Source organism: Streptomyces sp. NPDC048659 (assembly GCF_040650575.1).
In the GTDB taxonomy this organism is placed as follows: domain Bacteria; phylum Actinomycetota; class Actinomycetes; order Streptomycetales; family Streptomycetaceae; genus Streptomyces.
Genome location: NZ_JBEZHM010000047.1, coordinates 1 through 57671, shown reverse-complemented (window position 1 = coordinate 57671; position 57671 = coordinate 1). Strand labels below are relative to the sequence as shown.

At 74.4% G+C, this 57671-nt stretch carries 48 protein-coding genes and 1 riboswitch (1 of these 49 running past the window's edge); of the genes, 22 read left to right on the top strand and 26 right to left on the bottom strand.

Annotated features, from left to right (window positions below):
• On the bottom strand, positions 1-1073 hold the 5' portion of the coding sequence (locus AB0C99_RS29295) for an aromatic amino acid transaminase (protein WP_362481269.1). It extends 103 nt beyond the left edge of the window; the window shows 1073 of its 1176 coding nt (coding positions 1-1073); the start codon lies at positions 1071-1073; its stop codon lies beyond the left edge, outside the window.
• 78 nt (positions 1074-1151) lie between these two features.
• Entirely contained in the window at positions 1152-2150 is a 999-nt protein-coding gene (locus AB0C99_RS29290; RefSeq protein ID WP_362481266.1) for a DMT family transporter, read from the bottom strand.
• Positions 2151-2336: 186 nt separating this feature from the next.
• On the opposite strand from AB0C99_RS29290, the gene AB0C99_RS29285 reads away from it, so the two are divergent.
• Positions 2337-2807, top strand: coding sequence for an Lrp/AsnC family transcriptional regulator (locus AB0C99_RS29285; protein WP_362481264.1), 471 nt, complete (start codon positions 2337-2339; stop codon positions 2805-2807).
• Positions 2808-2904: 97 nt separating this feature from the next.
• Here the strand turns inward: AB0C99_RS29285 and AB0C99_RS29280 are convergent, their stop codons facing one another.
• The 4 genes from AB0C99_RS29280 to AB0C99_RS29265 all read right to left on the bottom strand — a co-directional run bounded on the left by AB0C99_RS29280 (position 2905) and on the right by AB0C99_RS29265 (position 8009).
• On the bottom strand, positions 2905-3915 hold the full coding sequence (locus AB0C99_RS29280) for a polyprenyl synthetase family protein (protein ID WP_362481315.1): 1011 nt from the start codon (positions 3913-3915) through the stop codon (positions 2905-2907).
• A 140-nt stretch (positions 3916-4055) separates the two neighbouring features.
• The gene (locus tag AB0C99_RS29275) at positions 4056-5192 is read right to left on the bottom strand and encodes a tetratricopeptide repeat protein (protein ID WP_362481263.1); all 1137 of its coding nucleotides are present in this window, start codon (positions 5190-5192) and stop codon (positions 4056-4058) included.
• Positions 5193-5441: 249 nt separating this feature from the next.
• Positions 5442-6323, bottom strand: coding sequence for a YegS/Rv2252/BmrU family lipid kinase (locus AB0C99_RS29270; protein ID WP_362481260.1), 882 nt, complete (start codon positions 6321-6323; stop codon positions 5442-5444).
• A gap of 90 nt (positions 6324-6413) precedes the next feature.
• Positions 6414-8009 (bottom strand): FAD-binding oxidoreductase, encoded by a 1596-nt coding sequence (locus tag AB0C99_RS29265; RefSeq protein ID WP_362481258.1) that lies wholly within the window; start codon positions 8007-8009, stop codon positions 6414-6416.
• Between the two features lie 74 nt (positions 8010-8083).
• Between AB0C99_RS29265 and AB0C99_RS29260 the strand changes: the two genes are divergently transcribed.
• Positions 8084-8716 (top strand): TetR/AcrR family transcriptional regulator, encoded by a 633-nt coding sequence (locus AB0C99_RS29260; protein WP_362481255.1) that lies wholly within the window; start codon positions 8084-8086, stop codon positions 8714-8716.
• Complete coding sequence (locus tag AB0C99_RS29255; RefSeq protein ID WP_362481252.1) at positions 8713-10281, top strand: glycerol-3-phosphate dehydrogenase/oxidase; 1569 nt, start codon at positions 8713-8715, stop codon at positions 10279-10281. The genes AB0C99_RS29260 and AB0C99_RS29255 overlap by 4 nt, the downstream gene beginning before the upstream one ends.
• 77 nt (positions 10282-10358) lie before the next feature.
• Here AB0C99_RS29255 and AB0C99_RS29250 read toward each other — a convergent pair whose 3' ends face one another.
• A complete protein-coding gene (locus tag AB0C99_RS29250) occupies positions 10359-11435 on the bottom strand; it encodes a chitinase (RefSeq protein ID WP_362481250.1) in 1077 nt (358 codons plus the stop codon).
• Between the two features lie 158 nt (positions 11436-11593).
• Positions 11594-13012 carry an amidase gene (locus tag AB0C99_RS29245; RefSeq protein ID WP_362481248.1) on the bottom strand — a complete coding sequence of 473 codons (1419 nt, stop codon included), beginning with the start codon at positions 13010-13012 and terminating at the stop codon, positions 11594-11596.
• A 73-nt stretch (positions 13013-13085) separates the two neighbouring features.
• Here AB0C99_RS29245 and AB0C99_RS29240 point away from each other — a divergent pair, with 73 nt between their 5' ends.
• Entirely contained in the window at positions 13086-13787 is a 702-nt protein-coding gene (locus tag AB0C99_RS29240) for an NUDIX domain-containing protein (protein WP_362481245.1), read from the top strand.
• On the opposite strand, the gene AB0C99_RS29235 is transcribed toward AB0C99_RS29240, so the two are convergent.
• Complete coding sequence (locus AB0C99_RS29235) at positions 13784-14620, bottom strand: alpha/beta fold hydrolase (protein WP_362481242.1); 837 nt, start codon at positions 14618-14620, stop codon at positions 13784-13786. The two genes, AB0C99_RS29240 and AB0C99_RS29235, sit on opposite strands and share 4 nt — an antisense overlap.
• A 194-nt stretch (positions 14621-14814) precedes the next feature.
• Between AB0C99_RS29235 and AB0C99_RS29230 the strand changes: the two genes are divergently transcribed.
• Both AB0C99_RS29230 and AB0C99_RS29225 read left to right on the top strand, forming a co-directional pair.
• The gene (locus AB0C99_RS29230) at positions 14815-16761 is read left to right on the top strand and encodes an ABC transporter ATP-binding protein (RefSeq protein WP_362481240.1); all 1947 of its coding nucleotides are present in this window, start codon (positions 14815-14817) and stop codon (positions 16759-16761) included.
• Positions 16762-16876: 115 nt separating this feature from the next.
• Entirely contained in the window at positions 16877-18115 is a 1239-nt protein-coding gene (locus AB0C99_RS29225; protein WP_362481238.1) for a nitric oxide synthase oxygenase, read from the top strand.
• Between the two features lie 3 nt (positions 18116-18118).
• On the opposite strand, the gene AB0C99_RS29220 is transcribed toward AB0C99_RS29225, so the two are convergent.
• From AB0C99_RS29220 to AB0C99_RS29210, 3 genes are all read right to left on the bottom strand, one after another.
• Positions 18119-18682 carry a hypothetical protein gene (locus AB0C99_RS29220; RefSeq protein WP_362481235.1) on the bottom strand — a complete coding sequence of 188 codons (564 nt, stop codon included), beginning with the start codon at positions 18680-18682 and terminating at the stop codon, positions 18119-18121.
• On the bottom strand, positions 18682-20064 hold the full coding sequence (locus AB0C99_RS29215; protein ID WP_362481232.1) for an ATP-binding protein: 1383 nt from the start codon (positions 20062-20064) through the stop codon (positions 18682-18684). The genes AB0C99_RS29220 and AB0C99_RS29215 overlap by 1 nt, the downstream gene beginning before the upstream one ends.
• Positions 20065-20210: 146 nt before the next feature.
• Positions 20211-20903 (bottom strand): response regulator transcription factor, encoded by a 693-nt coding sequence (locus AB0C99_RS29210; RefSeq protein ID WP_362481229.1) that lies wholly within the window; start codon positions 20901-20903, stop codon positions 20211-20213.
• A 155-nt stretch (positions 20904-21058) separates the two neighbouring features.
• On the opposite strand from AB0C99_RS29210, the gene AB0C99_RS29205 reads away from it, so the two are divergent.
• From AB0C99_RS29205 to AB0C99_RS29190, 4 genes are read left to right on the top strand one after another with little or no spacing between them, the layout of a single operon-like run.
• Positions 21059-21706, top strand: a complete 648-nt coding sequence (locus AB0C99_RS29205) for a hypothetical protein (RefSeq protein WP_362481226.1) — start codon at positions 21059-21061, stop codon at positions 21704-21706.
• The gene (locus tag AB0C99_RS29200) at positions 21703-22788 is read left to right on the top strand and encodes a peptidoglycan-binding protein (RefSeq protein ID WP_362481224.1); all 1086 of its coding nucleotides are present in this window, start codon (positions 21703-21705) and stop codon (positions 22786-22788) included. The genes AB0C99_RS29205 and AB0C99_RS29200 overlap by 4 nt, the downstream gene beginning before the upstream one ends.
• Complete coding sequence (locus AB0C99_RS29195; protein ID WP_362481221.1) at positions 22785-23504, top strand: ABC transporter ATP-binding protein; 720 nt, start codon at positions 22785-22787, stop codon at positions 23502-23504. The genes AB0C99_RS29200 and AB0C99_RS29195 overlap by 4 nt, the downstream gene beginning before the upstream one ends.
• A complete protein-coding gene (locus AB0C99_RS29190) occupies positions 23501-24712 on the top strand; it encodes an ABC transporter permease (RefSeq protein ID WP_362481218.1) in 1212 nt (403 codons plus the stop codon). The genes AB0C99_RS29195 and AB0C99_RS29190 overlap by 4 nt, the downstream gene beginning before the upstream one ends.
• Positions 24713-24756: 44 nt before the next feature.
• On the opposite strand, the gene AB0C99_RS29185 is transcribed toward AB0C99_RS29190, so the two are convergent.
• Entirely contained in the window at positions 24757-25197 is a 441-nt protein-coding gene (locus AB0C99_RS29185) for a MarR family transcriptional regulator (protein WP_362481216.1), read from the bottom strand.
• A gap of 149 nt (positions 25198-25346) precedes the next feature.
• Between AB0C99_RS29185 and AB0C99_RS29180 the strand changes: the two genes are divergently transcribed.
• From AB0C99_RS29180 to AB0C99_RS29170, 3 genes are all read left to right on the top strand, one after another.
• Positions 25347-26849 carry an MFS transporter gene (locus AB0C99_RS29180; protein ID WP_362481213.1) on the top strand — a complete coding sequence of 501 codons (1503 nt, stop codon included), beginning with the start codon at positions 25347-25349 and terminating at the stop codon, positions 26847-26849.
• A gap of 128 nt (positions 26850-26977) precedes the next feature.
• Positions 26978-27670: a GntR family transcriptional regulator gene (locus AB0C99_RS29175; RefSeq protein ID WP_362481210.1), complete on the top strand. Its 693-nt coding sequence runs from the start codon at positions 26978-26980 to the stop codon at positions 27668-27670.
• 148 nt (positions 27671-27818) lie between these two features.
• A complete protein-coding gene (locus AB0C99_RS29170; RefSeq protein WP_362481208.1) occupies positions 27819-29165 on the top strand; it encodes an amidohydrolase family protein in 1347 nt (448 codons plus the stop codon).
• An 86-nt stretch (positions 29166-29251) separates the two neighbouring features.
• On the opposite strand, the gene AB0C99_RS29165 is transcribed toward AB0C99_RS29170, so the two are convergent.
• Together AB0C99_RS29165 and AB0C99_RS29160 are read right to left on the bottom strand one after the other, a co-directional pair.
• Complete coding sequence (locus AB0C99_RS29165; RefSeq protein ID WP_362481205.1) at positions 29252-30187, bottom strand: oxidoreductase; 936 nt, start codon at positions 30185-30187, stop codon at positions 29252-29254.
• 61 nt (positions 30188-30248) lie between these two features.
• Positions 30249-31196 carry a LysM peptidoglycan-binding domain-containing protein gene (locus AB0C99_RS29160; protein WP_362481203.1) on the bottom strand — a complete coding sequence of 316 codons (948 nt, stop codon included), beginning with the start codon at positions 31194-31196 and terminating at the stop codon, positions 30249-30251.
• A 5-nt stretch (positions 31197-31201) separates the two neighbouring features.
• Positions 31202-31359: riboswitch (cyclic di-AMP (ydaO/yuaA leader) on the bottom strand.
• 390 nt (positions 31360-31749) lie between these two features.
• On the opposite strand from AB0C99_RS29160, the gene AB0C99_RS29155 reads away from it, so the two are divergent.
• Together AB0C99_RS29155 and AB0C99_RS29150 are read left to right on the top strand one after the other, a co-directional pair.
• A complete protein-coding gene (locus AB0C99_RS29155; protein WP_362481200.1) occupies positions 31750-33837 on the top strand; it encodes a SpoIIE family protein phosphatase in 2088 nt (695 codons plus the stop codon).
• The gene (locus tag AB0C99_RS29150; RefSeq protein ID WP_362481198.1) at positions 33834-36281 is read left to right on the top strand and encodes a SpoIIE family protein phosphatase; all 2448 of its coding nucleotides are present in this window, start codon (positions 33834-33836) and stop codon (positions 36279-36281) included. The genes AB0C99_RS29155 and AB0C99_RS29150 overlap by 4 nt, the downstream gene beginning before the upstream one ends.
• Positions 36282-36285: 4 nt before the next feature.
• On the opposite strand, the gene AB0C99_RS29145 is transcribed toward AB0C99_RS29150, so the two are convergent.
• From AB0C99_RS29145 to AB0C99_RS29135, 3 genes are all read right to left on the bottom strand, one after another.
• A complete protein-coding gene (locus AB0C99_RS29145) occupies positions 36286-36705 on the bottom strand; it encodes a Rid family hydrolase (protein ID WP_362481195.1) in 420 nt (139 codons plus the stop codon).
• Between the two features lie 117 nt (positions 36706-36822).
• On the bottom strand, positions 36823-38772 hold the full coding sequence (locus AB0C99_RS29140; RefSeq protein WP_362481192.1) for a cellulase family glycosylhydrolase: 1950 nt from the start codon (positions 38770-38772) through the stop codon (positions 36823-36825).
• A 103-nt stretch (positions 38773-38875) separates the two neighbouring features.
• Entirely contained in the window at positions 38876-40066 is a 1191-nt protein-coding gene (locus AB0C99_RS29135) for an ROK family transcriptional regulator (RefSeq protein ID WP_362481190.1), read from the bottom strand.
• Between the two features lie 125 nt (positions 40067-40191).
• Here AB0C99_RS29135 and AB0C99_RS29130 point away from each other — a divergent pair, with 125 nt between their 5' ends.
• Positions 40192-40530 carry a hypothetical protein gene (locus tag AB0C99_RS29130; RefSeq protein ID WP_362481187.1) on the top strand — a complete coding sequence of 113 codons (339 nt, stop codon included), beginning with the start codon at positions 40192-40194 and terminating at the stop codon, positions 40528-40530.
• Between the two features lie 309 nt (positions 40531-40839).
• Positions 40840-43638, top strand: a complete 2799-nt coding sequence (locus AB0C99_RS29125) for a hypothetical protein (RefSeq protein ID WP_362481185.1) — start codon at positions 40840-40842, stop codon at positions 43636-43638.
• A gap of 84 nt (positions 43639-43722) precedes the next feature.
• On the opposite strand, the gene AB0C99_RS29120 is transcribed toward AB0C99_RS29125, so the two are convergent.
• Both AB0C99_RS29120 and AB0C99_RS29115 read right to left on the bottom strand, forming a co-directional pair.
• Entirely contained in the window at positions 43723-44343 is a 621-nt protein-coding gene (locus tag AB0C99_RS29120) for a DUF998 domain-containing protein (RefSeq protein WP_362481182.1), read from the bottom strand.
• 82 nt (positions 44344-44425) lie between these two features.
• Entirely contained in the window at positions 44426-44905 is a 480-nt protein-coding gene (locus AB0C99_RS29115; protein ID WP_362481179.1) for a hypothetical protein, read from the bottom strand.
• 180 nt (positions 44906-45085) lie between these two features.
• On the opposite strand from AB0C99_RS29115, the gene AB0C99_RS29110 reads away from it, so the two are divergent.
• On the top strand, positions 45086-45493 hold the full coding sequence (locus AB0C99_RS29110; protein ID WP_362481176.1) for a DUF6083 domain-containing protein: 408 nt from the start codon (positions 45086-45088) through the stop codon (positions 45491-45493).
• Between the two features lie 28 nt (positions 45494-45521).
• The gene (locus AB0C99_RS29105) at positions 45522-46070 is read left to right on the top strand and encodes a GNAT family N-acetyltransferase (protein WP_362481173.1); all 549 of its coding nucleotides are present in this window, start codon (positions 45522-45524) and stop codon (positions 46068-46070) included.
• Between the two features lie 18 nt (positions 46071-46088).
• Here AB0C99_RS29105 and AB0C99_RS29100 read toward each other — a convergent pair whose 3' ends face one another.
• The gene (locus AB0C99_RS29100) at positions 46089-47246 is read right to left on the bottom strand and encodes a PP2C family protein-serine/threonine phosphatase (protein ID WP_362481170.1); all 1158 of its coding nucleotides are present in this window, start codon (positions 47244-47246) and stop codon (positions 46089-46091) included.
• A 352-nt stretch (positions 47247-47598) separates the two neighbouring features.
• Here AB0C99_RS29100 and AB0C99_RS29095 point away from each other — a divergent pair, with 352 nt between their 5' ends.
• Complete coding sequence (locus AB0C99_RS29095; protein WP_362481167.1) at positions 47599-48813, top strand: S8 family peptidase; 1215 nt, start codon at positions 47599-47601, stop codon at positions 48811-48813.
• A gap of 72 nt (positions 48814-48885) precedes the next feature.
• On the opposite strand, the gene AB0C99_RS29090 is transcribed toward AB0C99_RS29095, so the two are convergent.
• The 4 genes from AB0C99_RS29090 to AB0C99_RS29075 form a co-directional block, all read right to left on the bottom strand.
• Positions 48886-49482, bottom strand: coding sequence for a GNAT family N-acetyltransferase (locus tag AB0C99_RS29090; protein ID WP_362481165.1), 597 nt, complete (start codon positions 49480-49482; stop codon positions 48886-48888).
• 68 nt (positions 49483-49550) lie between these two features.
• Positions 49551-50819, bottom strand: a complete 1269-nt coding sequence (locus AB0C99_RS29085) for a sugar ABC transporter permease (RefSeq protein ID WP_362481162.1) — start codon at positions 50817-50819, stop codon at positions 49551-49553.
• The gene (locus AB0C99_RS29080) at positions 50816-51622 is read right to left on the bottom strand and encodes an ATP-binding cassette domain-containing protein (protein WP_362481160.1); all 807 of its coding nucleotides are present in this window, start codon (positions 51620-51622) and stop codon (positions 50816-50818) included. Before AB0C99_RS29080 ends, AB0C99_RS29085 begins: the two co-directional genes overlap by 4 nt.
• 31 nt (positions 51623-51653) lie before the next feature.
• Entirely contained in the window at positions 51654-52745 is a 1092-nt protein-coding gene (locus tag AB0C99_RS29075; protein WP_362481157.1) for a substrate-binding domain-containing protein, read from the bottom strand.
• A gap of 301 nt (positions 52746-53046) precedes the next feature.
• Here AB0C99_RS29075 and AB0C99_RS29070 point away from each other — a divergent pair, with 301 nt between their 5' ends.
• Positions 53047-54825: a radical SAM protein gene (locus AB0C99_RS29070; protein ID WP_362481154.1), complete on the top strand. Its 1779-nt coding sequence runs from the start codon at positions 53047-53049 to the stop codon at positions 54823-54825.
• 89 nt (positions 54826-54914) lie between these two features.
• On the opposite strand, the gene AB0C99_RS29065 is transcribed toward AB0C99_RS29070, so the two are convergent.
• Positions 54915-55874 (bottom strand): EamA family transporter, encoded by a 960-nt coding sequence (locus tag AB0C99_RS29065; RefSeq protein ID WP_362481151.1) that lies wholly within the window; start codon positions 55872-55874, stop codon positions 54915-54917.
• Between the two features lie 168 nt (positions 55875-56042).
• Between AB0C99_RS29065 and argG the strand changes: the two genes are divergently transcribed.
• A complete protein-coding gene (gene argG / locus AB0C99_RS29060; RefSeq protein WP_362481148.1) occupies positions 56043-57497 on the top strand; it encodes an argininosuccinate synthase in 1455 nt (484 codons plus the stop codon).
• The last annotated feature ends 174 nt before the right edge of the window (positions 57498-57671 follow it).

Here is a 57671-nt window from a genome sequence, read left to right as displayed (position 1 = left end):
TAGATGCCGGAGCGGCGCCGCATCCGGGCCATGTGCGCGGGGGTGAGCGGGAGCATGGAGAACATGCCCTGCTGCCGGGCCAGGACCTCCGCCTGCCGCTCGTGGCCGAGGGCGGCGAGGTGGGCGACTAGGGCGGTGCGGTTGGCGCCGATGCGGCGGCGCATGGTGTCGAGTTCGGTGCGCCAGGCGGTCCGCAGCCGCTCGTCCGCCAGGATCGTGGCGACGACGGCGGCGCCGTGGTCGGGCGGCATGGAGTAGAGGGTGCGGGCCGCGTTCTGGAGCGTGGTCTCGACGTGCCGGAGGGTCCGCGCCGAGGTGCCGAGGACGATGGCGCAGCCGGTGCGGTCGCTGTAGAGGCCGAAGTTCTTGGAGCAGCTGACGGCGATCAGGGTCTCGGGGAGGCGTTCGGCGAGCATCCGGGTCGGTGCCAGGTCGGTGTCGAGGCCGTCGCCGAGGCCGTGGTAGGCGAGGTCGACGAAGGGGACCCAGCCGTGCGCGGCGGCGAGGCCGGCGATCTCCTCCCACACCTCGGGCGAGGGGCTGACGCCGGTGGGGTTGTGGCAGCAGCCCTGGAGCAGGACGACGTCGCCTCGGTCCGCCGCGCTCAGGTCGGCGAGCAGCTCCGCCGGGTCGAGCCAGCGGTAGGTGCGGACGGTGAGCCCGGCGCCTTCGAGGATGGGGCGGTGGTTGACGTAGGCGGGGTCGCTGATCCAGACGGTGGTGCCGGGGCGGGTCTGGCGTACGAGGTCGGCGAGGAGGCGGAGGGCGCCGGTGCCCGCGACGGTCTGGACGGCCGTGGCGCGGCCGGTGAGGTCCCCGCCGCCGAGGACCATGGTGAGCATGGCGCGGTTGAACGCCGCGTTGCCGGAGAGGCCGAGGTACTCCTTGGAGCCGGAGCGTTCCGCCAGGCGTATCTCGGCTTCCTTGACCGCGGTCATGACGGGGGTGCGCCCGGTGCGGTCGCGGTAGACGCCGAGGACGAGGTCGAGCCGCTCGGGGCGCGGGTCGTCGGCGTATTCGGCGGTGAGGTCCCACAGCGGGTCGACGGGCGGGGCGGGCAGCAGTTCGAGCATCGGGGGGCCTCGGTTCGGTGGTGCGCGACGGTGCGGGGGTGTTTGGTGGGGCGCGGGTGCGGGTGCCGGGACGTGGGCCTATCCGGTACGGGCCTCCCCGGCGCCGGAACGGAGCCTGCGGGGGCGCCGGTTGGCCAGCACCACGCCGAGGGTGATGAGGGGGACGCCGATCACGACGGGCAGGGTCGGCCGCTCGTCCAGGAGGACGGTCGCGAGGAGCACGACGACGGCCGGGCTGAGGCTGCCGACGACGGCGCTGCGTTCCGGGCCGAGCCTGCGGATGGCGAAGGCGTACAGCAGGCCCGCGCACAGTCCGACGCCGAGGCCCTGGACGACGAGGAAGAGGGCGATGTCGGCGCCGGCGGCGTGGGCGAGTCCGGACGGCAGGACGCCGGTGAGGGTCAGCAGCACGATGACGGCGAGGGAGGGCAGGCAGAGCAGGCCGATGGAGCCGACGGGGTCGAGGTCCACTTCGCGCAGGCCCACGGTGTAGAGCGCCCAGAATCCGCTGGCGACGAGCAGGGTGCCGGTGCCGAGCAGGACGTCCGCGTCGAGGGCGGTGAGGTGGCGCGAGACCAGGGCCGCGACGCCCGCCACGATGAGCACGAGTCCGGCGGCCTGGGTGCCGCGCGGGGCGGGCCTGCCGCCGGCGGCCATGAGGACGGAGACGAACAGCGGGACCATGCCGGGCACGATGGCGCCGACGAAGGCGGCGGAGGTCAGGGATCCGCCGTACATCGCGGCGAGGAAGAACGGGACCCCCGCCCCGCAGACGATCTTCGCCGCCGGGCCCGGCCGGACGGCGGCCAGTCGCCGCCTGCGCCGCCAGAGGGCGGGGGCCAGGACGACGAGGGGGACACCGAAGCGGAGCAGCGCGGCGTCGGCGGGCAGCAGGGTGGAGGCGCCGAGGGCGCGGGCGCTCAGCGCGAACGCGGCCCAGATCGCGACCGTGAGCAGCAGGGCGGCCATGCCGACGGCCCGTGGGGAGAGCCCGGGGAGGGCGGGGAGCGCAGACTGGGCGGGCGGGGCGGGCGGGTGTGCCGCCGCCCGGTCCTCGGTCGTTCGGGTCGCGGCCATGCCGGTGGTTCCTCCCGCTCGGAGACGTCGGTGACGTGCGTGACGTACGTGACGTCGGAGCCGTATCGGAGGAACCGTCGTTCGATTTCCCCCCGATGAGCAACCGTAGGGCTTGACCGCGGGCAGATGATTGCTAGTTCTGCCCTCCAGGCATAGCGTGGGGGCAGAATCTGCCAAGGAGTGACGATGGACGCCGTGGACTTCCAGATCATCCACGAGTTGCAGGCCGACGGGCGCCTGTCGAACCAGGACCTCGCCGACCGGATCCGGCTCTCCCCCTCCCCCTGTCTGCGCCGGGTCCGGCGGCTGGAGGAGGCGGGTCTGGTCAGCGGCTACACGGCGACCGTCGACCAGGTGGCGTTCGGGCTGCCGATCACCGTCTTCGTACGGATCCGGCTGGACCGCCACAACGCCGAGGCGGTCAACGTGTTCGAGGAGCACGTCGGGCTCATCGACCACATCCAGGACTGCTATCTGATGGCGGGCAGCAGCGACTACCTGCTCCGTGTGGTGATCGAGAGCCTTGAGGCGTACGAGGCGCTGGTGCGCACCCGGATCCACGCCATCCCCGGTATCGCGTCGATCGAGTCGAGCTTCGCCTTCGGCAGCGTGAAGCAGTCCCGGGTCTACCCCCGCCCGCAGGCGCCGTCGTGCTGACGGGCTGACGGGCTGACGGGCTGACGGGCTGACGTGAGGTCACCGGCCCCGATCCGGCACGGCGTCACCGCCTCGGGTGGTGACGCCGTGCGGCGGTTCAGCGGGTGCGGTCGAGGACGTGGGTGAACAGGGCGTCCAGCCGCCGGGCCGCGGTCGGCTCCAGCGGGGTGTCGCGCAGGGCGCGGCGGGCCGCGTCCAGGTGGCGGCGGGCCTCGTCACGGGTCGCGGCGCGCCCGCCGGCATCCGCCACGAGCGCGGCGACGCGCGCGGCGCCCTCGTCGTCGAGCGACCGGGGCGCCGAGAGCAGCGCGACGAGTTCGCGGGCGGTCTCGCCGCCGCCGGACAGGGCGACCAGCAGCGGGTAGGTCTTCTTGCCGCGGCGCGGGTCGGCGTGCACGGGCTTGCCGGTGAGTTGGGGGTCGCCCCACATGCCGAGGATGTCGTCGACGGCCTGGAAGGCGAGGCCCAGGTGGCGTCCGGCGCGGTCGAGCGCGGTCACGGTCCGCTCGGGGGCGCCGCCGAGCAGCGCGCCGAGGGCAAGGGCGCAGCCGAGCAGGGCGCCCGTCTTGTGCTCGGCCATCGTGCGGTACTGCGCCGGGGTGACGGCACCGGGGCCGTGCCAGGGGCGGTCTTCGAAGCGCAGGTCCTCGGCCTGGCCGGAGACCAGGTCGTCGAGGGTGCCGCACAGGCGCCGGACGGCGGCCCCGGCGTGCGGGCCGGGCGTCTCGGCGAGGATGCCGACGGCCCGCGCGTGGAGCGCGTCGCCCGCGAGGACGGCCGGGCCCGTCCCGTACGCCTTCCAGACGGCGGGACGGCCGCGGCGCAGGGCGTCGGCGTCCATGACGTCGTCGTGGAGGAGCGAGAAGACGTGGACGAGTTCGACCGCGACGGCCGCCGGGACCGCCTCGGCCGCGTCGGCGCCGACGGCTTCCGCGCCCAGTAAGGCGAGGGCCTGGCGCACGCCCTTGCCCTCCGATCCGCCGGGTTCGGGGCGCCCGTCGGGGCCGGCCCAGCCCAGCGCGTAGGCGGCCATCTCGCCGGTCCACGGGTGCAGCCGTGCGACGGCCTCGACGAGCGCGGGGCGGACGTGTTCGCGGCAGCGCTCCAGGACGTCCCCGAGGGCGTCGGCGGGCGGGTGCGCGGCGCGGACCGTGGTGAGGGGTTGTGCGGGCGGGCGCGGGCCGGTCGGCGCCGGCTGCGGCGCCTCCGGCGGGTGGCGGAGCGGCGTCGGGGGTATCGGGAGCGCCGTCACCGCAGCGCCTCCACGTCGGCGGCGCGCAGGGCCCGTTCGCCGACCTCGGGCAGGATCCCCGCCGCCGCGCCGTCCTCGGGCAGCGGGCCGACGCCGAGTTCCGCGGCGGCCTTGTCCACCATGTCGCGGGCGTGCCGGAGCCCGATCCGGTCCAGCGTCGTGCGCAGTTCGGCGAGGTCGGCGGCGGTCCGCCCGGCGTCGCGGCCGAGGCGCGCCTCGGACTTCACCAGGCCCAGCCGCGCGAGCGCGGTGCCGCGCGGTTCCTCCATGCCGCGGAACTCCTCCAGCGCCTGCGCGTACAGGTCCCTGGCCTGGTCGTAACGGCCGGCGCGGTAGAGCACGTTGCCGCGCATCTTGTGGTTGTAGGCCAGCGCGCCGGCCAGGCGTATCTCCCGGCACGCCTCCTCGGCCCGGGAGAGCAGCTCCAGGGCGCGCTCCACGTCCCCGTCGCGTACGGACACCACGTCGGCGATGCCGCGCAGCGCCCAGGCCCAGCCGCGCCGGTCCTCGGCGCGCGACGCGGTCTCGGCGGCCTCCTCGAACAGGGCGAGGGCCTTGTCGTGGTCGCCGGTGTTGCGGTGCATCTGCGCGATGCCCTCCAGCGCCCACACGGTGTGGCGGGCCTCGCCTCGGCGACGGGCCTCGGCGAGGAGCTGTTCGTGGAGCCGGCCGACGGCCTCGTAGTCGCCCTGGATGCGTCCGGTCTCGGCGAGTCCGGCCAGTGAGTAGCCGCGGACGACGACGTCGCCGCCGCGCTCGCCCATCTCGGCCGCGAGCCCCAGCAGCCGGTACGCGAGCCGGAGCGCGCCGCGCTGCCGGGCGAGGGTGCCGCCGCTCCACAGCGCCCAGGCCATCGCGCCCTGGTGTCCGGCCGAGCGGGCGGCCCGGTAGCTGGCCTTCCACGCCCGGTCGGACTCCTCTATCCGGCCGAGCCTGCGGCATGCCTCCGCGACGGCGAGGCCGCAGCGCGCCACCTCCGCGAGGTCCCCGGCCCGCTCCGCCGCGCGGAGCTCCTCGACGCCCTTGGCCAGCACCTCGGGCAGGGAGGCGTTCACCGACAGCGACCCGAGCGCCCCCTGATACTCCGGCGCGGACGCCTTCGTCCGCGTCGCCCCGCTCACCTGACCCGCCATGTGTCCCTCCTCCGCCGGCTCGACGATCAAGCCGGCACGAGGAGCTAGACGGTGCTCGCGGCGCGGGGTTCCCTTTCCGGCGCGAAGATCCATCTCGATGGGGGCGGGACGTCATCCTCAAGTGCTACGCGGGCGCCCCGGAGTCCTCAACAAGGGGGATGACCAGCGGTGGTGACGGCTCCTCACGGTCCCTCGCGGGGCGGCGGCCGGGGCGCGGCCGCTCGCGGTGGCGGCGGGTGCCGGGCCGCCTCAGGCCAGGACGGAGAGGGCGGCGGGCCGGACCCGGAGGGTGACCGGGAGGGTGGCGTCCACCTCGCCGTCCGCGCCGTACGGGAGGGGGCGGTCGGCCTCGATGCGGATCTCCCGGCCGCGCAGGATCTCGACCTCGGGGCGGCGCACGTGGGCGCCGGTCTTGAGCTCGTTCATCATGGCGAAGAAGAGGCGCTTGGGGGCCTTGTTGATGACGACGACGTCGAGCAGCCCGTCGTCGACGCGGGCGCCGGGCGCGACCTGCCTGCCGAAGCCGTAGAAGCCGGAGTTGGCGGCGATCACGGTGTAGCCGGTGCGCTCGTGGCGGGTGCCGTCGACGGTGATGCGGTACGCGGCGGGCTTCCAGGCGAGGACGGCGCGCAGGCCGCCCGCGTAGTAGGAGGCGGCGCCGCGCAGCAGCCTGGAGGTGTTGGCGTGCCGGTTGGCGACGGCGTCGACACCCGCGTACACGCTGCCGAGGACGCAGGTGCCGGGGTGGACGGCGGACTCGACCTCGATGGTGTCGACGGCCCGGGGCTCGCCTTCGAGGAGGACCTTCGCGAGGCCCTCGGGGTCGGTGGGGAGCCCGAGGGCGCGGGCGAAGTCGTTGCCGCGGCCCGCCGGGACGAGCCCGAAGACGGTGTCGGTGCCGCTGAGCGCGCCGCCGACGGTGCCGGCCATGCCGTCACCGCCGACGGCGAGCACGACGTGGCCCTTGGCTCCCGCGTTCCGGGCGAGTTCCCGGGCGTGTTCCAGGCTGCGGCTGTAGACGGTGTCGAGTTCCGCGCCCGCCTCCCTCAGCAGCCGGGCGAGCGGGAGCAGGCCCGCCGTGCCGCTGGAACCCCCTGCGGTGGGGTTGACGACGGCGGTGAACTGTCGCATGGGTCTGCCCTCCGGGCGGCAGGAGAAGGGAGGTGCGGGGACTGCGGGGACAGCGGGCGCGCGGCCGTGCGGGGCCGCGCGCGGGGCGCGTCAGCGGGGCGGGATGAGGACCCCGGGGCTGAGGACGCCGGACGGGTCGAGTTCGGCCTTGAGCGCCTGGAGGGCGCGGACGCCGAGCGGGCCGATCTCGCGGGCGTACCAGTCGCGGTGGTCGGTGCCGACGCCGTGGTGGTGGCTGATGGTGCCGCCCGCCGCGAGGATCGCGTCGTTGGCGGCGTGCTTGGCGGGGGCCCAGTGCGCGACGGCGTCCTCGCCCTGCGCGGAGACGACGGTGAAGTAGAGCGAGGCGCCGTTCTCGTAGGTGTGCGAGATGTGGCACATGACGAGCGGCGGGGTGCCGGCCTCGGTGAGGGTCCGGGTGAGGGCGTCGCGGACGCCGGCGTAGAGCCCGGGGATCGCGGACCAGAACGCGGCCGTCTCCAGCGTCTCGGCGAAGGCGCCCGCGTCGAGGAGGGCGTCGCGCAGGTAGGGCGCGTCGTAGCGGCCGTGCGCCCACTTCTCGCCGGGCTCCTCGCCGATGAACTCGCCGTCGCAGGCCAGGAGGACCTCGCGGACGGCGGCGCGGCGGGCGGTGGTCTCCGCCTCGGTGCCCTCGAAGCCGACGATGGCCGTGCAGCCGGGGTTCGGCGGGAGTTCGGCGCTGCCGATGGCGTCGGGCTGGGCGAGGCCGATGAAGGTCTCGGACTCGTCGGACAGGCGCAGCACGGTGGGGCGCGGGCCGTCCTGGGAGAGGCGGCGCAGGGCGGCGGTGCCTGCGTCGAAGGAGGCGAAGCGCCAGCCCTCGTAGACGCGGGTGGTGGGCAGCGGGCGGATCCGGACGGTGACGGCGGTAATGACGCCGAGGGCGCCTTCGGAGCCGAGGACGAGCTGGCGCAGGTCGGGTCCGGCGGCGGAGCGCGGGGCGCGGCCGGTCTCCAGGGTGCCCTCGGGGGTGGCGACGGTCAGGCCGAGGACCATCTCGTCGAAGCGGCCGTAGCCGGCGGACGCCTGGCCGCTGGAGCGGGCGGCGGCGAAGCCGCCGACGGTGGCCCATTCGAAGGACTGCGGGAAGTGGCCGAGGGTCCAGCCCTGCGCGTTGAGCAGTTCCTCGCACCGGGGGCCGCGCAGTCCGGGCTGGAGGGTGGCGGTGCGGGAGACCTCGTCGACGGCGAGGAGCCGGTCGAGGCGGCGCAGGTCGAGGGCGACGAAGGGGCGTCCGGCGGCGGGGGTGAGGCCGCCGACGACGGAGGTGCCGCCGCCGAAGGGGACGGCGGACAGGCCGTGTTCGGCGCAGGCGCGCAGCACGGCGAGGACCTCGTCGTGGCTGCCGGGCAGGACGACGGCGGCCGGGATGTCCGTGACCTCTCCGGCGCGGATGCGGAGCAGGTCGGGGGTGGACTTGCCGCGGGTGTGCCGGATGCGGGTCTCGGCGTCGTCGTGGACCGCGTCGGGGGCGGCGACGGCGGCGCGCAGCGCGCGGTCGGCCTTCTCGGTCAGGGCGGGGGCGGGCGTCTCGATCCGGTCGAGGGTGGCCGGGCCGGCCTCGCGCGGGGTGACGCCGAGCAGGTCACGCAGCAGGCCGGTGACCGATTCGGGCAGGGGCGCCGCCTTGGCCGGGTCGCCCCAGCCGCTCCACAACATGTCCACTTCGAGAGCTTCCTCACGGTCTGTTTCACGGACGGCGCTGCCATTCGGCCCGCGCTGGCATTACACTGTGACAGATGACGCCCATTCGTCACAACCATGCGGACGCAGATCCCGTCCTCGACGCCGCCCGCGACTGCGTCCTCGCCGTCGGCGTGCGGCGCACCACCCTCACCGACGTCGCCCGGCGCGCGGGCGTGTCCCGGATGACGCTCTACCGGCGCTGGCCCGATGTGCGCAGCCTCGTCGGCGACCTGATGACCCGTGAGTGGATCGCCGTCGCCGCCGGCGCCATGCCCCCGCCCGACGACACGGACCCGGAGACGGCAACGTCGGCGTCGGCACCGACGCCGACGCGGGAGCGGATCGTCGAGGGGCTGGTCGAGGGCGCGCGGGCGTTCCGGGCCCACCCGCTCTTCCACAAGATCCTCGACGTGGACCCCGAACTGCTCCTGCCCTACGTCCTGGACCGCCGCGGTGCCAGCCAGGACGCCCTGCTCGGCCTGCTCCACACGGCCCTGGAGGACGGCCACGAGGACGGCTCGGTCCGGCGCGTCCGGCCGGACCTCCAGGCCCGCACCCTGCTGCTCGTCGTGCAGTCCTTCACGCTGTCGATGCGCACCATGACCGACGAGACCGATCCCGAACTGAGCGAAGCCGCCTTCCTCGACGAGCTGCGCACCCTGCTGGAGAGGACCCTCACGCCATGAACCCCACGAGCGGCACCGCCCTGCCCGGCTCCTCCCTCGACGCCGAGCGGCGGCGGCGCGAGCTGGCGCGGCTCGCCGACGGCGAGACGGTCGACGTCCTCGTCGTCGGGCTCGGCGCCACCGGCGCCGGAGCCGCCCTCGACGCCGCGTCCCGGGGGCTGAGCGTCGCCGCGATCGACACACACGACCTGGCCTTCGGCACCTCCCGCTGGAGCTCCAAGCTCATCCACGGCGGGCTGCGCTACCTGGCGTCGGGCCAGCTGGACGTCGCCCACGAGAGCGCCGTCGAGCGCGGCGTCCTGATGGAGCGCACCGCGCCCCACCTCGTGCGCGCCCAGCCCTTCGTGCTGCCGCTCACCCCGCTCGTCAGCCGCGGCCAGGCCGCCCTCGCCCGCGCCGGGTTCCTCGCCGGGGACATGCTGCGGGTCGGCGCCCGCACCTCGCGCCGCACCCTGCCGCGGCCCCGGACGCTGTCCGCCGTCGAGACCCGCCACCTCGCCCCGGCGCTGCGCCCGGTCGGGCTGCGCGGCGGGCTGCTGTCCTGGGACGGACGGCTCACCGACGACGCCCGCCTGGTCACCGCCGTCGCCCGCACCGCCGCCGCGCACGGCGCCCGGATCCTCACCCGGGTGCGCGCCCTCGAACTGTCCGGCGGCGGGGCGCTGGTCCGCGACGAGACCACCGGCCAGGAGGCGCGCCTGCGCGCCCGCACGATCGTGAACGCGGCCGGGGTCTGGGCGGGCGGCCTCGTCCCCGACATCCGGCTGCGGCCCTCGCGCGGCACCCATCTCGTGCTGCGCTCGGAGACCCTCGGCGAGCTCGCCGCCGGGCTGCACATCCCGATCCCCGGCGAGACCAACCGCTTCGTGCTGGTCCTGCCGCAGGGCGACGGGCGCGTGTACGTGGGCCTCACCGACGAACCGGTCGACGGCGAGGTCCCCGACGTGCCGGAGGTGCCGGAGACCGACATCGGCTTCCTGCTCGACGTGCTCGGCTCCGCGCTCGACGTCACCGTGGGACGCGCCGACGTGGTCGGGGCGTTCGCGGGGCTGCGGCCGCTGCTCGACACCCGGGACGCGTCCGGCCGCACCGCCGACATCTCGCGCAAGCACGCGGTGCTGACCTCGCCCGACCGGGTCGTCACCGTCGTGGGCGGCAAGCTGACCACGTACCGCCGGATGGCGCAGGACGCCGTCGACGCGGCCGTGGCCGCCGGGGGCCTGTCGGCGGGCCCGTGCCGGACCGCGTCGCTGCCGCTGGTCGGCGCGGCGAGCCCGCGCGCCCTCGCCGGGCTCGACCTGCCGCCCCGGCTCGTCCGCCGCTACGGCACCGAGGCGGCGGGGGTCCACGCGCTCGGCGTCGCCGACCCGGCGCTCGCCCGGCCGGTCGTGCCCGGCCACCCGGTCACGGGTGCCGAACTCCTGTGGGCGGTCCGCCACGAGGGCGCCCTCGACACCGGCGACCTACTGGACCGGCGCACCCGCGTCGGCCTGGTCCCGGCGGACCGGGCGCTCGCCGAGGAGGCGGCCCGCGACGCGCTGGCCCGGGGCGCGCGGGTGGGCTGACGCACGGCGAGGGCCCGCCTCCCCCGGTGTTTCCGGTCCCGGGGGAGGCGGGCCCTCGCCATCGGCTCACGGGGGGCTCAACGCCCCTGGAGGGCCTTGACGTTGTCGCCGAAGGTCCAGCCCTTCGAGCCGTCCCAGTTCGCGGACCAGGTCATCAGGCCCTTGAGCTGCCCGCCGTAGCGGTTCCACGCCTGGGCGACCAGGGACGGCGACATGTAGCCGCCGCCCGCGCCCGGCTGCGCGGGCAGGCCCGGGACCTGCTTGTCGTACGGGACCTTGATGGTGGTGCCCTGGACGACGAGGCCCTTGTTCAGGCAGTCGGTCTGCGCGGCGAACCCGGCGACGGTGCCGGCCGAGTAGGAGTCGCCCGCGCAGCCGTACATGCTGCCGTTGTAGTACTGCATGTTGAGCCACCACAGGCGCCCGTTGTCCGCGTACTTCTTGACGATGGGCAGGTACGCGCCCCAGATCGAGCCGTAGGCGACGCTGCCGCCCGTGACGTACGCGGTCTCCGGCGCCATCGTCAGGCCGAAGCCCGCGGGCATCCGGGCCAGCACCCCGTCGATGATGTAGACGAGGTTGGCCTGTGAGGCGGAGAGCGTGCCGATGCTGCCGCTGCCGACCAGACCGGTCTCGATGTCGATGTCGATGCCGTCGAAGTTGTACTTCTGGAGGATCGGGACGACGGTCGCGATGAAGCGGTCGGCGACCGCGCGGGAGCTCAGGTCGATGCCCGCGGCGGCGCCACCGATCGACATCAGGATCGTGGCGCCGGCGGCCTTCGCGTTGCACATCTGCGCCGGGGTGGAGACCTTCACGGTGCTGTCCATGCCGTCCTCCCACAGCACGGTGCCGTCCGAACGGATCACCGGGAAGGCGGCGTTGATGACGTTGTAGCCGTGGGCCGCGAACCGGGGGTCGTCGATGGGCGCCCAGCCGAACGGCGGGTGCACGCCGTTCGCGGAGCCGTCCCAGTTCTCCCAGTAGCCCTGGAGCACCTTTCCGGCGGGCCTCTGCTTGAGGGCGCAGGTGTCGGCGGCGGGGGCGGCGGCGGACGTGGGAGCCGCCTGCGCGGCGGGGGCGGCGAGCGCGGTGGCGGCCATCAGGGCGGCGAGGCCCGCACCGAAGGCGCGGGCGATCCGGCGAGCTGACATGCGTGCTCCTCGAAACGTGGGGGGAATGCGGGGGCGGGGCATGACGTGCACACTGAAAGCGACGGTAGGTTGGTCCAGACCATTCGTCAACAGGTGTGCGGGCATGGAGAGTTGGGACTTCCATGGGCGTCAGGCCACGCCGCCTGCGATTTCCCTTGTCACCCGCGCTGCACGTCCTGGATGCGCCGGAACGGGCGGTCCGCCTCCAGCTCGAAGGCGAGCTCCAGCAGGGTGCGTTCGGCGCCGGGGCGCCCCGAGAACATCACGCCGACGGGCAGCCCGTCCGCCGTCGGCGCCTCGGCGGGCAGCGAGAGCGACGGCGTCCCGACCACGTTGTTCACCGGCGTGAAGGCGACGTACGCGAGGATCCGCTCGACCAGCGTCTCGTACGGCACCGCCGGGCTCAGGTGCCCGATCCGCGGCGTCGTGTGGGCGAGCACCGGCGACAGGACCAGGTCCAGGCCGCGGAACGACTCCGCGTACCCTTCCTTCGCCCGCTTCAGGCGGCGCAGCACACCGGCCGTACCGCGCCACTCCTTCACGTACGTCTCGCGCAGCCCCCGGCTCAGCCCGTCCATCCGGCGCCGGTCGAAACCGTCCCCCAGCGTGCGCCCGGTGACGCCGAGCAGGAACGACAGCATCCCCCAGTAGACGAGGAAGTCGTCGGTGAAGCGGGGGTCGACGCGCAGCTCCACGGGCTCCACCGTGTGCCCGAGCCGGGCGAGGCGCGCCGCCGTCTCCGTGACGGCGGCCCGGGTGGACGCGTCGACGCGGACGCCGTTCGGCGAGTCCTCCAGGAACCCGATGCGCAGCCGGCGCTTCGCCGGACCCTCCACCAGCCCGACGGGCGGCAGGGCCGGGCTGCGCCGGTACGCCTCCGCCGCCGCCAGGAACGCCGCGGTGTCCCGTACGGAACGGCTCACGACCCCGTCGGTGACCAGGTCCAGCGGGAGCCGCCGGCTCTGCTCGTTCGCCGCGACCCGGCCCCGGGTGGGCTTGAGCCCGACCAGGCCGCAGCACGCGGCCGGGATCCGGATCGAGCCGCCGCCGTCGTTGGCGTGGGCGATCGGCACGGCCCCGGCGGCGACGAGCGCCGCGCTGCCGCCCGAGGAGCCGCCCGCCGAGAAGCCGGTGTGCCACGGGTTGCGGACCGGCTCGGCCCCCTCGTACTCGGTGCTCGGGCTGAAGCCGAACTCGGGCAGCCGGGTCTTGCCGAGCACGGTGACCCCGCTGCTCAGGAACTGGCGGGTGAAGGCCGCGTGGCTCCGCGCGGGGCGGGGCACGAAGGCCGCGCTGCCGTGCGCGGTGGGCAGGCCGAGGTAGTCCGTGTTGTCCTTCACGAAGCTCGGCACCCCGCCCAGCGGGCCGTCCTGGACCGGCACCGGCGCCTCCACGCGCACCTGCACCGCGTGCAGCCGCTCCTCGACCGCGCGCACCCGCTCCGCCGCGTCCCGGGCCGCCTCCGCCGCGCCGACCTCGCCGCGCCGGATCGCCGCCGCGAGCCCGACGGCGTCGTGCTCCCCCAGGGAGTCGTCGCCGAACGCGTGCACCGCGGCTCGTTCCTCGTACGTCGTCACCGTTACCTCAGCCCCCCGGCCGTCGTATGGACATGCGCGTGCACGACGACATGAACTCGGAGCATGCGCACGGGTGTCGACGGCCATCATGGCCTACCGCCGGGTAACAGGCGAGGGTGCGCACGGCACCCACGGCGACCAGGGCGCCCACACCCCGACCCTCACAGCACCGGGAGACGCGATGAACACCCTCGGGACACCCCCCGCCGCCGGCGCGCGGCACACCGAACCGCTCGACGTGCACCTGATGGCGCTCCGGGACGGCCCGCGCGGCACCGAGGTGCTGCTGTCCCGGCAGGCGGGCGCGGTGTACGCGGCCGGGATGTGGCACCTGCCGTCCGGGCACCTCGACGGGCCGCACGAGGACGTCGTCACCGCCCTCGTGCGCGAGGCGCGCGAGGAGACGGGGCTCGTGGTCGCGCCCGGCGACGTGCGCGCGGCCCTGACCGTGCACCACCGGGGGCCCACCGGCCGGGCCCGGGTCGGCTTCTTCTTCGAGGTGCGCCGCTGGCGGGGCACACCGTCGGTCCGGGAGCCGGAGGTGTGCGACGGCATGGACTGGTTCCCGCTCGACGCGCCGCCGGATCCGGTCGTCGCCTACTGCCGGGCGGGGCTCCGCGCGTACGCCGCCGGGGCGCGCATCGCCGTCCACTTCCAGGAGCCGGGCGACCCGGTCGCCCACGACCCCGGCTTCGACCGGCTCCGGCTCGTGCCCGAGCGGGCGCCGCTGGGGCCGGGCGGCCGGGTGGAGCCGCCCGGCGCCGGGCGCGCTTAGGTGCCGATGGTGTCGGTGGCGCCGGTGGTGCCGGTGGTGCGGATGGCGTCGACGGTATCGGTGGTGCGGATGGCGTCGGTGGTGCCGATGGTGTCGGCGGCGTCGCCGACGCCGATGCCGTCGAGCAAGGCCGCGAGCCCGTCGGGCATCGACAGGAACGGCGAGTGGCCGCTGGGGAGCCGGTGGACGGAGCCCGCGCGGCGGGCGAGTTCGGCCTGTCGGGCCGGGTCGAACGTGCGGTCGTTCTCGCAGACCACATAGGTGGACGGCACGGTGCGCCAGCCCGCCGCGGTCACCGGCTCCGTGAAGGAGCGGACGCTCTGGGGGCGCAGCCGGGCGATCGCGCGCGCCGCCTCCTCCTCGGGCACGTCGTCGTAGAAGGAGGTCATGGCGTCCGCGGGCGGCCGGGCCTGGCCGGTGCCGTCGTCCGGCACGTGGCCGCCGAGGAAGGTGGCCATGCTCTCCCCCACGTCGAGCTGGAAGGCGGCCAGGTACACGACCCGCACCACGTTCGGGGCGTCCGCGACGGCCTCGGTCGCGGGGACGCCGCCGTAGGAGTGGGCGACGACGACCACGGGGCCGTCGACGGCGCGCAGGGCCTCCCGTATCGCCTCGGCGTCGTCCGCCATGCCGACGGGGCGGTCCGCCCCGTCCCACGAGCCGCCGTACGAGGGCCGGGCGCTGGGCAGGTCCACGACGTGGACGTGCCGGCCGGCGGCCTGGAGCGCGACGCGCACGGGATCCCAGCACCAAGCGCCGTGCCAGGCTCCGTGGACCAGCAGTAACGCGGGCCGCTCGTGGCCCGAACGGCCGCTGTTCGTCTCGGTGTTCACGGGCTTCTGCCTCCTGGTCGGGTGCTGATCGGGTGCTGATCGGGGCGTGCACCGAGATTGTCATACGGGTCGCCTCGCCGGTGGGCTCACCCCCTCGGGTGATCCGGGCGGGCGGGGGTGCGCGGACCCCGCGGGCCGGGTAGTCCGTCCCTTCCGTCACCACTCCGCCGCATTCGACCGAAGGGAACGGACCCTTGCCTTCCACCAGCGATCCCGGCACCGGCGCCACGACCACGGACACCGCCTCGCCCCCGCCCACCCCCACCTCACCCGCCGAGACCTACCGCTATGTCCAGCCCAAACTGGCCGCCCTCGACGGCAGGCCGACCTCCCCCTGGGTCATGGTCCGGCGCCTTCCCCAGCTCGTCCGGAAAGGGCTCGCGCTCGGCTGGCGGGTGGACCGCAGGGCCGTCACCGTCCTGCTCTCCTGCCAGGCGCTCTCCGCCGTCCTCGAAGCGGCCGGGCTCGTCGCCACCGGCGGCACCATCACCTCCCTCGTCGCCGCGGGCGACATCCGCGAACGGCTGGCGGAGGCGCTGCCGTCGATCGTGCTCATCGCCGCCGCCGTCGCGATCCGGGCCGTCCTGGGCATCGTCATCTCGAACGTCTCCTCCCGGCTGTCGCCGCGGATCTCCCGCGAGGCCGAGCTGGAGATGCTGCACGCCGCCGCGAACGCCGAGCTCACCGCGTACGACCATCCCGGCTTCAACGACAAGTGGGACCACGCCGACCGGGGCGCCGACGTCGCCAAGGACCTCATCACCGAGTCGCAGATGCTGATGTCCTGTCTCGCCTCGATCATCGCCGCCGCCGGTGTCGTCACGGTCCTCCACCCGGCGCTCCTCCCCCTGCTCGTCCTCGCCGTGCTCCCGCAGGCCCTGGCCCGGATGAAGGGCGCGCACCTGCACTGGGAGAGCAGCCGGGCCGTGTCGGCGGAGCGGCGCACGCTCGGGCACCTGCGCTGGTACATCGCCGACCGGCAGATCGCGGACCAGCTCCGCGCGGGCACCATGTTCGGCTTCCTGCTGGGCCGTTACCGGGAGATCGGCGCCCGCGTCGACGCCGTCACCGACCGGGCCATCCACCGGGGCGCGCGGTGGGCGTTCGCGGGCTCGCTGGCCGGCGGGGTCGCCTCGGCCGTGATGTGGGGCGCGCTGGTCGGGCTGCTCGCCACCGGCCGGATGACGCTCGCGACGGCGGGCACGGCCGTGTTCGCCCTCCAGACCGTCAGCAACAACCTGTACGGGATCGTCGGCTACGGCACCCAGATCTTCCGCACCGGCCTGTACGTGGACGACTGGGTCGACTTCATCTCCGAGGCCGGCGGCCACCGCCTCGACCGCGGCACCGTCGTCCCGGACCCGCCGAAGTCCGTGTGCGCGCGGGACCTGTCGTACACGTACCCCGAGGCGGACGGGCCCGCCCTGGACGACGTCACGCTGGAGGTGCGGGCCGGGGAGGTCATCGCGCTCGTCGGCGAGAACGGCTCCGGCAAGACCACCCTGTCCAAGCTGCTTGCCGGCCTGTACCTGCCCACGCGGGGCACGGTCAGCTGGGACGCCCAGGACGTCCGCACCCTCGACCCGTACGCGATGTGGCGGCACACCGCCGTCGTCCCCCAGGTCTTCGCGCACTGGCCGCTGACCGCCGAGGAGAACATCACCCTCGGCCAGCCCCACGCCGACGACGGCGAGTCCCTGCGCCGGGCCGCCGACCGCTCGGGCGCCGCCGAGGTCGTCCAGGAACTGCGCAGCGGCTGGAACACGCTGCTCGCCCGCGAGTGGTTCGGCGGCGTCGAACTGTCCGGCGGCCAGTGGCAGCGCCTGGCCATCGCCCGCGCCTTCTACCGGCCGGGCCTGCTCGTGCTCGACGAGCCCACCAGCGCGCTGGACGCGCGCGCCGAGCACCGGATCTTCGCGGGGCTCCGCGAGATCGCGAAGGACCGCCCGGTCGTCCTCGTCACCCACCGCCTCGCCAACGTGGCCGTGGCCGACCGGATCGTCGTCCTCAGCCGCGGCCGGATCATCCAGCAGGGGACGTACGCGGAACTGGCCGTGGCCCCGGGCCTGTTCCGGGAACTGCTGGAGCTCCAGAACGACCGGGGGATCCCCGAGCAGCGGGCGGGGACGGAGACCCGGTAGGGGGTCGACTCAAAACCGGCCACTCTACCAGCGGCGCCGTCCCCAAACGCGGATTCGACTACTCTCCACACACGCGCGATTCCATCGGGTAGTCATGGGGCCGGGAGGGATCACCTTGGTCTTCAGTCTGGTTCGCCGCCGCAAGTCCGCACCGAGCAACACCACGACGGAGAACGTGTGCCCGTACGCGGGCACGGGCGCGGGCGCGTCGGCACCGCAGCCGCCCCGGACACCGTCCACCACGTCCACCACGTCCACCACGGACGCCGGCTTCGTGGACCGGGGCGAGGCGGAGACCTTCGTCCGCCGGTTCCACGGGGAGCAGCCGCGGGCGGGGGACGTGGAGGACCGGGTGCGGGCGGTGCTGGACGAGATCGACCGGACCGGGACGTACGAACACTCCCCCGCGGAGCTGGCCTTCGGCGCCCGGGTCGCCTGGCGGAACGCGGCGCGGTGCATCGGGCGGCTGTACTGGCGGAGCATGGTGGTGCGGGACCTGCGGCACGTGACGGCGGCCGACGACATCGCGGAGGCGTGCTTCGAGCACCTGCGGCTCGCGGGCAACGGTGGCCGGATCCGCCCGGTGCTGTCCGTCTTCGCGCCCGATCGGCCGGACCGGCCGGGCCCCCGGATCGTGAACGACCAACTGGTGCGGTACGCGGGCCACCGCGCGGCGGACGGCTCGTGGAACGGGGACCCGCGCGGCGCGATGCTGACGGCGCGCGCCCGCCACCTGGGCTGGAAGCGGGACGAGGAGCCGTTCCAGACCCTCCCGCTGATGGTCCGGGAGGCCCCGGACCGGCGCCCCGAGTGGTACGAACTCCCGGACGACGCGGTCCTGGAGGTCCCGCTGCGGCACCCCGACCACGCGTGGTTCGCGGAGCTGGGGCTGCGCTGGTACGCGGTGCCGGCGATCAGCGACATGACGCTGGAGATCGGGGGCGTGCGGTATCCGGCGGCGCCGTTCAACGGCTGGTACATGGGCACGGAGATAGGCGCCCGCAACCTCGCCGACACCGACCGCTACGACCTGCTGCCGGTGGTCGCCGACCGCCTGGGCCTGGACCGCTCCTCGGAACGCACGCTGTGGCGGGACCGGGCGCTGGTCGAGCTCAACGTGGCGGTGCTCCACTCGTACGAGGCGGAGGGCGTGACGATGGCCGACCACCACACCGAATCGGACCGCTTCCTGCGCCACATAGCCCAGGAGGCCCGCCTGGGCCGCACGACCCCGGCCGACTGGAGCTGGATCGTCCCCCCGATCTCCGGCGCGGCGACCTCGGTCTTCCACCGCTACTACACCCCACCGGACCCCACCCTCCGCCCGGCTTTCCTGGCCCGCGAGGCGCCTTGACCGTCAGCCGCCCAGGAACTGGGAGCACCGGTACGGGCCCAGGGGTTTGCCCGTGCCCGTCAGGGTCACCTGGACGTCGTCCGGGCGGATCGTCGGGTGGAGGGACGACTGGGCGCGGGCCAGGGTGCAGACGAGTTGGCCGTTGATCAGGTCGTCGCGGCGGTTGCCCGAGAACGTCGTGTCCGGGGCCGTCAGGGTGACGCGGGTGCCGTCCGTCGTGGTGTCGTACGGTGCCTGGGGGACGAGGGTGGTCAGGCCGCGGCGCTGTTCCGCGTCGGACGGGCCCGTGGCCAGGAGTTTCAGGGCCTCGTCCAGGCCCGTGATGCGGATGTCGGGGCGTGACACGCCCTCCAGGTGGCCCGCCGCCGAGACGAAGTACACGCGGAGGCCCTTCGTGAGGCCCGTCGGGGGTTCGCCCGCGCCGATCACCCCGCTCGGCTGCACCCCGCACGCGGTCAGGGTCGCCGCGGCCAGGAGCGTGGTCAGTCCGGTCGTGAGCGCCGTCGTGAGTGCGGGCGTCAGCGCGTGTGGCCGGCCGTTGGGCGGGCTCGGTCTCTTCGGGGGCATCAGTCGTTCGCCTTCGGGGACGGGGCCAGGGGGAGCGTCGTGGTGAACACCGCGCCGCCTTCCGGGGTGTTCGACGCCTCGATGGTGCCGCCGTGCAGGCGCGCGTTCTCCAGCGAGATCGCCAGGCCGAGGCCGCTGCCCTCGGAGCGGGTGCGGGCCGCGTCCGCCTTGTAGAAGCGGTCGAAGACACGGGCCAGCGCCTCCGGCGACAGTCCCGGGCCCCGGTCCGCGACCGTGATCACCGCCGCGTCCGGCGTCGTCGCGAGCGTGACGGTGACCGGCGGGGCGCCGTGCCGCAGCGCGTTGCCCACCAGGTTGGCGATGATCACGTCGAGGCGGCGGCGGTCCAGCCGTACCCGTACGCCGTCGGGGAGGGCCGTGTCGACCCGGTCCGTCCAGCCGCGCAGCGCCAGGCTCGCCCGGATCGCCTCGGCCAGGTCGGTCTCGGCCGGTGTCAGGCGGGCCGCGCCCGAGTCGAAGCGGGACATCTCCATCAGGTCCTCGACCAGCCGCGACAGCTTCGCCGTCTCCGCGCTGACGGTCCGGGCGGCCCGCGCGGTGTCCGGCGGGAGCTGGTCGGCGTCCTCCTCCAGGACGGTGGCGACCATCGTCATCGCGGCCAGCGGCGTGCGCAGCTCGTGCGAGACGTCGGCGACGAAGCGGCGCGCCCGCTCCTCCTGGTCGCGCAGGTGCGCCACCGAGGTCTGCAGCTCGTCGGCCGTCTCGTTGAAGTCCTGTGCCAGGTTGGCCAGTTCGTCGCGGCCCTTCACCGCCACCCGGATCGACAGGTCGCCCTCGGCGAGTTTCCGCGTCGCCCGGCCCAGGTCGCGGACGGGGCGCAGAACGGCCCGCGCGGAGAGCAGGGCGAGCAGGGCGGAGAGCACGACGACGGGCACGACACCGTCCCGTACCGCCGTGAGCAGCGCCGCCGTGTCGTCCTGTTCCGGGCGCAGCGAGGTCACCGCGTAGATCTCCAGGCCCGAGGCCCGGCCGGTGTCGGCGAAGGTGACGGGGGTACCGACGACCAGGTACGGGATGGCGTGGAGGGTCACGCGCTGGAAGCTCATCGAGCCGCGGGTGCGGACGGCCTCGCGCAGTCGCGGGGTGATCCGGCTCGGGTCGGCGAGCGGGTCGGAGGTGCCCTGGAGTTCGCGGTAGCGGGTGACGACGAGCGGGGCGCCGTCGAGGCCGGAGGAGACGCGTTCGGCGAGTTCGGTCAGGCCCCGCTCGGTCGGCGGCAGGTCGGTGTCGGGCGCGAGGGCGGTGATCCGGTCGTGCAGGTCGCGCTGGAAGGAGTCCTGGGCGCGTTTGAGGATGGCGGTGCGCGCCTCGCGGTACGCGAGTGCCGTCGCCGTGGCGGAGCCGGTGAGCGTGACGAGCACGAAGGTGACGACGAGCCGGGTGCGGAGGCTGCCCAGCCAGGGGCCTCGGCGGGGGGTGGGGGTGGGGCAGGCTCCTGTGTCCGGACCGCCGTCCGCCCGTTTCCGATTCCGCTTCCGCGTCCCCGCCCGCGTACGGAGGCGCTTCCTCATATCGGTCCGAAGCGGTAGCCGAAGCCTCGGACGGTCTGGATGTAGCGGGGGCGGGCCGGCTCGTCCTCGATCTTGGCGCGGAGGCGGCCCACCGCCGCGTCGACCAGGCGCGAGTCGCCGAGGAAGTCGTGGTCCCAGACCCGTTCGAGGAGCTGCTCGCGGCTGAGGACCCGGCCGGGGGACGCGGAGAGTTCCAGGAGCAGGCGCAGTTCGGTGGGCGGCAGGGCGACGGGGACGCCGTTCCTGGTGACGGTCAGCCCGGCCCGGTCGAGGACGAGCCCGGTGTACTCGGAGCGCTCCGGCTGCGCGGGCTGCGGTTCGGCGCGGCGCAGGGCCGCCTTGATGCGGGCTTCGAGCACGGGCGCGGTGACGGGTTTGACGACGTAGTCGTCGGCGCCCGCCTCCAGACCCTGGACGATGTCCGCGTCGTCGCCGCGGGCGGTCAGCATGATCACGGGCAGCGTCGTCGTGCGGGCGCGCAGCCGGCGGCAGACCTCGAAGCCGTCGATGCCGGGCAGCATGAGGTCGAGCACGGCGAGCTCGACCGCCTTCCCGGCGGGGCCGTCGAGCAGGGCGAGGGCCTCCTCACCGGTGGCCGCGGTGGCGACCTCGTAGCCGTGTCGGCGCAGGACGAGTTCCATGCCGTCGCGCACGGCGGCGTCGTCCTCGATGAGAAGCACATGGGGCATGGGTTCGATTATGGGTGTCCGGGGGCCTTCGAGGGTGCCCGCGAGGGGGTCGTAGGCGCAGGCCACGGGCATTGTTACGTGCTCATCATGTGGTGTTACGTGTTCATGGAGCGGCGCGGGACGGACCGTCACACGCGCGCCCGAGAGTCCTCCGCATGACCTCGAACACCTCATCCCCCAGCCGTGGCCGTACGCGTGGTCGTACGCTCGTCGGCTCGCTCCTCGTCCTTCCGGTCCTCGCGCTCGCCGTCGCCTGCGGTTCCGGCGGCGGGGTGAAGGACAGCGGCGTGGCCACCGTCCCCGACGAGCCGTCCGCCACGGCGTCCGCCACGTCGTCGGCCACCGGTGGCGCCCCGGCCTCCGCCGGGAAGGGCGCCTTCTACGACGCGCAGATGGTGTACGTCCGCTGTATGCGTGCAAAGGCGGGGGTCAAGGACTTCCCCGACCCGAAGCTGAGCGGCTATCTGGACTGGACGAAGATCGACGAGCTGAGCGCCGCGCACCCCGAGGTGTCCAAGGGCGGCCGGAACGGCGCCTGCGTGAACGAGCTGCTCGCGGCGCAGCAGCAGGAGCCGGAGCGGGACGCGCAGGCGGAGTACGAGTCGATGCTCAGCCATGCGAAGTGCATGAGGGACAACGGCGTGTCCCGCTTCCAGAACCCGACGATGTCCGGCGGCAACGTCATCCCGGGCGGCGATCCGAACCCGGCGAGCCCGTCCTTCGACCGCTCCTCCCCCGCGTACAAGCAGGCCGTGAACGCCTGCAAGGACAAGCTCCTCGACGGCCTGGACGGAATGCAGTGAGGCGGCGCGGAGCGCTGGTCCTCGGCGGCGCGCTGACCGTGGCCCTCGCGGGCGGCGCCGGGGCCGTCGTCCTGGGCGCCGGGTCGGGGACGGAGCCGGCGGGCGGCGCGGCGGGGCTGCCGCCCGCGACCGCCACGGTCGTGCGGACCGACCTGGTGAGCAGCAAGACGGTCGACGGGCGGCTCGACTTCGCGGGCCGCCGGCCGGTGAAGGCGGTGGTCGAGGGCACGGTGACGGTCGCGGCGAAGGAGGGCGCGACCGTCCGGCAGGGGCAGGCGCTGTACGAGCTGGACGACAAGCCCGTGACGCTGCTGTACGGGCCGGTGCCGATGTTCCGCGAGATGCGGGCGGGCGACCGGGGCACCGACGTCCTCCAGCTCGAACGCGGGCTGCGCGACCTGGGGTTCGGCCGCGGGCTGTACGTCGACACGCGGTACGACGCGGCCACCGAGGCGGCCGTCAAGCGGTGGCAGAAGTCGCTGAACCGGGAGCCGACGGGCCGGGTCGGGAAGGGGGACGTGGTCTTCCAGACGGGCCGGGTGCGGGTCGTCGCGGCGGACGCGGCGCTCGCGGACCAGGTGGGGCCGGAGAAGCCGGTGCTCACGGTCGCCTCGCCGCAGCCGGTGGTGCGGGCCGATCTCGACCAGGCGGACGCGCCGCTGACCGCGCCGGGCACCCGCGTCGACGTGACGCTGCCCAGCGGGACGACGGTACGGGGGAAGGTGACCGGCACGGTCCGGCCCGGGGACACCGGTGCCGGCGACGGTGCGGCGTCCGGGGGCGGCGGCCGGGAGGGGATCACCGTCGAGGTGACCCTGGACGAGGGGACGCCGCCGGGCGAGGACACCCGGGCCACGGCGAGCGTGCGGTTCGTGAGCGAGAGCAGGAAGGGGGTGCTCGTGGTCCCCGTCGAGGCGGTGGTGGCGCTGCGCGGCGCCAACGGCGGCTACGGCCTGGAGGTCGTCGAGGGCGCGAGGACCCGCATGGTGCGGGTGTCGACGGGCATGACGGCCGACGGGCGGATCGAGGTCGGCGGCGCGGAGCTGCGCGAGGGGATGCGGGTGGGGGTGGCGGCGCAGTGACCGTGCTCGGACGTCCGGCCGCGCCGCCCGTGGTCGAGCTGCGCGGCGCGTCGAAGACGCATCCCGGGCCGGTGCACGCGCTGCGGGCGGTGGACCTGACCGTCGCGGCGGGGGAACTCCTGGCGATCGTCGGGCCTTCGGGCTCGGGCAAGTCCACGATGCTGAACATCATGGGCACCCTGGACCGGCCCACGGAGGGCAGCGTCCACGTCGCGGGGCGGGACGTCGGCGCGCTGTCGGACGCGCAGTTGTCGACGCTGCGGGCCCGGCACATCGGCTTCGTGTTCCAGCACTTCCACCTGTCCGCCGGGCGCGACGCCGTCGACAACGTCTGCGACGGGCTGCTCTACGCGGGCGTCGGCCCGCGGGAGCGCCGTGCGCGGGCCCGGGCGGCGCTGGAGCGGGTCGGGCTCGGGCATCGTCTGGGGCACCGGCCGACGGAGCTGTCCGGGGGCGAGAAGCAGCGGGTCGCGATCGCGCGGGCGCTGGTGGGCGCGCCGGACCTGCTGCTCGCCGACGAGCCGACGGGCGCGCTCGACACCGGGTCCGGGCGGATCGTGATGGAGCTGCTGCGCGAGCTGAACGCGGCGGGCACGGCGGTGTGCGTGATCACCCACGACCACGAGATCGCCGAGTCGCTACCCCGGCGGGTGCGGTTCCGGGACGGAGCGGTCGTGGCCGACTCGGGGAGCGGCGGGCCGGGGGTGGGAGCGTGACGGCGCCCGTGCGGCCCTCCGCCTCCCTACGGCCCGCGCGCCCGGCCCTCCGCGATGTGCTGCGGACGGGGGCGATCGGGCTGCGGACCCGCCGGGCGCGGGTGGTGCTGTCGGCGCTCGGCATCGCGATCGGCATCGCGACCATGATCGCGGTCGTCGGTCTGTCCACGTCGAGCCGCGCCGATCTGATGGACCGGCTGGACCGGCTCGGCACCAATCTGCTGACCGCGGAGGCGGGCCGGGACGCGTACGGGCAGCAGGTCACGCTACCGAAGAACGCGGTGGCGATGGTCGAGCGGATCGGCCCGGTCCAGCACGCGACGGCGACCGCCGACGTGGACGCGCGGATCCGGCGCAGCGACGTCGTGCCGCGGGAGCGGACGGCGGGGGTGACGGCGCAGGCGGCCCGGCCGGACCTGCTGGAGGCGCTGGGCGCCGAGGTGGGCCAAGGGGTGTGGCTGAACCGGGCGAACGAGCGGCTGCCGGTGACGGTCCTCGGCGCGGTGGCGGCGCGCCGGCTCGGGATCGCCGCGCCCGGCGAGAAGATCATGATGAACGACACGTACGTCGTGGTGGTCGGCATCCTCGAACCGGTCGAGCTCGTGCCGCAGTTGGACCGGGTGGCGCTGCTGGGGTTCCCGGCGGCGGAGCGGTACTTCGGCTTCGACGGGCATCCCTCGACGGTCTTCGAGCGGTCCTCGGACGGCTCGGTCGAGGACGTGCGGGCCGTGCTGGCGCGCACGGTGAGTCCGGGCGATCCGGCCGGGGTGAAGGTCTCGCGCCCGTCGGACGCGCTGGCCGCGAAGGCGGCCACGGACAAGGGCCTGACGGCGCTGATGCTGGGGCTCGGGGCGGTGGCGCTGCTGGTGGGGGGTGTCGGCGTGGCGAACACGATGGTGGTGTCGGTGCTGGAGCGGCGGCAGGAGATCGGGCTGCGGCGGGCGCTCGGGGCCACCCGGGGCGCCATCCGGCTGCAGTTCCTCACCGAGTCGCTGCTGCTGTCCGCGCTCGGCGGCGTGGCGGGGGCCGTGCTGGGGGCGGCGGCCACGCACGTCTTCGCGCTGGTGCAGGGGTGGACGCCGGTCGTCCCGCTCTGGTCGCTGGGCGGCGGGCTCGCGGCGACGCTGCTGATCGGCGCGCTGGCGGGCCTCTATCCGGCGGTCCGGGCCTCGCGCCTGGATCCGACGACCGCGCTCAACGCGGCCTGAGGCGGGGGGGCGGGGGCGGCCGGCCTCCGCCCCCCGGCTCGGGTTCAGGCGTCCTTCTCCATGCCCGGCCGCAGGCGGTCGAGGAGGGTGTAGAGCGTGGCGCTCTCCTCGGTGGTCAGGGTGTCGAGGGCGCCGTGTGTCGCCTGCATCTCCTCGCGGACGCGGCGGATGGTCTCGCGGCCGGTGTCGGTCGCGACCACGTTCTTGACGCGCCGGTCGTGCGGGTCGGGCTCGCGGCGGACGAGCTCGCGGGCTTCGAGGCGGTCCACGATCCCGGTGACGTTCGACGCGTCGCACACCAGAAGGGTGGCGAGAGCGCGCATCGGGAGCGGGGTGTCGAGCTGCGCGAGGACCTTGGCCTGGGTGGAGGTCAGGCCGTGGTGGGCGGCGGCGGTGGCGAAGTCCCGCCACTGGGCCGTGCCGATGGCGGCGAGGAGCTCCAGGAGCTGGAGCTTGCTGGGGGTCTCGGGGGCCGTCGCGCTCATGCTTCGAGCGTACTCAAGATCCTTCTCATTATCAATTGTTTACTTGACCCCCTTAACTATCGAGCCCTACCGTCATCGCCGGACGAAAACTACTTGATGACATCAATCATCGATGTCACGAAGCGATGAGCCAGGGAGCAGTCCCCCACATGACCACCACCACCGCACCGACCTCCCCCGGCGCGGCCGAGGGCACCAGACGCGAGGGCGTCATCGTCTTCGCGCTGAGCCTGGCCGCCATGGTCGTGTCGATGATGCAGACCCTGCCGGTCCCGATCCTCGGCCTCATCCGCTCCGACCTCGGCGTCTCCACCGCCGAGGTGAGCTGGGTGACCACGGCCACGCTGCTCTCCGCCGCGGTCTTCACCCCGCTGCTCGGGCGCTTCGGCGACCAGCACGGCAAGAAGCCGACGCTGGTGGCCGTGCTGGGCGTGATGGTCGCCGGCTCCATCGTCGCCGCGCTCGCGACCTCGCTCCCGCTGCTGATCCTGGGCCGGGTGCTCCAGGGGGCGGCGACGGCGATCTTCCCGCTCGCGCTCTCGGTGCTGCGCGAGGAGGTCCGCCCGCAGAAGCTCCCGGGCGCGATGTCCCTGGTCAGCGGCACCCTGGCGTTCGGCAGCGGGCTCGCCCTCGTCGCCACGGGCCTGCTGACCTCGGGCCCGGACGCCGACTACCGCAGCGCCTTCTGGATGGCGACCGGCTTCGCCGCGCTCGCGCTGCTCGCCGTCCTCTTCCTCGTCCCCGCCACCCGGCACAAGACCGGCGGCCGCACCGACTTCCTCGGCGCGCTGACGCTCGGCGCCACCCTGCTGCTCCTGCTGCTGCCCGTCTCGCAGGGGCACGAGTGGGGCTGGACCTCGGGCCGGACGCTGGGCTCCTTCGCGGGCGCGGCGGTCATGACGGGAGTCTGGGTCCTGGTCGAGCTGAAGGTCCGCGAGCCCCTGGTGGACATGCGGATGTTCGTCCACCGGCCGGTGCTGATGGCCAACCTGGCCGGCGTCCTCGTCGGCTTCGGCATGTTCGCGAACTTCCTCGGCGTCTCCTACCTCGTGCAGATGCCCCAGGCGCTGACGGGCTACGGCTTCGACGCGTCGATCCTGCGCGCCTCGGTGCAGTTCCTGCTGCCCGGCGCGATCGTCTCGCTGCTGGCCTCCCCCGTCGGCGGGCAGCTCGTCCGGCACCGGGGGCCGCGGACGGCGCTGGTGCTGGCCGCCGCGCTGGGCGCCGCGGGCTTCGGCTGGCTCGCCCTGGACCACGGCCACACCGCCTCGGTGATCGGCGCCGGAGTGGTCGTCGGCGCGGCCGTGAGCTTCGGGTACGCCGCGATGCCGGCCGTCATCATGGCGAGCGTCCCGCACCACCAGAGCGGCATCGCCAACGGCATCAACTCCATCTCGCGCTCCACCGGCAGCGCGATCGGCAGCGCCGTCGTCACCACGATCCTCGCCTCGCAGACGGTGGCGCACCTGCCGGCCGGCGTCCCGCCGCTGCCCGCCGAGTCCGGCTTCACGCTCACGTTCTGGATCGGGGCGGCGGCCTTCGCCCTCGTCGCCGTGATCGCCCGCTTCGGCCTGCGCGCCGCCCGGGACACCGGCGACGCGGCGGCACCCGCGCCCGCCGCCGGGCGCGCCCCGGCGACCGCAGGCGCCTGAACCGCGCCGCCCGAGGGCCCGCCCGTCGTATCCTCGGCGCGGCGGGCCCTCGGCGGTCCCGGCACAGCACGGCAAGGCGCGGCGCGACAGGGCACGGCAAGGGCACGGCACGGAAGAGGTCGGACACGGTGGCGGACAGCGGCAGGGCCGGGACGGCGGCCAAGGCGACCGGATCGACCGGATCAGGCCCGCTCGGCGCGCAGGCGCGCGAGGCGGTCCTCCAGCGCATCGTCGACCGGCGGTACGCGCAGGGCGCCCGCCTCGTCGAGCGGGAGGTCGCCGAGGAGCTCGGCATGTCCCGCGTACCCGTCCGCGAGGCCCTGCGCGCCCTCGTGGCCGAAGGGCTCCTCGAACTGCTCCCGCACAGCGGCGTACGCGTCCGGCGGCTGGAACGCGCAGACGTGGAGCACTTGTACGAGGTGTGGGAGCCGCTTGCCGTCCAGGCGTCGCGGCTCGCGGCCGGGGTCGCCGCGGCGAGCGACCCGGCGGGCCTGACGGCGCTGGAGGCGACGCTGCACCAGGCGGAGTCGGCGGCGGCCGAGCCCGAGGGCGCGCGCGAGGTCGCCGCGCACACGGCCTTCCACGAGGGGATCGTCGCCATGGCGGGCAACCCCCTGCTCGGCCGCGTGATGGAGCAGTTGAGCTGGCAGCTGCGGCTGCTGTTCGGCCTGCGCGAGGAGCCCGCGCACATGCGGGCCCAGCACGCGGAGATGTTCCGGCACATCGCGGCCGGGGACGCGGAGGCGGCGGGCGCCGCCACCCTCCTGCACGTACGGGACAGCAGGGCGGTCGCGCTGCGGTCCCTCTTCGGCGACAGCTGAAGGTATTTGTATACCAAGACTGGCGCCAAGCCCACCCTCTGCACCCCGATCACCAGACGATGCAGGGATTTCTCGCTCACCCTTGTTCGGCGCGCGCCGCTTGGTATACAAAAATCGGAAGCCGTTGGTCCCCTGCCCAGGAGTCCCCATGCAGCCGTCGTCCCCCGCCTCCGCTCCCACGCCCGCGCTGTCCCGCCGCACGATGCTCGCCGGTGCCGGGGCCGCCGCCCTGGCCGGCACCACGGCCGCCGTCGGCGCCGGAGCCACCCCCGCCGCCGCGGCTCCCGCGCCCGCCGGTGCCGCGGGGCACCGGGACCGTACGGTCGTCTTCCGCGACGTGCGGCCCTACGGCGCGGCGAAGGCGGTCGACCTGGTCGTCGTCGACGGGCGGGTGTCGGCCGGGCCCGCGCCGCGCGGAGCCAAGGTCGTGGACGGCGGCGGCCGGATCGCCCTGCCGTCGCTCGTGGACGCGCACATCCACCCGGACAAGACGACCTGGGGCGGCTCCTGGGTCTCCCGGCGGCCCGCCGACGGCATCGCCGACTACGTCGCCCAGGACGTGGAGCTGTTCCGCGCCCAGCGGCGGCCGGTCGCCGAGCGCGCGTACGGCCTGATGTCCCACGCCGTGGCGCGCGGCACCCGGGCGATGCGCGCCCACGCCGACGTGGCCCCGGCCTACGGCCTGGCCGGGGTCGAGGGGCTGGCCGAGGCGCGGAAGCGGCTGCGGCACGCGCTGGACGTGCAGATCGTGGCGTTCCCGCAGCACGGCGTCGTACGGACCCCGGGAACGGCGGCGCTCCTGGAGAAGGCGGCCCGGGCCGGGCTCGTGGACATGATCGGCGGCATCGACCCGATCGGCTTCGACAACGCCCTGGACGAACAGCTCGACCTCGTCTTCGGCATCGCCGACCGCCACGGCGTCGGCGTGGACATCCACCTGCACGACCAGGGCGAGCGGGGCATCCGGGCCATGCGTGGCATCATCGAGCGCACCCGCGCGCTCTCCCTCGCGGGCAAGGTCACGGTCAGCCACGTGTTCTGCCTGCCCGCCCTGTCCGACCGCGAGCTCGGCGCGATCGCGGCCGACCTGGGCGCCCAGGACATCGCCCTCACCACCGTCGCCCCGTCCGACTCGCTGGTGCTGCCGATCGCGCGGCTGCGCGAGCACGGCGTACGGGTCGGGCTCGGCTCCGACGGGGTCCGCGACTCCTGGAGCCCGTTCGGCAACGCGGACATGATGCACCGCGCGCACCTGCTGGGCTGGGTGACCGACGTCCGCCTCGACGAGGAGCTGGCGGACTGCTACGGCGTGGCCGCCGACGGCGGCGCCGACGTCATGGGCCTGCCCCACGCCGACCTGCGGCCCGGTTCGCCGGCCGACTTCGTCCTCGTACGGGGCGAGTGCCTGCCGCAGGTCGTGGTGGACATGCCGCGCCGGGACCTCGTCGTGCACGGCGGCGTCGTGGTGGCCCGCGACGGGGAGTTCCTGGCCTGACGGGGAGTCCCCCCCTCACGGCCTTCCCGTCAGCGCCTCACCGTCACGGCCTCCCCCTTACGGCCTCCCCCTTACGGCTTCCCCCCTTACGGCCTCCCCGTCAGGGCGTCGTAGCGGACCCCCGTCAGCTCCTCCGACGCGGTCCACAGGCGTTCGCCGGAGGCGTCGTCCAGCGTCCAGCGGGCCCGCCAGGACCGGACGGGCGCGCCGCGCCAGCCCAGCCTCGGGCCGATGAAGGCGTCGGGGCGCACACCGGGGGCGGTGGCCGCGTACAGGGTGGGCAGGGCGCCGGTGGCGGCGGGCTGCGCGATGACCCGGTTGCCCAGCTCCATCAGCCGCTCGGCGGCCTTGCGGCCTTCCTGGCGGGGCCCGGCGGTCTGGAGGTTGGTGGCGGCGTAGCCGGGGTGGGCGGCGGCGGCCACGACGCCGGACCCGGCGGCGTCGAGGCGGCGGGCCAGCTCGTGAATGAAGAGGAGGTTCGCCGTCTTGGAGCGCCCGTACGCGATCCAGCGGCGGTAGCCGCGTTCCGCGTTGAGGTCGTCGTGGTCCAGGTCCGCCAGGGCGTGGAAGCCGCTGGAGAGGCTGACGACCCGGGCGTCGGGGGTGCGCAGCAGCAGGGGCATGAGGAGCCCGGTGAGCGCGAAGTGGCCGAGGTGGTTCACCCCGAACTGGGTCTCGAAGCCGTCGGTGGTGCGGCCCTGCGGGAGGGCCATCACCCCGGCGTTGTTGATCAGCAGGTCGAGCCGGTCGGAGCGCTCCGCGAAGGCGGCCGCGAAGGCCCGTACGGAGGCGAGGTCGCCCAGGTCGAGCCGGGCGAACTCCGCCTCCGCGTGCGGGACTTCGGTGCGCAGCCGGTCGCGGGCCGCTTCGCCCCGGGCACTGCTGCGGCAGGCGAGCACGACGTGCGCGCCGGCGCGGGCCAGTTCGCGGGCGGTGACGTAGCCGATGCCGCTGTTGGCCCCGGTGACCACCGCGGTGCGGCCCCGCTGGTCGGGGATGTTCCTCGCGTTCCAGCCCGTCATACGAGCGCTCCTTCCGGCCGTGACGCCCCCATGATGCCCCGGCCGCCGCGAGGAGGGGGGGTCAGTAGGCGCCGAAGACGTTGTCGATCGAGCCGTAGCGGTCGGCGGCGTAGTTGCAGGCGGCGGTGATGTTGGCGACCGGGTCGTAGAGGTCGTAGGCGGTGCCGGGGACGTGGTAAGCCTGGAAGGTGGGCTCGATCACCTGGAGCAGGCCCTTGGAGGGGGTGCCGGCGGCGGCGTTGGAGTCCCAGTCGTTCAGGGCGAGCGGGTTGCCCGAGGACTCGCGCATGATGTTGCGGTAGATGCCGTCGTAGCTGCCCGGGATGCCGTTGCGGCCCATGATGTCGAGGGCCTCCCGGATCCAGCCGTCCAGGTCGTCCGTGTACGAGACGGCCGAGGTCGCCGCCGATGTCGCCGCCGCCGCCGAGGAGACCGACGTGGCGGACCGGGCGGACGGCGCCGCGGGGGTCTTCGCCGCCGCCTGGACCACCTCGGTGGAGACCGCGGGCGCGACCGCCGGGCGAGCGGTGGCCGCGGCTCCGCCGCCGGTGGCAGCGGTCGCGGCGCCGAGGGAGAGGCGCAGGCCGGGGTGGATGAGGCCGGGGTCGGCGCCGACGGCGGCGCGGTTGTCGCGGTAGAGCTGCTTCCAGCCGCCGCTCAGCTGGTGCTGGCGGGCGATCTTCGAGAGCGAGTCCCCCGCGACGACCGAGTAGGTGGCCTTCCCGCCCTGCTGAACCGTTGCGATCTTTCCGATCGCGACGACCTGTGCGGCCTGCGTGGTCTGCGTGGTCTGGACGGCCTGCACGGCCGGCGCCGTCCGGGCCGTCTGGGCTATCTGGGCTGTCTGGGCTGCCTGGGCCGTCAGCGCCGCCTGCGGGGTCGCGGCGGCGGCTCCGGTCGCCGCGGCGAGCGGCAGGACGAGTGCGGCGCCGCCGGTGATGCCGACGACGGCCAGGCCGCGGGCGAGCGGGGTGTTCTTGGGGCGGCGGTGCTTCCCGGGTCCACGCATGGCGAGAGTCCTCTCCTTCGCCTGCGAGGTGAGCTGTCGGGTTCGGGCAGGAGCTGCCCGGCCGCACGGCTGCGCGGCTTCACCCCGAGCCGCCCCGGACACGGGGCGGCGGCGAACCTTGGGTCCCCCGCTCCTGCCGTTCTCGGGTGGGTGAGTGTGGTGCCCGGGCGGCGGCAGGATTCGGCGTTCCACCCGGATGACGGGTGACCGTAGGCGAATCCGAAGAGCCGGAACAAGGGCCTGATTCGCAAAAGCAAGCAGATCTTTTAGGAGGCCGGACCGGGGTGATCACGGCCCGGTGATCCAACTCGCCAACTCTTCTCCGGGCGCCCGCCCCTGACACCGCGCCAGGGCGCGAGGAATTCGGCCCGCCGTGACTCAGATCACCGAGGAATACTTAAACGGATATGTCCGGATCCATTTAGTTTGGGGTGGTGAGGCGGGCGGCTTTGGTCCGCACGACGAGCGCGGGCGGACCACACGACTGGCGGTCCGCTTCCGCGGCGGGATGATGGAGAAGCCGGCTGCGGGGCGGAGGAGGGACACGGTCTGGATGAGCGCGGCGGACTTCCCTGCCGGCCCGGACCCGGCGGACGGCGATCTCGCCCCGGAGCCGGGCGGCCCGTTCGACGTGCTCGGCGTCGCCGCCGTCCTCCTCGACGAGGACGGCCGGATCGTCCTGTGGGGCCCCCGGGCGGAAGAGCTCTTCGGCCATCCCACGGCCGAGGCCCTGGGTCGCGACGCCGTCGCGCTGCTGGTGGCGGAGCGGCACCGGGAGCCGGTGCGGTCCCTGATCGCGCGCGTGGCCTCGGGCGGCGGGCCCCGGGCCGGGGTCTTCCCCGTACGGCACAGGGACGGGCGCACGGTCCCGGTCGAGTTCCGCGCCACGCGCCTCCAGGACGAGCGGGGCAGGCCGTACGTCCTCGGGCTCGCCGCGGACCGGGCCGCCGCCCGCCGGGCGGAGCGGGACCTGTCGCTGTCCTCGCTGCTGGTCGGCCACTCCCCCATCGGGCTCGCCGTGGTCGATCACGGCCTCCGTTTCGTCCTGGTCAATCCGGCGCTGGAGCGCATCGACGGCCGGCCCGCCGCCGCGCACCTGGGCCGGACCGTCACGGAGGCGGTCGACTCGCCGGACGCCGAGGCGCTGGCGGCGGCGCTCGGCGAGGTCCTGCGGACGGGCGAGCCCGTCCGCTCCCTCACCGTGCGGGGCGTGCGCGGGCCCGGTGGCGAGGAGCGGGTGTGGTCGGTCTCGCTCTACCGGCTGGAGACGCCGGAGCGCCGGGTCATGGGCGCAGCCGCCTCGGTCAGCGACATCACCGAGCAGCACGCCGCGGCCAGGACCGCGGCCCGGGCCCGGCGCCGCCTCGCGGTCATCGCGGACGCCTCGGAGCGGGTGGGCACCACCCTCGACCTGGACCTGACCGCGCACGAGCTGGCGGACCTCGTGGTGCCCGAGTTCGCCGACATCGCGGCCGTGGACGTCCTGGAGGACATCCTCACCCAGCCCGGACCCGCCCGGACCTCGGGCCCGGCCGTGTTCCGGGCCCTCGCGGTCACGGCCGCGTACCCCACCCCGGCGCAGGAGGCCGCCGACCCGGTGGGCGAGCCCGCCCGCTACGGCGCCGAGCGGCTGGTCACCCAGTGCGCCCGCACCGGCCGCCCGGTCCTCGTGCGGCACGTCACCGACGCCGACCTGCCGCGGATCGCCAGCGGAGAGGCCACCGCCGCGCTGCTGCGCCGCGCGGGCATCCACTCCTACCTCGCCGTCCCGCTGCGCGCCCGAGGCGTCGTGCTCGGCGTCCTGGACCTGAAGCGGGCCAGGAACTCGGTGCCCTTCGACGAGGACGACGTGCTGCTGGCCGGGGAGCTGGCCGCCCGCGCGGCCGTCGCCATCGACAACGCGCGCTGGTACCGGCACCAGAGCCAGGCCGCCCTGGCCCTCCAGCGGCACCTGCTGCCGCACGGCCCGCCCCGGCTCAACGGCCTCGACGTGGCCTACCGCTACCAGCCCGCGTCGGAGTCGGTCGAGGTCGGCGGCGACTGGTTCGACGCGATCCCGCTGCCCGACGGCAAGACGGCGCTCGTCGTCGGCGACGTCATGGGCAGCGGCATCAACGCGGCCGCGACCATGGGCCAGTTCCGTACCGCGGCCCGCACCCTCGCCTCGCTCGGCCTCGCGCCCGCCGTCGTCCTGGAGCACCTGGACCGCACCGCCGCCGAGCTGGACGAGGCGATGGCCACCTGCGTGTGCGCCGTGTACGACCCGTACAGCGGGAGCTGCCGCGTCGCGAACGCCGGACATCCGCCGCCCGTGCACGTCGCGGCGGGCCGGGCGCCCCGGCTGCTGGAGCTGTCGGAGGGCGCTCCGCTGGGCGTCGGCGGGGTGCCCTTCGAGACGCGGGAGTTCCCCTTCGGGACCGGCGACGACCTGGTCCTGTACACCGACGGCCTGGTCGAGACCCGCGACCAGGACATCGACGTACGGCTCGCCGCCCTCACCGACCTGCTGGACCGCGCCCCGCTGCCGCTGGAGCAGATCTGCGACCTGCTGCTCGGCGCGCTGCGCGGGGCCGACGACCACGACGACGTCGCGCTGCTGATCGCCCGCGCCAGGCCGCCGCACCCGAAGGAGGCACCGTGAGCGACCCGCTCCCGCCGGAGAACGCCCTGCCGCCGGTCGCCGAGGACGGCGCGGCCGTCCTGCTCGACGAGCGGGGCCGGATCGACGCCTGGACCGAGGAGGCCGGGGCCCTGCTCGGGCGGCCCGCCGCCGACGTCCTCGGGCAGCCGGCCCGCGCGCTGCTCGCGGACCCGGCGGCCTGGCCGGCGCTGGTCGCGGCGTACGGCCGGGGCGCCCGGCGCGGGGACGCGGTGCTGCGGACCGGCCGGGGCGAGGAACTCCCCGTGGTCTTCCAGGCGTTCGGCCTCGCGGGCGACAGCCGCCCGGCCGGCTTCCTGGTCCTCGCGACCCCGGCGGCGCGGGCGGTGCGGCGGCACCAGGACCGGGCGTTCGTCCGGGAGCTGTTCCTGCAGGACCGCGTGGGGTTCGCCGTCTTCGACGCGGGCCTGCGGCTGCTGCGCACCAACACCCACCTCCTCCCGTACACGGGCGTGCCGGAGGACCTGCGGGGGCGGCGGCTCGGCGAGTTCCTGTGGCCCGGGGACGCCGACTCGGTGGAGGGGAAGCTGCGCGAGGTGCTGCGCACGGGACGGCCCCTGATGGGGGTGGAGGAGTCCCTGCGCACCATCGACGACCCGAGCGGCGGGGTCGTCATCTCCATCTCGGCGTTCCGGCTCCAGTCCCCCGACGGGCGGGTGCTGGGGCTGACGGCGCTGTTCACCGACGTGACCGAACTGCGCCGCTCGACCGAGCGACTGGACCTGCTGCACCGGGCCACCGCCTCGGTCGGGCGCTCCCTGTCGGTCTCGGACACCGGGCGGGAGCTGGCCGCGGCGCTGGTGCCCGGCCTTGGCGACCTGGCGGTGGTGGAGCTCGCCGACGGGGTGGTGCACGGCGAGGAGCCGATGCCCGACCGGGACGGCCGCCTCCTGCTGCGCCGCACGGCGGTGGCGGGCCGCCTTCCGGAGGGCGGGGATGACGGTGGACCGGAGGGCGGGGATGACACTGAACCCGGTGTCCGCTCCGGCGGCGGGGCGAATGGCGGGCCCGAGGGGCCCGCCGACGCCGGTGCCGTGCTCGCCGTCATCCCTGCCGAGGGCGACATCGGTACCCGGCGGGGGCCCGACGCCCCGGACCTGGGCGGCTATCCGGCGACGATGACCGCGCCGCTCCGGGCGCGGGGCATGGCGCTCGGGCGGGTGTCGGTCGGGCGGCACCGGGACCGGGGGCCCTATCTGCGGGCCGACCGGGACCTGCTGCGCGAGATCGCGGGACGGGCGGCCCTCGCGCTCGACAACGCGCGGCGGTTCACGCGGGAGCGGCGGGCGGCCGTGGGGCTCCAGCGCAGCATGCTGCCGCCGACGCAGAACGAGACGCCCGCGGCGAGCACCTCCGCCGTGTACCTGCCGGCCGGGACGGCGACCGGGGTCGGCGGGGACTGGTTCGACGTGATCCCGCTGTCCTCCGCGCGGGTCGCGCTGGTGGTGGGGGACGTGGTCGGGCACGGGCTCGCCGCGACCGCCACCATGGGCCGGCTGCGCACCGCGGTGCGGACGCTCGCGGACCTCGACCTCGAACCGGACGAGCTGCTGGCCCACCTGGACGACCTGGTGGTGCAGTTGCCCGCCTATTCCGAGGAGGCCGATCCCGACGACCACGGCTGGCGGGACCGGCACGCGACCTCGCCGACGGGCGCGACCTGCGCGTACGCGATCTACGACCCGGTCTCGGGGCGCTGCTCGGTGGCCTCGGCCGGGCATCCGCCGCCCGCGGTGGCGGATCCGTCGGGCGCGGTCTCGTACCTGCCGGTGGATCCGGGGCCGCCGCTGGGCGTGGGCGGGCTGCCGTTCGAGGTGACGGAGGTCGACCTGGCGCCGGGCAGCGTGCTCGCGCTGTACACGGACGGTCTGATCGAGGGCCGGGACGGCGACCTGGACGCGGGCATGGCGGAGCTGGCGACCCGGCTGGCCCGGCGCCGCGCGCTGGCGGGCCCGCTGCGGGAGCTCGGCCAGGACCTGGTGACGGGGCGGCCCGCCGCCGGGCTCGGGGACGACGTGACGCTGCTGCTGGCCCGGACCCGCACGGTGTCGCCGGAGGACGTGGCCGTCTGGCCGGTGAAGGCGGACCCGGCGGCCGTGGGGCAGGTGCGCGAGGCGGCGTCGGCGCGGCTGCGGGCGTGGGGCCTGGACGAGCTGGTGTTCACCACCGAGCTGGTGCTGAGCGAGCTGGTGACCAACGCGATCCGGTACGCGGGCGGCCCGGTCGAGGTGCGCCTGATCCGGGCCGGGCGGCTGATCTGCGAGGTGTCCGACCCGAGCGCCACGCACCCGCGGATGCGCCGGGCGCAGGCGACCGACGAGGGCGGCCGGGGCCTGTACCTGGTGGCCCAGCTGACCACCCGCTGGGGCAGCCGCTACAGCCGCCGGGGCAAGACGATCTGGGCCGAACAGGAGCTGCCGCGCTGAGCGTTCAGGCGGCCGGCGGGTCCACGACGGCGGCCACGGCCTCGATCTCGACGAGCTGGTCGTCGTAGCCGAGCACGGTGACGCCCATCAGGGTGCTGGGCACGTCGTGGTCGCCGAAGGCGTCCCGTACCACCTCCCAGGCGGCCACCAGGTCGGGCTGGCGGGTGGTGGCGACGAGCACGCGGGTGCTGATGACGTCCTGGAGGGTGGCGCCCGCGTCGGCGAGGGCGGTGCGCAGGTTGGCCACGGCCTGGGCGGCCTGCCCGGCGACGTCCCCGACGGCGACGGTGGCGCCGTCGGCGTCGAGCGGGCAGGCCCCGGCGAGGAAGATCAGGCGCGCCTCGGCCGGCGCGGTCGCGGCGTAGGCGTACTCGGCGACGTCGGACAGGGAGGCGGAGCGGATGAGTTCGACGGCACGGGGCACGGGCGGTCCTCTGTCGTTCGCGGCGGTACGGGCGGGCCCGGCCCACCCTGTCAGATGCCGCGCCCGGTCTCGACGGGTTTTCCCCCGGCTACTCCCGTCGGGTCAGGTCGGACCCGGTCAGGTCAGCGGGCGGCACAGGAGGGCGTCGGGGACGCCGCCGTGGTTCCACTTCCAGGTGTACGCGACTCCGGCGAGGTACTCGCCGTCGGCGCACTGGCCCTTGTAGTAGCCGGGGGCCCAGTCGCTGGCGGTGGAGCCGCCGGTGGCGGGGCGGTTGTCGCCGTGGTCGAACCAGAGCACGCGTCCGCCGGTGGGCAGGGCGGTGGTGGCGGGGGCGCAGAGCAGGGCGGCCATGGCGTTGCTCTTGACGCTGTAGCCGACGGCGAAGGTGCGGTCGGGGCACTGGAGCTTGTTGTAGCCGCTCGCCCAGTCGCCGCCAGTGACGTACCGCTCGTCGGTGACGGTGGTCCAGGCGCCGCTCGCCTTGGCGGGCTGGCCGACGTCGGTGCACAGGCCCCGGCTGTCGCTGCGGCCGAGTCCGGCGAGGCGCTGGGTGTCGGGGCAGTTGCCCTTGCGGTTGCCGGGCGACCAGTCGGGCTTGGCGAGCATGGTGGCGGAGACGTCGTAGTCGCCGTAGTCCAGGTTGAGCATGTTCCAGCGGGGCGCGGGGTCGATCCGGCCGGAGCGGGCGGGGGCGCCGGTCAGCTTGGTCCAGTCGGCGGTGCGCCAGTCCCCGGGGTCGAGGACGCTGGTGCGGGTTCCGGTCGCGCTGTAGCCGACGAGGGCCCAGCTGTCGTTGGGGTTGCCGGCGGTGTCGGTCCAGCCGACGAGCGGCCAGATGGCGAAGTCCGTGTCGTTGCGGACCAGGATGTCGGTGAAGCGGGTGAACCAGTCGCGCTCGCGGGTGTCGGCGGGGCCGCGCCCGCCGGCGCCGAACTCGCTGATCCAGACGGGGGCGGTGAAGTGCTGCCCGTCGCGGGTGACGAACAGGGCCTCGTCGTCGACGGCCTTGACCAGGGCCTCGGGGGTGAGCTCCTCGTAGCGCAGGTCGTGGGTCTCGCCGGTGCCGGTGGCGCCGGTGTGGTTGGGGCCGGTGTAGCCGTAGAAGTGGGCGGCGTACACGAGCTTGTCGGAGCGGATGAGGGTGTTGGAGAGGGTGGCGACGGGGGTGAGCATGGGGCGCCCGTGGGGGGTGATGTCGGTGGGGATGCCCTGCCAGTTGATGCCCTCCATGACGATCAGGAGGTCCGGGTCGGCCTGGAGGATCTCGTTGCCGGCCTCTTCGAACGCCTTGTTGAGGTCGTGGTCGTTGCCCCAGCCCCAGTTGGGGTCGTTCCAGGTGTCGCGGCGGACCTCGTTGCGCAGGTCGGCGCCGACGACGCGGGTGTTGTCCTGGTAGCGCTTGGCGAGGAGGACCCAGTCGTCGATCCACTGGCGGGTGGTCTGGCCGCTGTTCCAGCGCTCGTTGCCGTCGAGGCCGCAGCAGAAGCGGTAGCTGGTGGTGTGGTTGTTGAGGATGACGGCGAAGCCGTCGGCGGTGAGGGCGGCGACCACGGCGTCCATGACCTGGAGCGGGGTCTTGCCCTTGAGCTGCGGGTTGGCGGCGACGGCGGTGTCCGGGACGGGGACGGTGTCGTGCACGAGGGCGTTGGCGAAGGGCAGCCGGATGCTGTTGAGGCCGAGGGCGTGGAAGTCGGCGAGTATCCGGTCGAGGGGGGTGCGGTCGAGGCCGAGCGGGATGTTGTGGGAGTTCTGGTCGGCCTGGTGGTTGGTGACGTCGCCGATGTCGCCGCTGCCCTCGTACGTGCCCTGGGCACCGGCCCAGTTGCCGGACTTGAGCTTGAAGCGGTTGCCGGCGGCGTCGACGATCCACCGGCCGCGGGTGCTGAGCGGGCCGCTCCAGGAGGCGGCGAGCTGCGGCCCGGTGAGGACGGCGGGGGTCGCCGCCGCGCTCCCGGAAGCGGGGGCGGGGGCGGGGGCGGCCTGTGCGGCCGGGAGGCCGAGGAGCAGCGCGCCGACCACGGCCAGGGCCGCGGTCGCGCGTCGGAGCGTGGTGCCAGGTATCACGGGGGCTCCTTGTGGAGGGCGGTGTGGTGCCTGCGTACGCGTACGGGACGGTCGCGCGGGGCGGTGTGGGCCGCACGCGGGCCGTGGTGGGGGTCCGGCGGGGTCAGCCGGAGCCGGTCGCGGCGGTGGCCGCGTACTGCGGGAACAGGGCCTGGATGGCGACGGCGGCGGCGCCGCGCGACCACTCCTCCCAGGGGAGCGGGCGGAGCAGCAGCGGGCAGCGGGCCGCCGCGCCGAAGGTGTGGGCGGCGAAGGCGTCCATGATGTGGCGGCCGAACAGGTCGTAGGCCGCGAGTCCCTCGCCGCTGACCACCACCCGTTCCGGGCCGACCAGGTTGACCAGGGTGGCGATGCCGACGCCGATGGCGCGCCCGGCCCGCGAGAACGCCTCGCGGGCGGCCGGGTCGCCCTCCCGGGCCAGCCCGACGACCTGCTCGAAGGTCAGCCCGGGGCGGCCGGTGGCCTCGCGGACCGCGCGCAGGATCGCCTCGGTGGAGGCGATCGCCTCGACGCAGCCGTGCGCGCCGCAGCGGCAGCGGGGCCCGGCCTGGTCGACGCAGATGTGCCCGACCTCGCCGGAGACGCCGTAGGCGCCGCGCAGCAGTTCGCCGTTGACGACGAGGGCGGAGCCGATGCCCGCGCCGATGGTGACCAGGGCGAAGTAGCCGGTGCCGATGCCCTCGCCGAACCAGTGCTCGGCGACGGTCAGGGCTCGCACGTCGTTCTCGACGGTGACGGCGAGGCCGGTGGCGCCGGTGAGCAGGGTGCCGAGCGGGACGTCGCTCCAGCCGAGGATGCCGGAGTGGCGGACCACTCCGCGTTCGCGGTCGACGTCGCCGGAGACGGCGACGCCGACGTGTCGGGTGCGGTCGCGGAAGTCGGGCTCCTGGGCCAGGAGTTCGTCGACGAGCTCGGCGAACACGGCGGCTACTGTGGCCGATTCGCGGTCGGCGAGCGGCAGGCGCGCGGTGACGCGGATGCCGGCCCGCAGGTCGCAGACGGCGCCGAAGAGGTGGTCGGGGCTGACCTTCACGCCGATGAAGAACTCCCGGTCGGGGGCGACCGCGAGGGGGTTGACGGGGCGGCCGGCGCCGGGCGCGGTGCGCTCGGGCGGCAGCTCGTACAGATAGCCGTCGTCGATGAGCGGCCGGGCCGCCTTGGTGACGGCCGTGGAGGAGAGCCCGGTGCGCCGGGCGAGCTCCACCCTGCTGAGCGGTCCCTGCGCCAACAGGAGGGCAAGGACCGCGGTTTCGGCGGGCGCGGTGACCAGAGGCCGGGAGTGATGTCGAATCACGGGTGAAACGTAGAGCAAATAAATAACTTCTTCCAGTATTGAAATCCCGTCAGGGGCCGCCCTACGCTCATGGCCGCCTCCGTGCTCGCGATCACCAAATGACCTGCTTCCAGGACATGTTGACCTTGCGCGGCCGATCCCGCGGCCGGTTCGGACCCGCGCTCGGCCTCGCGGTCCTGCGCACCCCGCGCACCCGGTACGCGGTGCGCGTCGGCGCCGACGGCAGCCCGCGCCACCTGTGCTGGGGCCGCCCGCTGGACGTCGCCGTCCTCGCCGCGCCGCCCGCCGACGAGCTCGCCCGGGCGACCCCTACCCGGACCGACTCTGGACCGACCACACCCGGGCCGTTCGCCCACTACCGGGACCCGGAGACGGACGAGGTCCACCGCGGCCTCGACCCGCGCCTCCCGGCGGGCGACCACGCGAGCCGGCCGATCCGGCTGCGCCGGGTGGACGGGGCCTGACCGGGCCCGACCGGGGCAGCTCCCGCGCCTCGACGGCATCGCCCCCGTGGGCAGCGCGCCGGACCCATAACGGACCCTGGACGGCCGGGCCTTCCGCGCATGAGTCGGGACCCCGGTCCGCCCCCTCACACCCACCCCCTGGCGAAAGGTTTTCCCTTAACCTGGCCGGTTTTTGACGGTCCCTTGAGGCAACCCACAGGTGTTTCCCCTCGTCCTCCCGTGACGAGGGGGGCACCAGGGGCGGGGGACGCCCGGGGGACCGGGGACACCGCGGGTGCCCTCACGAGACCGACCGTGAGGAAGACCGCTTTGATACGTGTCACACGCGGCGTGACCACCGCCGTGGCATTGCTCGCCATAGCCGCCGCGTCGCCGCTGCCGGCGACCGCGCAGCCGATACCGGGATCGCCCTCGGCGTCCCCGGGGAGCCGGGCCGGGGATCCCGGCCTCCCCGAGGGATGGCGGATATCCGGCTCCGGCGCCGACCGCCACCTGGTGTGGACCTCGACCGAGCCCGTCCGCATGGGCGACGCCCGGGTCGAGTTCCGCTCCGGGGACCGGGTGCTCGGTCTGCCGGAGGCCCAACGGGACGGCCGGACCTTCCGGTTGCCGCTCGACGGCGTCCGCGTCGGCGAGACCGACGACCTGCGGGTGACGGCGGGCGGGCGGCGGCTCGACGCCGCGGCGCCCACCCGTTCGGCGCACCGGAGCCCGTCCGCCCAGGCCGCCCGCCCGGCGGCCCAGCAGCCCGCGAACGCGGTGGACCCGGGCAAGCCCGGCCCCTACCGCACCACCGACGGCGAGTACACGCTCCGCTCGGTCTCGCTGCCCGGCTTCCCGCAGCCGGTCGAGATGCAGGCCGTCGTCGTCGGCCCGACGAACGCCCCGGGCAAGCGCCCGGTCGCCCTGTTCCTGCACGGGCGGCACGCCACCTGCTACAAGCCCGGCACCGAGGACATGACCGGCGCCTGGCCGTGCGACCCGGGCACCAAGCCGATCCCGAGCCACCGCGGCTATCTGAAGGCCCAGAAGCTGCTGGCCTCCCAGGGCTACGTGACGGTCTCCATCTCCGCCAACGGCATCAACGGCCAGGACTGGCAGGCCGAGGACGGCGGCGCGCAGGCCCGCTCCTCGCTCGTGCGCCAGCACCTCGCCCGCTGGGCCGGGTGGGCCGCGAACCGCGCCTCCGCGCCGGCCGCCGTCCGCGCGACCTCGGGCGCCGACCTCTCCCGGGTCCTGCTCGTCGGCCACTCGCGCGGCGGCGAGGGTGTCAACCGGGCCGCGATGGACAGCCTGTACCCGGCCCCGGCCGACCAGGACGGCTACCGAGGCGCCGTCCGGTGGAAGATCCGCGGCAACGTCCTGATCGGTCCCACGATCTTCGGCCAGAACCCGGCCCCCGACGTGCCCTCCACGACGATCCTGCCCGGCTGCGACGGCGACGTGTCCGACCTCCAGGGCCAGATCTACGTGGACGGCACCCGGGGCGTCAGCCAGGGCGCGGCGCTGCACAGCTCCGTCTACATGGTCGGCGCGAACCACAACTACTTCAACAGCGAGTGGACCCCGGGCCAGGCCCAGGCGCCCGCCTACGACGACTTCTCGTCCGAGGACGGCACCGACCCGCTCTGCTCCCCCGGCACCCGCACCCGGCTGACCGCGACGCAGCAGCAGGCCGCGGGCGCCACGTACATCGCGGCGGCGGCGCGGCTGTTCGTCGACGGCGACGACAAGGTCCGTCCGCTGCTCGACGGCACCGGCCGGCGCGCCCCGTCCGCCGACCCGGCGCGGGTCGTCACCCACGCCGTCGGCGCGGCGCGCACCCCCGTCTTCGTGCCGGGCTCCTCGGTGACGGTCTCCGGCGCGGGCGGCCGCCTGTGCGCCGGGATCGACCCGGACCCGGCCCGCTCCTGCCTGCCGCCCGAGGAGGGCGGTTCGCCGCACTTCGCGTACTGGGAGGCGAACCCCGAGCCCGGCCGTGACGCCGTGGCGCTGAAGTGGGGCCGTCCGGGCACGCCGGTCGCGGTGCGGAACAAGCGCCCGGTGTCGCTGGCCGGTTCGGAGTCCCTGGCGCTGCGTCTGATCGTGCCGCCGAACAGCGCGGGCACCGAGCTGGACGTGGCCGTGACCGACGCGGCGGGCAAGCGCGCGGTGCTCGGCCGCGCCAAGGTCGAGGGGATGCCGGGCAGCCCCCGGACCGCCTCCTCCTGGGCGCGCGAGGTCCGCGTGCCGCTGACGGCCGCGACCCGGGCCCGCCTCGACCTGAAGCGGATCACGGCGCTGGAGCTGATCCCGCGCAGCCGTGACGGCCGCGCGGTGCTGATGGACGCCTCGGGCTGGCGCCCGGGTACCCCGGCGGTCCGCCCGGCGGCGCTCACCCGTGTCGACATCGGCCGGCTGACGGTCAAGGAGGGCGACTCGGGCGTCCGCACGTACAAGATCCCGGTGCGGGTCTCCGGGCAGGGCAGCGGCCAGGTCCGGCTCTTCGTGCCGAAGCCGGGCAGCGACCAGATCGACTCGCGGCTGGTGACGGTCCGGCCCGGACGCCATGACATCGACATCCCGGTGCAGGTCAAGGGCAACACCCGGTTCGGCTACGACGAGGGGCAGGACGCCTTCGTGAAGGCGGTGCGCGGCACCGTGGTCGGCGCCCACCGCGGCGGCGTGACGGCGAAGAACGACGACCCGATGCCGAAGGTGACCCTGACCCCGGTGGCCACCGACGTCGTCGAGGGCGAGGCGCTGACCTGGCGGCTGACGCTCTCGGAGGTCGCCGACGCGGACATCATGGGCGCGATCATCCTGGAGCCGGTCACCGAGGGCGCCGAGCTGGACACGGCCGACGTCGACCCGGTCTGGCTGGAGGAGCAGCTCGGCCAGGTGCCCAACCCGCCCGTGGCGCTGTCCCGGGCGATGGAGGGCAGCGGCCTGTACCTCGGGGTGTACGTCCCGGCCGGGTCGACCACGGCCGAGGTGCGGGTGCCCACCGCCAAGGACGCGCTCGTCGAGCCCGCCGAGTCGCTGCGGGGCCGGCTGACCACGTACGACGAGAACTGGGAGCCCATCGAGGGCCCGGAGATCACGGGCACCGTGCGGGACGCGCGGTGAGCTGACGCGGAGCGGCGGATCCGACGCCGCGCGGTGCCCCAGGGCGCCGCGCGGCGTGTCCTGACCAGATCCCGGCGCACGTGATCACGGGGCGGGCACCGAACCCTTCGGGGGGCGGTGCCCGCCTTTCGCGTACAGCAGACAGGACACCACGACCACCAGCGGCCAGACGGACTGGACGCAGGTGACGAGCCGTTCGGCGACGCCGGCGGCGCCGTCCCGGCCCATGTCGACGAGGAACCAGCCGGCGCCGAGGGCCATGAGGACGGTGACCCCGACGGCGGGCACCGGGCGCAGTCCCCAGGGGGCCGGTCCGGCGCGTTCGGTGGCGAGCAGCGGCCAGAGCGAGAGGAAGGCGAAGCCGAGGGCGACGAACGTGCCGTGGCGGAGCGATCCCCCGCTGCTGGGCGCCGGGACGAGCGCCACGACCAGGGAGGCCGCCCCGCCGGCCGCCAGCGCGACCCGTCCGGCGGGCGCGGCGGCCCGCAGCCCCCAGGCGGTGAGCAGGTGGCAGACCCCGAGGCCGAGGAGCGCGCCGGTCATCACCCAGGCGCCGGGCGCCCCGTACGCGGCGAGGACGCTGATGGTCTGGGTGACGGGGTCGTAGCCGGGTCCTTCGAGGAAGCCCGCGACCGTCCAGCCGCCGATGAGCAGGACCGGGGCGCAGCCGGAGGAGATCAGGGCCCACCGGGGAACTCGTCGCATCGGCCCACGGTAACCACGGCCCGGTGCCCGGACCCGGGCACGGCACGCGCACGCGCGCCGGGCGGGACCCGAACGGCAGCGGTCAGATGCCGGGGCCGTAGCCGGGGTCCGGGGCCTGGCGGGGCTGCCAGCAGAGCTCGGCGCCGTACAGGAAGAGGCCGAGGGCGAGCAGGGCGGCGAGGGCGGCGGGCCAGGGGCGGCGGGCGGCGGGGATCCGGCGGAGCGTCAGCGTCCAGGTGACGAGCGGCAGTACGGTGGCGCCGAGCAGGATGAGCGGGAGGGCGACGAAGAGGACGGACAGGTCGCGGGCGTGGCTCTCGAAGCCGCCGTCGAGGGAGTAGGCGGCGCGGGGGAACCAGTAGACCAGCCCGGCGAGCGCTCCCGTGGCGGCCAGCAGGCAGCCGCCGGCGCTCTCGGTGGCGGTGCGGTCGCGGGTCTCCGGGCGGTCGGGATCTTCGGGGCGGTCAGGAGTCTCCGGGCGGTCGGGATCCTCGGGGCGGTCAGGAGTCTCGGTGTGGTCGGGAGTCTCCGGGCGGTCGGGGTCCTCGGGGCGCTCGCTCATGTCGGGAAGGGACGCCGCCGGGTGGTGCCCGGTTCCGGTTCCGGCCGTGACGGGTGGGGCCGGTGTGAGGTGGTGCGCCTCATGGGGCGGCGTGCGGTGCGCGGTGTCCCGGGCGTCCCGGCCGGGGGTGTCCGGTTCGCGCTCTTTCGTGGCCGGGGCGGCGGGGCCGAACCTCGGGACATGGGGGAACGCGACGCGGCACGCCCGCGTGACTGGGAGTTCGCGGACCGCGCGCAGGCCCGGGCCGACGGCGCCGACGGTCCGCCGCCTCCGGCGCCGCCGCTGTGTCCGCACTGCGGGCGGCGCGGTGAGCGGCGGGCGACCTACTACGGCGCGTACGTGCTGCTCGAGCCGGGCCCCGCGGTGCCCGCGCATCTGGTGGAGGCGGGGCAGCGCTGGTACGTGGACGGGGGCGGGTACGCCTGGAACGGGGCCTTCGACGAGCCGGGGCGCGGGGCGCGCTGCCGGATCCCGCACCATCTCAGCTGTCCGGCGCTCGTGCTGGTGGACGGCTGGGCGGGGTCCGGCGCAGAGGAGCCGGGGCGCGGTCACGAGGGGCGGGCCGCCGGGGCGCACGACGGCACGTGAGCGGGGCGCGATCGCCTACCTTTGGCCCATGGTCAACTTTCCGCCACGGGTCGCACTCCACCCGCTCACCCTCTCCGACCAGGCCGAGTTCTGCGCGCTGGTGCGGGCCAGCAAGGAGCTGTACGGGCCGCTGATGCAGCTGCCCGGGTCCGAGGAGGAGTTCACGTCCTGGATGCGCCGCTTCGAGGACGGCTCCAACCTCGGGTTCCTGATCCGGGTCCGGGAGACGGGCGAGGCCGCGGGCACGGTCAACATCAACTCGATCATCCGGGGGCGCTATCAGGGCGCCTCGCTCGGCTACGCGGCCTTCGCCCCGTCGGCGGGGCGCGGCTACATGACGGAGGGCATCGCGCTCGTGCTGGAGCACGCCTTCACGGAGCTGCGGCTGCACCGGCTGGAGGCCAACATCCAGCCGACGAACGCGCGTTCACTGGCCCTGGTGCAACGGCTCGGCTTCCGGCACGAGGGCATGTCGCCCGGCTATCTGTACATCGGCGGGGCCTGGCGGGACCACGAGCGGTGGGCGGTCCACGCGCCGGAGCTGTGGACGCCGGACCCGTCGCTGCCGGAGTTCTGACCGGCGGGCGGCGCCCGGTCACGGCTCCGGGGCGAGCCGTTCGACGGCGACGAGGGCCGCGTCGTCGCCGAGGTGGCCGCCCGCGTACGCCTGGAGGTCGGCGCGGAGCCGGCCGAGCAGGGTCGGCGGGTCGGCGTCGGTCCAGCCCTCCAGGCGCTCCACGAGGGGGTAGAAGGCGCGGGAGCTGTCGCGGGCCTCGACGACCCCGTCGGTGTAGAGGAGCAGCACGTCGCCGACGTCGAAGGGGAAGGTCTCCACGGTGACGTCGGGCGCGAGGACGTCCGAGAGTCCGAGCGGGGGGCTCGCGTCGGCGGTGTCGAGGGGGATCACCCGGCCCCGGCGAAGGAGCAGCGGCGGCGGGTGCCCGCAGTTGACGAGCCGTACGACGGGTTCGCGGTCGGGGATGTCGAGGACCAGGGCGGTGACGAACGCCTCGTCGGCGCCGTCGGCGCCGTCGGCGCCCGTCCCGGCGGCCTCCGGGCCGGGGCCGGGGCGCGGGTCGTCGAGCGCGTCGGAGCCGACTCCCGCCTCCAGGTGGCCGATGAGGTCGGGGAGTTCCTGTTCGCGGCGGGCGGTGACCCGGAAGGCGCCGAGGACGAGGGACGCCTCGCCGACGGCGTCGAGGCCCTTGCCGCGGGCGTCCCCGATGAGCAGCCGGGTCCCGGTCGCGGTGCGGGCCGCCGCGTAGAGGTCGCCGCCCATCTGGGCCTCCTCCTCGGCCGCGAGGTAGACGGAGGCGATGTGCAGGGGGCCGGCGCGGTGTGGAAGCGGGCGCAGGACGACGCTCTGGGCCGCGTGGGCGATGGAGCGCAGCCGCCGGACCCGGTCCTCGTCGCGTTCGCGCAGGTGGGCGAAGAAGGTGGCGATGACGGAGATCAGCACCAGGGCGATGATCTGGTACGTGTGGTTGAGGTCGACGACGCTGGTCCGGGCGCCCGCGACCACCGCCTGGGCGAGGACGGCGACGGCGCCGACGAAGGCGGTCATCCGGGCGCCCGCGAAGGAGGCGGTGACGGCCGGGGCGGCGATCAGGAAGGGCCCGAGGTGCACATCGGGCGGGGAGAGGACGTCCACGACGGTGACCACCGCGATGAGCGCGAAGGGGACGGCGAGCAGCAGCCGGCCGCCGCTCCGGCCGAGTCGGGGGGCGGTGGCGGCCTGCCGGTGGGGATCCATGGGAAAGGCATACCGCAGGCACTGAGGTATGTCCCGTTTGTCCGGACTTCCGGCGCGGCACGCGCGGACACCCCCCACCCCCTCGCCGCACTCCCTCCAGATCACGCCATTGGCCGGACCTCACTCTTTGACTGTCCGGTTGATCCGCGTTCATCGCGTCTTCGATTGCGGCGATATGGCGGATGCATGACAAGACCCCAACTCCCTTGAGTCACACCCCTCGACACGGTCAGGCTGCTGCACACGCCGGGAACGCCGCACCCCCGCTCCCGGCGGAGCACGCGCACCGACGCAGCCCCCACCGTCGCGCCGCCCACCCCGGGCGCGCCGCCAAGAGGAGGACTCCCTCACCATGGCACTTCCCCGGAACACCAAGACCCGGCTCGCCCTGACCGTCTCCGCCGCGACCGCCGCGGCCCTCCTGGGCACCTTCGCCGCCGTCCCGGCCCAGGCCACCCCCGCCGAGGGCGTGGTGCTCGCGGCCGGTTCGGCCGACGCGGTCCCCGGCAGCTACATCGTCACCCTCAAGCAGGGCGCGGGCTTCCAGGCGGGCTCCGCCAAGGGCCGCGGGCTGATCGCCGGTTACGGCGGCACGGTCGGCAAGACCTTCGGCTCCGCGCTCAACGGCTACACCGCGCGCCTCGACGCCGCCGCCGCCCGCAGGCTCGCCGCCGACCCGGCCGTCGCGTCCGTCGAGCAGAACCAGATCGTCCGCGCGGACGCCACCCAGACCAACGCGCCCTGGGGCCTGGACCGGATCGACCAGCCGAACCTGCCGCTGAACGGCACGTACGTCTACCCCGACAGCGCGGGCTCTGGTGTCACCGCGTACGTCATCGACACCGGGGTCCGGATCACCCACACCGAGATCGCCGGGCGGGCCGTGAACGGCTACGACGCGGTCGACGGCGACACCGTGGCGCAGGACGGCAACGGGCACGGCACGCACGTCGCCACCACCATCGCGGGCACCACGTACGGCGTGGCGAAGGCGGCGAGGATCGTGGCCGTCCGCGTGCTCGACAACAACGGCTCCGGCACCACCGCCGGGGTCATCGCGGGCATCGACTGGGTGACCGCGAACCACGCGGCGGGCGCGCCCGCCGTCGCCAACCTCTCGCTCGGCGGCGGCGCCTCCACCACCCTCGACAACGCGGTGAAGAACTCCATCGCGGACGGCATCACCTACGCGGTCGCCGCGGGCAATTCGGGGGCGAACGCCTCCAACTCGTCCCCCGCCCGGGTCCCGGCCGCGATCACCGTCGGCGCCACGGACAGCGCGGACGCGAAGCCGAGCTGGTCCAACTACGGCTCCATACTCGACCTGTTCGCCCCCGGTGTCTCCATCACCGCGGGCTGGAACACCAGCGACACGGCCACCAACACCATCTCCGGCACCTCGATGGCCACCCCGCACGTCGCCGGTGCCGCCGCCGTCTACCTGGCCGGGCACACCTCCGCCACCCCGGCGCAGGTCGCCACGGCCCTGGTCAACGCGGCCACGCCGAACAAGGTGACCAGCCCGGGCACCGGCTCCCCGAACCGCCTGCTGCGCCTCGTCCCGTAACCCGGTACCGCGCCGCACCCGGGTGCCCCGGAGGTCCACCAGACCTCCGGGGCACCCCCGTTCCCGGCGGCGCTACGCGCGCGGCTCGCGCCACATGCCCCAGAGCGTCGGGCCGTCGCCGGGCAGCGGGATCTCGGAGCGGACGGCGAAGCCGAAGTGCTCGTAGACCGGGAGGTTGGCCGCCTTGGACGACTCCAGGTAGACCGGCTCGCCGGCCGCGTCCGCCCGCGCCAGGCCCGAGCGCAGCAGGGCCGCCCCGTGCCCCCGCCCCTGCGCCGCCGGGTCGGCCCCGATGAGCGACAGGGACCAGTGCGGCTCCTCGGGCGCGTGCGCGGCGGCGGTCGCGACGGCGGCGCCGAACTCCGGGACCCGGTCGCCGAGGATGGCCTTCAGCTCCTCGATGGTGTCCGCGTCCGGCACCGCCTTGTCCTGCGCCTCGGCGGGCACCCAGAAGGAGACGGCCGCGTCGGTGCGCTCACAGACCCCGTGGTGGACGTACTGACGGGTGAAGAGCGTGGTGAAGTAGCGCTCCATGGCGGCGGCGCGGGTCGCCTCGTCCGGGAAGAACCAGCGCATCATCGGGTCGTCGTCGAAGGCGCGGGTGAGGATGCCGCCGAGGAGTGCGGCGTCGTCGACCGTGGCCGTCCTGGGTGTGTTCGTCAGGGTCATACGGGTCATTCTGCACGAGATGATCTTGGTCGCCGAGGCGGGGCCCACCACGCCCCGCGCCGCTCCCGTCAGGCCCGCCCCGCCGCCTTCTGGCTGCGCCGGGAGAGCGAGTCGACGACCACGGCGGCGAGCAGCACCGAGCCGGTGATCATGAACTGGACGGCGTTGCTGACGCCCATGATGTTCATGCCGGACTGGATCGAGCCGATCACCAGCGAGCCGAGCAGCGCCGACCAGACCGATCCCCGGCCGCCGAACAGGCTGGTGCCGCCGATGACCGCGGCGGCGATGACGTTCATCAGCAGGTTGCCGCCGCCGGAGGTCTGGCTCGCCGACTGGATCTGCCCGGCGAGGAAGAGCCCGCCGGCCGCCGCCATCAGGCCGGAGACCGTGAAGACGCTCATCCGGACGAACGGCACGCTGATGCCCGCCCGCCGGGCGCCCTCGATGTTGCCGCCGACGGCGAAGACCTGGCGCCCGTACCGGGTGCGCCGCAGCACGAAGTCGAGGACCACCAGCAGCACCAGGAAGACCAGCAGCGCCAGCGGAAGCCCCTGGTAGCGGTTGAGCATGTACGCGGCGGCGAAGGCGATGGCGCCGATGACCGCCGTCCGCAGCACGATCTCGGCGACCGGCCGGAAGGGCACCCGGGCCGCCCGCCGCCGCCGCGCGTCGAGCAGCGAGGCGAGCAGGAAGAGCCCGACGCCGACGCCCGCGGCCACGTAGGCGGCGGCCGGGCTGTGGAAGATCGTCGAGTACAGCTCGGAGACCACGCTGTCGCTGGGGATGTTCACCGTGCCGCTGCTGCCGAGCACCTGGAGCATGAGCCCGTTCCAGGCCAGGTTGCCGGCCAGGGTGACGACGAAGGCGGGCACGCCGACCTTCGCGAAGAAGAAGCCGTGGATCAGGCCGACCGCCGCTCCCCCGGCGAGCGCCACCAGCAGCGCCAGCCACTGGTTCATCCCGTTGATGACGTTGAGCACGGCGAAGATCGCGGCGCACAGGCCGCTCACCGAGCCGACGGACAGGTCGATCTCCCCGAGCAGCAGCACGAAGACGATGCCGACCGCGATCATGCCCGTACCGACGATCTGCTGGCTGAGGTCGGAGAGGTTCTGCGCGGACAGGAACGCGCTGTTGAGGCTGCCGAAGACCGTCCAGATGACGATGACGGCCACCACGACGGGCAGCGAGCCCAGTTCGCCGCTGCGCAGCTTGCGGCGGAACTCCCCGGCGTATCCGCGCACCCCCTCCTCGCGCACGATCAGCCGGCTGTCCACGGCGGGGGTCGCGTCGGGGGCGGTCCGGTCGGCGCCGGGGTCCCCGGGGCGGCTCACCGTTCCTCCCCGTGCTCGCCGCGCGCTTCCCGTTCCTCGCGGATACGGGCCTGACGGCGGGTGACGGCGCTGTCGGCGGCCCCGGTGATCGCGGAGATGATCTCCTCGGTGGTGGTCGAGCGCGCGTCGAAGAAGCCGTTGTTGCGGCCGAGCCGCAGCACCGCGATCCGGTCGGCGACGGCCATCACGTCCACCATGTTGTGGCTGATGAGGATGGTGCCGAGGCCCTGGCCGCGCAGCCGCTCGACCAGGTCGAGGACCTCGGCGGTCTGCTCCACGCCGAGCGCGGCGGTCGGCTCGTCGAGGATGACGACCCTGGGGTCGCCGATCAGCGAGCGGGCGATCGCCACCGTCTGGCGCTGCCCGCCGGAGAGCGAGGCGACGGGGATGCGGACGCTGGGGATGCGGATGGAGAGGGTGTCGAGCAGCTCCCGGGCGCGCCGCTCCATGCGGACCTCGTCGAGGATCCCGAAGCGGCGCAGCTCCCTGCCGAGGAAGAGGTTGCCGACCACGTCGAGGTTGTCGCACAGGGCGAGGTCCTGGTAGACGGTGGCGATCCCGAGGCTCTGGGCGTCGTGCGGGCGGCCGATCGAGACCGGCCGCCCCTGCCAGGTGATGACCCCCTCGTCGGGCGGGGCGACCCCGGCGATCGTCTTGACGGCGGTGGACTTCCCGGCGCCGTTGTCGCCGACCAGGGCGACGACCTCACCGGCCCGGACCTCCAGGTCGAAGCCCGAGAGGGCCTGGACCGCGCCGAACCGCTTGGATATCCCCCGCAGCGTCAGCACAGGTGCTTCCGGCACGTCCACCGCCTCCGACCGCGACCGTCTCCGCCTACATCAGGCCGGCCTGCTTGCACGCCGCCGCGTAGGCCGGGGTGCAGATCTCCTGGACCGTGTACATGCCGTCCTTGACGACCGTGTCCTTGATGTTGCCCTTGTCGACCACGACCGGCTTGAGCAGGGTCGAGGGCACCTTCTGGCCGCTGCCGCTGGTGACCGTGACGGGGGTCAGGCCCGCGGGCAGGGTCTTGCCCTGGGCGAAGTCGACGGCCATCGTGGCGGCGATGTCGGCCTCGGGCTTGTACGGCTTCTGGACGGTGATGGTCTGGGTGCCCAGCAGGATCCGCTGGATCGCGTCGAGCTGGGCGTCCTGGCCGGTCAGCGGCACGTTCATGCCCGCCGCCTGAAGGGCGGTGGAGATGCCCGCGGCGAGCCCGTCGTTGGCCGAGTAGACGCCGACGATCTTGTCCTTGCCGAGGGCGGCGATGGCCCCGGACATCTGCTGGTTGGCGTTGTTCGGGTCCCAGTTGGGCGTGTCGTACTCCTTGCCGATCTTCACCTTGCCGTCGAGGACGGAGTGCGCGCCGGCCTTGAACTCGGCGGCGTTCGGGTCGGTCGGCGAGCCGTTCTGCATCACGATCTCGCCGGTCTTCGCCTTGGCGCCGAGGGCGTCGAGCAGCGCCTGGCCCTGGAGCCTGCCGACCTCGCGGTTGTCGTACGAGACGTAGGAGTCGACCGGGCCCTGGGCGAGGCGGTCGTAGGCAACGACCTTCACACCCGCGTCATGGGCCTTCTGCACGGAGGACTGGATCGACTTGGAGTCGACCGCGTCCAGGATCAGCACCTTGTCGCCCTTGGCGAGCGCCGTGTTGACCTGCTGCTGCTGGGTGGTGGCGCTCTCGGCGGCGTTGTAGTAGTCGACGTGGGCGCCGGGCGCCAGCTCCTGGATCTTCTGCTCGATGTAGGGGCGGTCGAACTTCTCGTACCGCGTGGTCTTGCTCTCCGGGAGGAGCAGACCGATCCTCACGTCCTGGGCCCTGGCCGGAGCGGACGCCGGCTGGAGCGCCCCGCTGGTCGAGACCACGCCCAGGGAGAGGATCGCCGTCCCCGTCAGGGCGATGGCGGCGCGCAATGTACGGGTCATGGGAGGCTCCTTTCGCGCGCCGCGCGATTCCGCCTCCGAGACCGCGGGGGCGCCGGCGCACCTCTGGCCTATATGTCGACAGTAGACCCAAGCCCGGACGGCGACCATTCACGGCGTCCCCACGGAGTCGCCACGCCGTCTCCACCGGATTCGGACGCCTTGGGCCCCAGGCCCGTGAAATCGCGCCATTGAGCGGGAAAACACCGCCCCGGCGGACCGCGTGGGTTCACGATCTGAGCTCATTGTCCATTCGCATCGGACAGCTGGAGCGCTCGTGTCGCGAAACGTTTCCTCTTCGCCCGTGCTCATCGAGAATCCCTCCATCGCGTTCTCCAGTGCCCCGCAGCGCGCGCCGCTGCGGCACCTGGGGCGCCCCTCCCTGCGTACGTCGGTGTCCGGCACCCGGCGGCGCGCCCACGGCGAGCAGCCGCGGGTCCTGCTGCTCGTCCCCTCCTACACCCGGGTCGTGGAGCCCTCCCCGGAGCGGAGCAGCTTCCGGGACCTCGGCCTGAACACCTTCGAGGTCATGAAGCGGGCCGGCACCCCGATCGGCCTGCTCCGCATCGCCACCAACGCCCGGCTCTCGGGCTTCGACGTGAAGATCGTCGACTCGCCCTTCGAGGGCTGGGAGCAGGAGCGGCACCTGGTGGACCTCGGCGGCGGCAGCGGTCTGGTCCGCTACGGCCTCGACGACGCCCGGTTACGGGCGATCATCGAGGAGTACGACCCGGACGTGGTCGGCGTCCAGTGCATCTACACCGTCCAGTGGGGCAACGCCAGAGCCCTCGCGGACCTGGTCAAGGACATCGACCCGTCGATCGTGACGGTCACCGGCGGGGCGCACCCGAGCGGCGACTGGCGCTATTCGGTGCCGGACTCGCCGTTCGACCACATCGTCATCAACGAGGCGGACCAGACCTTCACGGCCCTGCTCCTGGCGCTGACCGAGGAGGGCGGCGACATCGACGCCGTGCCGGGTCTCGCGTACCGGCGCGGGGACGGCGCGATCGTCCGCACCACGGCCAACTCCCCGTACATGCGGATCCTGCCGAAGCGGCAGGGGCTCGACCAGCGGCTCGGGATGATGCCGCTGCCCGACTTCGGGCTGCTCGACATGAGCCGCTACGAGCAGGGCTACCACTCCTCGGGCAAGCGGGTGCGGACGCACGGCTCGTGGGCGCAGATCTTCTCGACGATCGGCTGCAACGTCGGCTGCGACTTCTGCTACATCCCGATGGTGAACGGCCCGTGGCGGGCGCTCGGCACCGACTGGTTCGACCTGCACCTCGCGGAGATCACCAAGCAGGGGGTGACGGAGGTCCTGATCGAGGACGACCACCTGCTGCACGACCCGCTGTACGCGATGCGGGTCTTCGAGCTGCTGCGCAAGCACGACCTGCCGTGGGTCGAGGAGGGCGGGCTGAGCCTGTTCAACCTGGTGCTGCTGCACCTGGGCGAGAGCTTCGCCGCCACGATGGCCGAGTCGGAGCGGCGCAACCCCAACTTCCGCAACGTGCTGGCCGCGATGCGCGACGGGCTGACCTGCCGGGACCTCATCCGGGCGATGGCGGACGGCGGCTGCTACAGCGTGTACCTCGCGGTGGAGAGCGCCAACGAGGACAGCCTGGAGCAGTCGGGCAAGCCGCGGCTCAACGCCTTCCAGCAGGCGACGGGCGAGATCGTGGAGATGTTCACGGAGTACGGCATCCAGGTCACCGGCGGCTTCATGCTCGGCTTCGTGAACCCGCCGGAGCGGCCGGGCGCCGAGCCGTACGTGGAGTCGCTGGAGCAGATCGAGAAGACGATCGACTACGCGGTGACGCTGATGGGCCACGGCATGGCCTACGCCAACCCGTTCATCGTCACCCCGCTGCCGGGCACCAAGATGTGGGACTTCCAGAAGGACTACGTCGTACGGCACTACGACAACGGCTGGTCGCACGAGAAGGCGACGATGGCCACGGAGAAGTGGAGCGCGGAGGACATCGAGCGGATGCGGCTTGAGCTCCTCGTACGGGCCAACGGCGCCGAGAAGGTGACCGAAATGGTCCGCCGGGGGACTTGGCCGGTCGACGCCTGACCGGTCGGCGCCTGACCGTGTGGCGCCTTGCCGGTCGGGCGCCTTGCCGGTCGGCGCCTTGCCGGTCGGCGCCTGACCGGTGCCGGTCGCTAGTCCCGGCGGCGCGCTGAGCGCAGGGCCTCGGCCGAGGCCAGCATCGCGCCGCCGGTGATCAGCACGCAGGCGACGGCGACGGGCCAGCTCGCGGCGGCCCGTCCCGTCGCCACCAGGAGACCGGTGGAGAGCAGCGGGGCGAAGTAGGAGACCGTGCCCAGGAGCCGGATGTCGCCGTGCTTGGTGCCGTGGTCCCAGACGTAGAACGCGCCGCCGACCGGCCCGACACCCAGGGCGAGGACGGCGAGCCACTGCCAGCCCTCGGGGCGGACGGTGGTCTCGAAGAGCAGGTGGGCGACGGCGGCGAGCACGGCGGTGGCCAGGCAGAAGAAGGCCACGGCGTCGGTGGGGACCTGCGGGTAGCGCCGGTTGGCGACCGAGTACACGGACCACACGACGGCGCAGACGGCGGCGGCGACGTAGCCGAGCAGATACGCGCCCTGGAAGTGGACGCCCTGCCCGCCGGTCACGAGCAGGAAGGTGCCGCCGAGCCCGAGCACCGCGCCCGCCAGGTGCCACCAGCGCAGCCGCTCGCCCGGGAGCAGCGCGGAGAGCAGGACGATCAGCAGCGGCCACAGGTAGGCGATGAGGCCGGCGTCGACGGGCGGGGCGTTGCGCAGGGCCAGGAAGTAGAAGAAGTGGTAGCCGAAGAGCCCGCCGACACCCAGCACCCAGGCGCCCGGCGGCAGCCGGCGGGCGAGGGCGGCGCCGCCGCGCAGGGCGCGCGGCAGCCCGATCAGCCCGCCGACGGCGAAGGCCATGGCGGTGAGCTGGAGCGGCGGGATCCGACCGGTGAGCGTGGTGAAGAGGGCGAGCGAGGCCCACAGCAGTACGGCGACGCCGCCGACGGCGGTCGCGCGGAGGCGGCGTGCGGGGTCCGGGGCGGGACCCCGGCCGGTGCCGCGGGGGGTGTCCCCGGAGATGATGACCTGCTGTCGCGCGTCCTGTGCGTCCACGTGCTCCCCAGTCCGTCGGGTCCGGCGCTGCTGCCCCGCCGACGACTATCGGGGAGCGGGGAGGAAGCGCACCACCCGCACCCCCGGTTTCCGGACAGCGGGAGGGGCCGCGGAGACCTGGCGACACAGGGCTTTGCATGACCATGCGTCTTGATGCATAATATTGCCATGTCTAAGGTCCTCACCTCCCTCCCGGTCGGCGAGCGCGTCGGCATCGCCTTCTCCGGCGGTCTCGACACCTCGGTCGCGGTCGCGTGGATGCGCGACAAGGGCGCCGTGCCCTGCACCTACACGGCCGACATCGGCCAGTACGACGAGCCCGACATCGCGTCGGTGCCCGGCCGCGCCCAGGCGTACGGCGCGGAGATCGCGCGCCTGGTCGACTGCCGCGCCGCGCTCGTCGAGGAGGGCCTGGCCGCGCTCGCCTGCGGCGCGTTCCACATCCGCTCCGGCGGCCGCGCCTACTTCAACACCACCCCGCTGGGCCGCGCCGTCACCGGCACGCTGCTCGTCCGGGCGATGCTGGAGGACGACGTCCAGATCTGGGGCGACGGCTCGACGTACAAGGGCAACGACATCGAGCGGTTCTACCGCTACGGCCTGCTGGCCAACCCGCACCTGCGGATCTACAAGCCGTGGCTCGACGCGAACTTCGTGACCGAGCTCGGCGGCCGCAAGGAGATGTCGGAGTGGCTGCTGGCCCACGGCCTCCCCTACCGGGACAGCACCGAGAAGGCGTACTCCACCGACGCCAACATCTGGGGCGCCACCCACGAGGCGAAGACCCTGGAGCACCTGGACACCGGCGTCGAGACCGTCGAGCCGATCATGGGCGTGCGCTTCTGGGACCCCTCGGTCGAGATCGCCGCCGAGGACGTCACCATCGCCTTCGACCAGGGCCGCCCGGTCAGCATCAACGGCAAGGAGTTCGGCTCCGCCGTCGACCTGGTCATGGAGGCCAACGCCATCGGCGGCCGGCACGGCCTGGGCATGTCGGACCAGATCGAGAACCGGATCATCGAGGCCAAGAGCCGCGGCATCTACGAGGCCCCCGGCATGGCGCTGCTGCACGCCGCCTACGAGCGCCTCGTCAACGCCATCCACAACGAGGACACCCTCGCCCAGTACCACAACGAGGGCCGCCGCCTCGGCCGGCTCATGTACGAGGGCCGGTGGCTGGACCCGCAGGCGCTCATGGTCCGGGAGTCCCTCCAGCGCTGGGTCGGCGCCGCCGTCACCGGCGAGGTCACCCTGCGGCTGCGGCGCGGCGAGGACTACTCGATCCTCGACACCAAGGGCCCCGCCTTCAGCTACCACCCGGACAAGCTGTCCATGGAGCGCACCGAGGACTCGGCCTTCGGCCCGACGGACCGGATCGGCCAGCTCACCATGCGGAACCTGGACATCGCCGACTCCCGCGCCAAGCTGGAGCAGTACGCGGGCCTCGGCCTGATCGGCGGCGGCAGCCCCGCGATCGGCGCCGCCCAGGCCGCCGCGACCGGCCTCATCGGCACCATGGCCGAGCTGCCCGAGGGCGGCGCCCAGGCGATCGCCTCGCGCGGCGAGGTCTCCGCCGAGGACGAGCTGCTGGACGCCGCCGCGATGGAGTCCGGCACGGACTGACCCCCGACGGACCGCCGCCCGCAGGATGGCGGTCGGCGGTCGGACGGACCCCGCCGTGGGCCCGGTGCGCACGCACCGGCTAAGTTTTTGGACCGTTCACGGGGAGACCGCAGTGGCAGAACAGCCCGCACGCAAGGCGCCGAAGGCCCACGAGGCCCAGGTCGTGCGCACCGA

Excerpts from the sequence above, each read along its gene's own strand:
- AB0C99_RS29290 (WP_362481266.1), bottom strand. The coding sequence starts at position 2,150 with ATGGCCGCGACCCGAACGACCGAGGACCGGGCGGCGGCACACCCGCCC.
- AB0C99_RS29285 (WP_362481264.1), top strand. The coding sequence starts at position 2,337 with ATGGACGCCGTGGACTTCCAGATCATCCACGAGTTGCAGGCCGACGGG.
- AB0C99_RS29275 (WP_362481263.1), bottom strand. The coding sequence starts at position 5,192 with ATGGCGGGTCAGGTGAGCGGGGCGACGCGGACGAAGGCGTCCGCGCCG.
- AB0C99_RS29270 (WP_362481260.1), bottom strand. The coding sequence starts at position 6,323 with ATGCGACAGTTCACCGCCGTCGTCAACCCCACCGCAGGGGGTTCCAGC.
- AB0C99_RS29260 (WP_362481255.1), top strand. The coding sequence starts at position 8,084 with ATGACGCCCATTCGTCACAACCATGCGGACGCAGATCCCGTCCTCGAC.
- AB0C99_RS29255 (WP_362481252.1), top strand. The coding sequence starts at position 8,713 with ATGAACCCCACGAGCGGCACCGCCCTGCCCGGCTCCTCCCTCGACGCC.
- AB0C99_RS29250 (WP_362481250.1), bottom strand. The coding sequence starts at position 11,435 with ATGTCAGCTCGCCGGATCGCCCGCGCCTTCGGTGCGGGCCTCGCCGCC.
- AB0C99_RS29220 (WP_362481235.1), bottom strand. The coding sequence starts at position 18,682 with ATGCCCCCGAAGAGACCGAGCCCGCCCAACGGCCGGCCACACGCGCTG.
- AB0C99_RS29210 (WP_362481229.1), bottom strand. The coding sequence starts at position 20,903 with ATGCCCCATGTGCTTCTCATCGAGGACGACGCCGCCGTGCGCGACGGC.
- AB0C99_RS29205 (WP_362481226.1), top strand. The coding sequence starts at position 21,059 with ATGACCTCGAACACCTCATCCCCCAGCCGTGGCCGTACGCGTGGTCGT.
- AB0C99_RS29185 (WP_362481216.1), bottom strand. The coding sequence starts at position 25,197 with ATGAGCGCGACGGCCCCCGAGACCCCCAGCAAGCTCCAGCTCCTGGAG.
- AB0C99_RS29180 (WP_362481213.1), top strand. The coding sequence starts at position 25,347 with ATGACCACCACCACCGCACCGACCTCCCCCGGCGCGGCCGAGGGCACC.
- AB0C99_RS29170 (WP_362481208.1), top strand. The coding sequence starts at position 27,819 with ATGCAGCCGTCGTCCCCCGCCTCCGCTCCCACGCCCGCGCTGTCCCGC.
- AB0C99_RS29165 (WP_362481205.1), bottom strand. The coding sequence starts at position 30,187 with ATGACGGGCTGGAACGCGAGGAACATCCCCGACCAGCGGGGCCGCACC.
- AB0C99_RS29160 (WP_362481203.1), bottom strand. The coding sequence starts at position 31,196 with ATGCGTGGACCCGGGAAGCACCGCCGCCCCAAGAACACCCCGCTCGCC.
- AB0C99_RS29155 (WP_362481200.1), top strand. The coding sequence starts at position 31,750 with ATGAGCGCGGCGGACTTCCCTGCCGGCCCGGACCCGGCGGACGGCGAT.
- AB0C99_RS29120 (WP_362481182.1), bottom strand. The coding sequence starts at position 44,343 with ATGCGACGAGTTCCCCGGTGGGCCCTGATCTCCTCCGGCTGCGCCCCG.
- AB0C99_RS29115 (WP_362481179.1), bottom strand. The coding sequence starts at position 44,905 with ATGAGCGAGCGCCCCGAGGACCCCGACCGCCCGGAGACTCCCGACCAC.
- AB0C99_RS29110 (WP_362481176.1), top strand. The coding sequence starts at position 45,086 with ATGGGGGAACGCGACGCGGCACGCCCGCGTGACTGGGAGTTCGCGGAC.
- AB0C99_RS29105 (WP_362481173.1), top strand. The coding sequence starts at position 45,522 with ATGGTCAACTTTCCGCCACGGGTCGCACTCCACCCGCTCACCCTCTCC.
- AB0C99_RS29100 (WP_362481170.1), bottom strand. The coding sequence starts at position 47,246 with ATGGATCCCCACCGGCAGGCCGCCACCGCCCCCCGACTCGGCCGGAGC.
- AB0C99_RS29095 (WP_362481167.1), top strand. The coding sequence starts at position 47,599 with ATGGCACTTCCCCGGAACACCAAGACCCGGCTCGCCCTGACCGTCTCC.
- AB0C99_RS29090 (WP_362481165.1), bottom strand. The coding sequence starts at position 49,482 with ATGACCCTGACGAACACACCCAGGACGGCCACGGTCGACGACGCCGCA.
- AB0C99_RS29075 (WP_362481157.1), bottom strand. The coding sequence starts at position 52,745 with ATGACCCGTACATTGCGCGCCGCCATCGCCCTGACGGGGACGGCGATC.
- argG (WP_362481148.1), top strand. The coding sequence starts at position 56,043 with ATGTCTAAGGTCCTCACCTCCCTCCCGGTCGGCGAGCGCGTCGGCATC.